This is a genomic window from Streptomyces sp. NPDC045846 (assembly GCF_056431605.1).
On the sequence record NZ_JBWKKJ010000020.1, the window covers coordinates 1 to 55,862 of the forward strand.

52 protein-coding genes and 7 pseudogenes (1 of these 59 running past the window's edge) are annotated in these 55,862 nt (G+C 68.6%); 36 read left to right on the forward strand and 23 right to left on the reverse strand.

The window, feature by feature from the left end; translation table 11 throughout:
- The first annotated feature begins 697 nt into the window (after window positions 1–697).
- From AC07F3_RS37030 to AC07F3_RS37040, 3 genes are all read left to right on the forward strand, one after another.
- Window positions 698–1,210, forward strand: coding sequence for a hypothetical protein (locus tag AC07F3_RS37030; protein WP_479119179.1), 513 nt, complete (start codon window positions 698–700; stop codon window positions 1,208–1,210).
- A 1,006-nt stretch (window positions 1,211–2,216) separates the two neighbouring features.
- Window positions 2,217–2,978 (forward strand): GNAT family N-acetyltransferase, encoded by a 762-nt coding sequence (locus AC07F3_RS37035; protein ID WP_479119180.1) that lies wholly within the window; start codon window positions 2,217–2,219, stop codon window positions 2,976–2,978.
- Between the two features lie 343 nt (window positions 2,979–3,321).
- The gene (locus AC07F3_RS37040; RefSeq protein WP_479119286.1) at window positions 3,322–4,083 is read left to right on the forward strand and encodes a metallophosphoesterase family protein; all 762 of its coding nucleotides are present in this window, start codon (window positions 3,322–3,324) and stop codon (window positions 4,081–4,083) included.
- 176 nt (window positions 4,084–4,259) lie between these two features.
- On the opposite strand, the gene AC07F3_RS37045 is transcribed toward AC07F3_RS37040, so the two are convergent.
- Window positions 4,260–4,919 carry a TetR/AcrR family transcriptional regulator gene (locus AC07F3_RS37045; protein WP_479119181.1) on the reverse strand — a complete coding sequence of 220 codons (660 nt, stop codon included), beginning with the start codon at window positions 4,917–4,919 and terminating at the stop codon, window positions 4,260–4,262.
- Window positions 4,920–5,198: 279 nt separating this feature from the next.
- Here AC07F3_RS37045 and AC07F3_RS37050 point away from each other — a divergent pair, with 279 nt between their 5' ends.
- Window positions 5,199–6,125 carry an alpha/beta fold hydrolase gene (locus AC07F3_RS37050; RefSeq protein ID WP_479119182.1) on the forward strand — a complete coding sequence of 309 codons (927 nt, stop codon included), beginning with the start codon at window positions 5,199–5,201 and terminating at the stop codon, window positions 6,123–6,125.
- 165 nt (window positions 6,126–6,290) lie between these two features.
- On the opposite strand, the pseudogene AC07F3_RS37055 reads toward AC07F3_RS37050, so the two are convergent.
- Both AC07F3_RS37055 and AC07F3_RS37060 read right to left on the reverse strand, forming a co-directional pair.
- Window positions 6,291–7,029, reverse strand: a pseudogene (locus AC07F3_RS37055) (sulfite exporter TauE/SafE family protein).
- Window positions 7,030–7,545: 516 nt separating this feature from the next.
- Window positions 7,546–8,358, reverse strand: a complete 813-nt coding sequence (locus AC07F3_RS37060) for a sulfite exporter TauE/SafE family protein (protein ID WP_479119184.1) — start codon at window positions 8,356–8,358, stop codon at window positions 7,546–7,548.
- An 84-nt stretch (window positions 8,359–8,442) separates the two neighbouring features.
- On the opposite strand from AC07F3_RS37060, the gene AC07F3_RS37065 reads away from it, so the two are divergent.
- The gene (locus tag AC07F3_RS37065; protein ID WP_479119186.1) at window positions 8,443–9,216 is read left to right on the forward strand and encodes an AraC family transcriptional regulator; all 774 of its coding nucleotides are present in this window, start codon (window positions 8,443–8,445) and stop codon (window positions 9,214–9,216) included.
- Window positions 9,217–9,873: 657 nt separating this feature from the next.
- On the opposite strand, the gene AC07F3_RS37070 is transcribed toward AC07F3_RS37065, so the two are convergent.
- The gene (locus AC07F3_RS37070; protein WP_479119187.1) at window positions 9,874–10,755 is read right to left on the reverse strand and encodes an SDR family oxidoreductase; all 882 of its coding nucleotides are present in this window, start codon (window positions 10,753–10,755) and stop codon (window positions 9,874–9,876) included.
- An 87-nt stretch (window positions 10,756–10,842) separates the two neighbouring features.
- On the opposite strand from AC07F3_RS37070, the gene AC07F3_RS37075 reads away from it, so the two are divergent.
- Window positions 10,843–11,421: a TetR/AcrR family transcriptional regulator gene (locus tag AC07F3_RS37075; RefSeq protein ID WP_479119188.1), complete on the forward strand. Its 579-nt coding sequence runs from the start codon at window positions 10,843–10,845 to the stop codon at window positions 11,419–11,421.
- Window positions 11,422–11,654: 233 nt separating this feature from the next.
- On the opposite strand, the gene AC07F3_RS37080 is transcribed toward AC07F3_RS37075, so the two are convergent.
- Together AC07F3_RS37080 and AC07F3_RS37085 are read right to left on the reverse strand one after the other, a co-directional pair.
- Window positions 11,655–12,251 carry a hypothetical protein gene (locus AC07F3_RS37080; RefSeq protein ID WP_479119189.1) on the reverse strand — a complete coding sequence of 199 codons (597 nt, stop codon included), beginning with the start codon at window positions 12,249–12,251 and terminating at the stop codon, window positions 11,655–11,657.
- A gap of 411 nt (window positions 12,252–12,662) precedes the next feature.
- Window positions 12,663–13,316, reverse strand: coding sequence for a TetR/AcrR family transcriptional regulator (locus tag AC07F3_RS37085; RefSeq protein WP_479119190.1), 654 nt, complete (start codon window positions 13,314–13,316; stop codon window positions 12,663–12,665).
- A 129-nt stretch (window positions 13,317–13,445) separates the two neighbouring features.
- On the opposite strand from AC07F3_RS37085, the gene AC07F3_RS37090 reads away from it, so the two are divergent.
- From AC07F3_RS37090 to AC07F3_RS37100, 3 genes are all read left to right on the forward strand, one after another.
- Window positions 13,446–14,408 carry an alpha/beta hydrolase gene (locus tag AC07F3_RS37090; protein ID WP_479119191.1) on the forward strand — a complete coding sequence of 321 codons (963 nt, stop codon included), beginning with the start codon at window positions 13,446–13,448 and terminating at the stop codon, window positions 14,406–14,408.
- Between the two features lie 10 nt (window positions 14,409–14,418).
- Window positions 14,419–15,399 (forward strand): aldo/keto reductase, encoded by a 981-nt coding sequence (locus AC07F3_RS37095; RefSeq protein WP_479119288.1) that lies wholly within the window; start codon window positions 14,419–14,421, stop codon window positions 15,397–15,399.
- A 219-nt stretch (window positions 15,400–15,618) separates the two neighbouring features.
- Window positions 15,619–16,152, forward strand: a complete 534-nt coding sequence (locus AC07F3_RS37100; RefSeq protein ID WP_479119192.1) for an IS5 family transposase — start codon at window positions 15,619–15,621, stop codon at window positions 16,150–16,152.
- Between the two features lie 32 nt (window positions 16,153–16,184).
- Here AC07F3_RS37100 and AC07F3_RS37105 read toward each other — a convergent pair whose 3' ends face one another.
- The gene (locus tag AC07F3_RS37105) at window positions 16,185–17,318 is read right to left on the reverse strand and encodes an IS630 family transposase (protein WP_479119193.1); all 1,134 of its coding nucleotides are present in this window, start codon (window positions 17,316–17,318) and stop codon (window positions 16,185–16,187) included.
- A gap of 84 nt (window positions 17,319–17,402) precedes the next feature.
- Window positions 17,403–18,143, reverse strand: coding sequence for a nitroreductase (locus AC07F3_RS37110; protein ID WP_479119194.1), 741 nt, complete (start codon window positions 18,141–18,143; stop codon window positions 17,403–17,405).
- Window positions 18,144–18,245: 102 nt separating this feature from the next.
- Between AC07F3_RS37110 and AC07F3_RS37115 the strand changes: the two genes are divergently transcribed.
- The 3 genes and pseudogenes from AC07F3_RS37115 to AC07F3_RS37125 form a co-directional block, all read left to right on the forward strand.
- Window positions 18,246–18,839, forward strand: a complete 594-nt coding sequence (locus AC07F3_RS37115) for a TetR/AcrR family transcriptional regulator (protein WP_479119196.1) — start codon at window positions 18,246–18,248, stop codon at window positions 18,837–18,839.
- Window positions 18,840–18,978: 139 nt separating this feature from the next.
- Window positions 18,979–19,350 (forward strand): VOC family protein, encoded by a 372-nt coding sequence (locus AC07F3_RS37120; protein ID WP_479119197.1) that lies wholly within the window; start codon window positions 18,979–18,981, stop codon window positions 19,348–19,350.
- Window positions 19,351–19,709: 359 nt separating this feature from the next.
- Window positions 19,710–20,105 (forward strand): annotated as a pseudogene (locus AC07F3_RS37125) (transposase family protein); the annotation flags it as partial.
- Between the two features lie 102 nt (window positions 20,106–20,207).
- Here AC07F3_RS37125 and AC07F3_RS37130 read toward each other — a convergent pair.
- Window positions 20,208–20,492, reverse strand: a complete 285-nt coding sequence (locus tag AC07F3_RS37130; protein ID WP_479119199.1) for a hypothetical protein — start codon at window positions 20,490–20,492, stop codon at window positions 20,208–20,210.
- Window positions 20,493–20,766: 274 nt separating this feature from the next.
- On the opposite strand from AC07F3_RS37130, the gene AC07F3_RS37135 reads away from it, so the two are divergent.
- From AC07F3_RS37135 to AC07F3_RS37150, 4 genes are all read left to right on the forward strand, one after another.
- Window positions 20,767–20,976 (forward strand): hypothetical protein, encoded by a 210-nt coding sequence (locus AC07F3_RS37135; protein WP_479119200.1) that lies wholly within the window; start codon window positions 20,767–20,769, stop codon window positions 20,974–20,976.
- A gap of 76 nt (window positions 20,977–21,052) precedes the next feature.
- The gene (locus AC07F3_RS37140) at window positions 21,053–21,226 is read left to right on the forward strand and encodes a hypothetical protein (protein WP_479119201.1); all 174 of its coding nucleotides are present in this window, start codon (window positions 21,053–21,055) and stop codon (window positions 21,224–21,226) included.
- Window positions 21,223–21,561, forward strand: coding sequence for a transposase (locus AC07F3_RS37145; RefSeq protein ID WP_479119202.1), 339 nt, complete (start codon window positions 21,223–21,225; stop codon window positions 21,559–21,561). The genes AC07F3_RS37140 and AC07F3_RS37145 overlap by 4 nt, the downstream gene beginning before the upstream one ends.
- Before the next feature lie 606 nt (window positions 21,562–22,167).
- A complete protein-coding gene (locus tag AC07F3_RS37150; protein WP_479119204.1) occupies window positions 22,168–23,202 on the forward strand; it encodes a trypsin-like serine peptidase in 1,035 nt (344 codons plus the stop codon).
- A gap of 797 nt (window positions 23,203–23,999) precedes the next feature.
- On the opposite strand, the gene AC07F3_RS37155 is transcribed toward AC07F3_RS37150, so the two are convergent.
- Entirely contained in the window at window positions 24,000–24,446 is a 447-nt protein-coding gene (locus AC07F3_RS37155; protein ID WP_479119205.1) for a phage tail protein, read from the reverse strand.
- A gap of 235 nt (window positions 24,447–24,681) precedes the next feature.
- Here AC07F3_RS37155 and AC07F3_RS37160 point away from each other — a divergent pair, with 235 nt between their 5' ends.
- Window positions 24,682–24,978: a scabin-related ADP-ribosyltransferase gene (locus AC07F3_RS37160; protein WP_479119289.1), complete on the forward strand. Its 297-nt coding sequence runs from the start codon at window positions 24,682–24,684 to the stop codon at window positions 24,976–24,978.
- Between the two features lie 31 nt (window positions 24,979–25,009).
- Here the strand turns inward: AC07F3_RS37160 and AC07F3_RS37165 are convergent, their stop codons facing one another.
- From AC07F3_RS37165 to AC07F3_RS37180, 4 genes and pseudogenes are all read right to left on the reverse strand, one after another.
- Window positions 25,010–25,252, reverse strand: a complete 243-nt coding sequence (locus tag AC07F3_RS37165; RefSeq protein ID WP_479119206.1) for a hypothetical protein — start codon at window positions 25,250–25,252, stop codon at window positions 25,010–25,012.
- Window positions 25,253–25,366: 114 nt separating this feature from the next.
- On the reverse strand, window positions 25,367–25,723 hold the full coding sequence (locus AC07F3_RS37170; RefSeq protein WP_479119207.1) for a hypothetical protein: 357 nt from the start codon (window positions 25,721–25,723) through the stop codon (window positions 25,367–25,369).
- Between the two features lie 23 nt (window positions 25,724–25,746).
- On the reverse strand, window positions 25,747–27,441 hold the full coding sequence (gene ctaD, locus AC07F3_RS37175) for an aa3-type cytochrome oxidase subunit I (protein WP_479119209.1): 1,695 nt from the start codon (window positions 27,439–27,441) through the stop codon (window positions 25,747–25,749).
- A 202-nt stretch (window positions 27,442–27,643) separates the two neighbouring features.
- A pseudogene (locus AC07F3_RS37180) lies at window positions 27,644–28,530 on the reverse strand (glutamate synthase-related protein).
- 829 nt (window positions 28,531–29,359) lie between these two features.
- Here AC07F3_RS37180 and AC07F3_RS37185 point away from each other — a divergent pair.
- The 3 genes and pseudogenes from AC07F3_RS37185 to AC07F3_RS37195 form a co-directional block, all read left to right on the forward strand.
- Entirely contained in the window at window positions 29,360–29,713 is a 354-nt protein-coding gene (locus AC07F3_RS37185) for a helix-turn-helix domain-containing protein (RefSeq protein ID WP_479119210.1), read from the forward strand.
- 386 nt (window positions 29,714–30,099) lie between these two features.
- Window positions 30,100–30,543 carry an ATP-binding protein gene (locus tag AC07F3_RS37190; protein WP_479119211.1) on the forward strand — a complete coding sequence of 148 codons (444 nt, stop codon included), beginning with the start codon at window positions 30,100–30,102 and terminating at the stop codon, window positions 30,541–30,543.
- A 193-nt stretch (window positions 30,544–30,736) separates the two neighbouring features.
- Window positions 30,737–30,863, forward strand: a pseudogene (locus AC07F3_RS37195) (IS5/IS1182 family transposase); the annotation flags it as partial.
- Window positions 30,864–31,683: 820 nt separating this feature from the next.
- Here AC07F3_RS37195 and AC07F3_RS37200 read toward each other — a convergent pair.
- Window positions 31,684–32,952 (reverse strand): arylsulfotransferase family protein, encoded by a 1,269-nt coding sequence (locus tag AC07F3_RS37200; RefSeq protein WP_479119213.1) that lies wholly within the window; start codon window positions 32,950–32,952, stop codon window positions 31,684–31,686.
- A 758-nt stretch (window positions 32,953–33,710) separates the two neighbouring features.
- Window positions 33,711–34,304 (reverse strand): TetR/AcrR family transcriptional regulator, encoded by a 594-nt coding sequence (locus AC07F3_RS37205; protein ID WP_479119214.1) that lies wholly within the window; start codon window positions 34,302–34,304, stop codon window positions 33,711–33,713.
- 124 nt (window positions 34,305–34,428) lie between these two features.
- On the opposite strand from AC07F3_RS37205, the gene AC07F3_RS37210 reads away from it, so the two are divergent.
- Window positions 34,429–35,538, forward strand: coding sequence for an FAD-dependent oxidoreductase (locus AC07F3_RS37210; RefSeq protein WP_479119215.1), 1,110 nt, complete (start codon window positions 34,429–34,431; stop codon window positions 35,536–35,538).
- 132 nt (window positions 35,539–35,670) lie between these two features.
- Here the strand turns inward: AC07F3_RS37210 and AC07F3_RS37215 are convergent.
- The 4 genes and pseudogenes from AC07F3_RS37215 to AC07F3_RS37230 all read right to left on the reverse strand — a co-directional run.
- Window positions 35,671–35,832 (reverse strand): annotated as a pseudogene (locus AC07F3_RS37215) (LysR family transcriptional regulator); the annotation flags it as partial.
- A gap of 64 nt (window positions 35,833–35,896) precedes the next feature.
- Window positions 35,897–36,253, reverse strand: a pseudogene (locus tag AC07F3_RS37220) (transposase); the annotation flags it as partial.
- Window positions 36,235–36,405 (reverse strand): helix-turn-helix domain-containing protein, encoded by a 171-nt coding sequence (locus tag AC07F3_RS37225; protein WP_479119216.1) that lies wholly within the window; start codon window positions 36,403–36,405, stop codon window positions 36,235–36,237. The gene AC07F3_RS37225 and the pseudogene AC07F3_RS37220, both read right to left, overlap by 19 nt.
- On the reverse strand, window positions 36,390–36,710 hold the full coding sequence (locus AC07F3_RS37230) for a hypothetical protein (RefSeq protein WP_479119218.1): 321 nt from the start codon (window positions 36,708–36,710) through the stop codon (window positions 36,390–36,392). Before AC07F3_RS37230 ends, AC07F3_RS37225 begins: the two co-directional genes overlap by 16 nt.
- A gap of 196 nt (window positions 36,711–36,906) precedes the next feature.
- On the opposite strand from AC07F3_RS37230, the gene AC07F3_RS37235 reads away from it, so the two are divergent.
- Entirely contained in the window at window positions 36,907–37,629 is a 723-nt protein-coding gene (locus AC07F3_RS37235) for a toxin-antitoxin system YwqK family antitoxin (RefSeq protein WP_479119219.1), read from the forward strand.
- A 241-nt stretch (window positions 37,630–37,870) separates the two neighbouring features.
- Here the strand turns inward: AC07F3_RS37235 and AC07F3_RS37240 are convergent, their stop codons facing one another.
- The gene (locus tag AC07F3_RS37240; protein WP_479119220.1) at window positions 37,871–38,980 is read right to left on the reverse strand and encodes a DUF6183 family protein; all 1,110 of its coding nucleotides are present in this window, start codon (window positions 38,978–38,980) and stop codon (window positions 37,871–37,873) included.
- Between the two features lie 269 nt (window positions 38,981–39,249).
- On the opposite strand from AC07F3_RS37240, the pseudogene AC07F3_RS37245 reads away from it, so the two are divergent.
- A pseudogene (locus AC07F3_RS37245) lies at window positions 39,250–39,423 on the forward strand (aldo/keto reductase); the annotation flags it as partial.
- A 443-nt stretch (window positions 39,424–39,866) separates the two neighbouring features.
- On the opposite strand, the gene AC07F3_RS37250 reads toward AC07F3_RS37245, so the two are convergent.
- Window positions 39,867–40,445: a TetR/AcrR family transcriptional regulator gene (locus AC07F3_RS37250; protein ID WP_479119222.1), complete on the reverse strand. Its 579-nt coding sequence runs from the start codon at window positions 40,443–40,445 to the stop codon at window positions 39,867–39,869.
- A gap of 330 nt (window positions 40,446–40,775) precedes the next feature.
- Here AC07F3_RS37250 and AC07F3_RS37255 point away from each other — a divergent pair, with 330 nt between their 5' ends.
- The 4 genes from AC07F3_RS37255 to AC07F3_RS37270 are packed head-to-tail and all read left to right on the forward strand — an operon-like array spanning window position 40,776 to window position 45,637.
- Window positions 40,776–41,333, forward strand: a complete 558-nt coding sequence (locus AC07F3_RS37255) for a (2Fe-2S)-binding protein (RefSeq protein ID WP_479119223.1) — start codon at window positions 40,776–40,778, stop codon at window positions 41,331–41,333.
- Window positions 41,330–42,340, forward strand: a complete 1,011-nt coding sequence (locus tag AC07F3_RS37260) for an FAD binding domain-containing protein (protein WP_479119225.1) — start codon at window positions 41,330–41,332, stop codon at window positions 42,338–42,340. The genes AC07F3_RS37255 and AC07F3_RS37260 overlap by 4 nt, the downstream gene beginning before the upstream one ends.
- Window positions 42,337–44,511: a xanthine dehydrogenase family protein molybdopterin-binding subunit gene (locus AC07F3_RS37265; protein ID WP_479119226.1), complete on the forward strand. Its 2,175-nt coding sequence runs from the start codon at window positions 42,337–42,339 to the stop codon at window positions 44,509–44,511. The genes AC07F3_RS37260 and AC07F3_RS37265 overlap by 4 nt, the downstream gene beginning before the upstream one ends.
- Window positions 44,504–45,637: an XdhC family protein gene (locus tag AC07F3_RS37270; RefSeq protein WP_479119227.1), complete on the forward strand. Its 1,134-nt coding sequence runs from the start codon at window positions 44,504–44,506 to the stop codon at window positions 45,635–45,637. Before AC07F3_RS37265 ends, AC07F3_RS37270 begins: the two co-directional genes overlap by 8 nt.
- A 445-nt stretch (window positions 45,638–46,082) precedes the next feature.
- Here AC07F3_RS37270 and AC07F3_RS37275 read toward each other — a convergent pair whose 3' ends face one another.
- The gene (locus AC07F3_RS37275; protein WP_479119229.1) at window positions 46,083–46,646 is read right to left on the reverse strand and encodes a helix-turn-helix domain-containing protein; all 564 of its coding nucleotides are present in this window, start codon (window positions 46,644–46,646) and stop codon (window positions 46,083–46,085) included.
- Between the two features lie 130 nt (window positions 46,647–46,776).
- On the opposite strand from AC07F3_RS37275, the gene AC07F3_RS37280 reads away from it, so the two are divergent.
- The 9 genes from AC07F3_RS37280 to AC07F3_RS37320 form a co-directional block, all read left to right on the forward strand.
- Window positions 46,777–47,913 (forward strand): aryl-sulfate sulfotransferase, encoded by a 1,137-nt coding sequence (locus tag AC07F3_RS37280; RefSeq protein ID WP_479119230.1) that lies wholly within the window; start codon window positions 46,777–46,779, stop codon window positions 47,911–47,913.
- Window positions 47,910–49,301, forward strand: coding sequence for a uracil-xanthine permease family protein (locus AC07F3_RS37285; protein ID WP_479119232.1), 1,392 nt, complete (start codon window positions 47,910–47,912; stop codon window positions 49,299–49,301). The genes AC07F3_RS37280 and AC07F3_RS37285 overlap by 4 nt, the downstream gene beginning before the upstream one ends.
- A gap of 249 nt (window positions 49,302–49,550) precedes the next feature.
- Window positions 49,551–50,756: an ROK family protein gene (locus AC07F3_RS37290; protein ID WP_479119233.1), complete on the forward strand. Its 1,206-nt coding sequence runs from the start codon at window positions 49,551–49,553 to the stop codon at window positions 50,754–50,756.
- Between the two features lie 54 nt (window positions 50,757–50,810).
- Window positions 50,811–50,963, forward strand: coding sequence for a hypothetical protein (locus AC07F3_RS37295; RefSeq protein ID WP_479119234.1), 153 nt, complete (start codon window positions 50,811–50,813; stop codon window positions 50,961–50,963).
- A gap of 228 nt (window positions 50,964–51,191) precedes the next feature.
- Entirely contained in the window at window positions 51,192–52,265 is a 1,074-nt protein-coding gene (locus AC07F3_RS37300; RefSeq protein ID WP_479119236.1) for an ABC transporter substrate-binding protein, read from the forward strand.
- A 5-nt stretch (window positions 52,266–52,270) separates the two neighbouring features.
- Complete coding sequence (locus tag AC07F3_RS37305) at window positions 52,271–53,119, forward strand: ABC transporter permease (RefSeq protein WP_479119237.1); 849 nt, start codon at window positions 52,271–52,273, stop codon at window positions 53,117–53,119.
- Window positions 53,095–53,868 carry an ABC transporter ATP-binding protein gene (locus AC07F3_RS37310; protein WP_479119238.1) on the forward strand — a complete coding sequence of 258 codons (774 nt, stop codon included), beginning with the start codon at window positions 53,095–53,097 and terminating at the stop codon, window positions 53,866–53,868. Before AC07F3_RS37305 ends, AC07F3_RS37310 begins: the two co-directional genes overlap by 25 nt.
- A complete protein-coding gene (locus AC07F3_RS37315; protein ID WP_479119239.1) occupies window positions 53,865–55,211 on the forward strand; it encodes an LLM class flavin-dependent oxidoreductase in 1,347 nt (448 codons plus the stop codon). Before AC07F3_RS37310 ends, AC07F3_RS37315 begins: the two co-directional genes overlap by 4 nt.
- Window positions 55,212–55,223: 12 nt before the next feature.
- On the forward strand, window positions 55,224–55,862 hold the 5' portion of the coding sequence (locus tag AC07F3_RS37320; protein WP_479119241.1) for a TauD/TfdA dioxygenase family protein. 264 nt of this gene lie beyond the right edge of the window; only the first 639 of its 903 coding nucleotides appear in the window; its start codon is at window positions 55,224–55,226; its stop codon lies beyond the right edge, outside the window.

Genomic DNA, 55,862 nt, shown 5'->3' on the forward strand with positions numbered 1-55,862 from the left:
CCACGTTATGCAGACCTGCCGCCCGCGAACCGTCCGGCGTTGCGCCGGACCGGACGGTGGCCGGACCTCTGATCAGCGTCTCCGACGAACACCCCCGAGCCCGGTGAACACCACCCCCCAGGTCATCTCGGACAGGGGGACCAAGTCATGCCGGGCCCGGAGGCCAGCGGCTCCGTTGCGGAGCCATGGAGAACATAACGGGGCTTCCACGTGCTTCCTCAAGCGAGGCGAGGGGGTTCGGGGTTCGTAGATGGTTCCGTCGCGGGGTATCGCGAACAGGACGCTGACGCGGTGTTGGGCCAGGCGGAGGAGTGCGGCAGGAACGATGTAGCCCGCACGCCTGGGACCGTACGCCGGACAGTCCGTCCGCCCTGTCGGCGAGCAGACCCGCACGGATAGGGGCGGCGGACCGTCGCCGTCGATACCGCGGCGCGCACGGCTCAGGCGAGAGCATTTTCGGAAACAGAATGGCCTGAAATATCACGGCGCGGCATGGACGCCCCTGAGTCCATGCCGCAGAATCTTGCTCGTGGTCGGCCGGTGAAGATCGTGAACTTTTTCCTGGGGCGCTTGCCCTACAACTAACACCTTCATTTGCGCATGTTGTGCTCGGCCGTTCTACGCCAATCAAGCGCTGAGCTGCGGCGGTTGACCGTTGACCACGGTGCCCAGTCCCCCCTCTCTGGATCGAGGTTGCATGCGCACGAAAATATTGGGCTGCCTGTTCGGCGTGGCCTCGATGACCGCTGTCGCGTTCATCGGCGCCCCCGGCGCGCAGGCCGCTCCGTCTACCGCCTCCCACTCCGCCCACGCGGCCACCATCAGCGTGCCGGCCGGCAAGAACAGCGCGACCATGACGGTGGGCGGAAGCACAGTGACCGTCACCAGGTCAGCGCCCTCCGTGGCCGTACTCACCTGCACCGTCAGCCCCGGCAAGCCGTACCACGGCGCCGCCGGCGTGACATCCACGGTCTGGGCCTACTGCAACAGCAACGCGGCCACCCTGTCGTTCGGAACGGCCCTGTACTTCTACGGATCCAACGTCAGCCAGAACAACACGACCAAACGCAACTGCACATCGTGCTATGTCACCGTTACGGCGCCCTACCAGGCCGGCCAATGGAAATCTGGCGCGATTCTTGGATACTTCGACAGCACTGGGAACGGGCAGTTCACCAGCGAGGCATATAGCGCAACGGCGAGTCTGTAAAGAGCCGTTATCGTCTCGATCATGGAGCTTGTTGATCGAACGGGAGTCGCGTTCGGGTGATCGCGGTGAGGGCGGCGTGTGAAGCCAGCGCCTCCCGCACAGCTTGTGGATGTCGAAGCCCGCGCAGAGTCCGATGGGCGGTTCGGCTCATAGCGGTCAGGCTCCGTCAGAAGGATCGGCCTGAGCGGTCTGCTGTGTTGGCGGACTCAAGCGCGTGGCGAAGAGCTCACCGGAGGCAGCCCTCGCGGGTAGCACGCCGCCCGCTGACATCGAGCTCTGCCTCCGGCGTTGCTTGCCGGCCAACTGTGTCGTTGCTGGTCAACAGCTGCGGGCGGTGGGGAGCCGCAGGGACTGTCCTTGACAGCAGATCCTGTCCTTACAGGTGGCGGCGCACCCTCACGGACCAGGCTCCTATCCACCTGAGCCCGATAGTTGCGCCGGTCTCGCCCTGGAGGAACTGGGCAGCGTCTTCCGGGCTGCTCAGGTGGGAGCACTCACCGCTCCGTACGAAGCAGCCCTCGCTGGCGTCATCGTCTGCATATGAGAGGGTCGTCCGGTGCCAGGCGGCGGCCGTTCCGCCTGGAGCCAGGCGAGGCACAGGCGCCCATGAGCTCAAGACGGACGGGGCAGTACGCCGGTTCAACGCCAGGCTGTGGCGGCATCGATGGAGGGCGGCAAGGTGCACAGCTTCTCGCGCAGTTCAGCACCTGGGGCCGAGCTGTGGCTGGCGAGTTGCCTGTCGAGGGTGGGGCGATCTCGCGCGGTGCAGCGCAGGGGTGCGGCGAGGACGTGCTGGAGGAGGTCCAACGCGCGTTGGGCTGCGTCCGCGGGGTGAGCGACGGCGTCGGCCTGGGTCAGGATGAGAGTGGCCGCGGCCCAGCCCGGCGTGAACGGGTGTCGGCGGCTGCTTCGGATTGCCCACGTATGGACAGGTGGAAAGTCGCAGTCGGTTGTTGATGAGTGATGCGTCACTGCGGTGTCGAAGGTCGGCTGATAGATACACCGTGTGGAAGAACTTGTACGACTGAGCGACATCATTCAGGTCGCCGGCGATGACGGACAGGCGATCTGGGCTGCCCAAGGGCAGAGTGACGGCGCTCTGGGTCCAGGCGTGCGGGCGTGGCGCCTTGGACGTGCTCTGGCAGTGACGAGCCCAGATCTCTCGCAGCGCGACCGGCTCGCAATTACGGGTGATGACGCCGACGCGGTCCGCCTGGCGCGGCGAGTGCTGGATGAGGTTGGCCCGTCGTACCGCCCCTTCGGGGAAGCGAAGTCGATGGCCGCTCTGGTGCAGCATATGCCTGGCCTCGTTCCGGTTCATGAGTTCTTCTGGATGGACAGCGCAGATCGTCCCACCGGCATCGAACCAGGTGCGCAGTGGCTGGACGCCCGGCAGGAGAAGGGTGGGGCGATGCTGTTCGAGCGCTTCTTTCCGGACTCCTACGCCCAGCCGGGGCGCAGCGGGGTGCACCGTTGGGCCGGAATTCTCGGCAGCGTGGCCGGTTCAGCGGACCGTGTGCCGATGGCCATCGCAGCAGACGCGTGGTCGGCAACTGGCTGTGGGTTCATGGCCGGAGTGGTCACCCGCCCCGACGCTCGAGGCCGTGGGCTGGCACAGGCCGTCTGCGGTTTCGTCCTGGACGCCTTGGTCAACCGATTCGGACGTGCCGCGCTCATGGTGAACGCGGACAACGCGCCGGCCGTCGCCGCTTACGAACGCCTTGGCATGGTCAAGCGTCGCTTCGCCGCAGCTCGCATGGCTCCCTAGCGACATCAGCGCGTACCCGGCCAAGGCACCTCTGGGTGACGTTCACGCAGGGTGTTCGATGGCGGCCGGGCAACTCTCCACTATCCGTCCGCCACTGGGGAACTCCGACTGGTGGCTGTCAGATGTTGGCGGCGAGGGCGCGCGCACGTCCTTCTGGAGACCTTGCCGCTTGGCCGTGTGCAGGGCCTGGATCATTTCGTCAGTGATGTCACCGGGCCGGATTCCGCTCATCGCCGACAAGGGCACGACACGCATCGCCACCGAGGCCGGAGCCCCCAGGAAGAACTACGCGCCGGGCGAAAGAGCATGCCGCCCCGCTGCCTTCCCCCGCACTGTGGTGACCATGCTGAACCGAGTAGCCGTCCTGTCCGACATTCACGGAGTCCTGCCGGCCCTGGAGGCAGTGCTCGCCGAACCAGACGTCAGCACCGCCGATCACATCGTGCTCACCGGCGACATCACCGCCGGCCCGCAACCGGCCCAGGTTCTTGACCTGTTGACCAGCCTCGGCGATCGCGTCATCTGGATCGGTGGCAACGCCGACCGTGAACTTCTTGAATACCGCCGGGGCCAGCGCGACACGATCCCCGATCCGATCGGCCCCTGGGCAGCCGACCAGCTCCGCGAGGACCATCTCGACCTTCTCGCCTCGCTTCCACGATCCCGCTCCCTGCTTTTGAACGGCCTGGGAAAGGTGCTGTTCTGCCATGCCACCCCTCGCGACGACGAGGAGGTCGTCCTGGTCGACTCCCGTCTTGACCGCTGGAAGGAAGTCTTCAGCGGACTCGATACCGACATCCGCACCGTCGTTTGCGGCCACACCCATATGCCGTTCGTCCGCCTCGCCCACGGTCGGCTCGTGATCAACCCCGGCAGCATCGGCATGCCCTATGGGCGAACCGGAGCACACTGGGCTCTCCTGGGCCCGGGCGTCGAACTCCGCACCACGCACTTCGACCTCCAAGCCGCAGCCACCCAGCTCGGCCAGGACTCGTCCTACCCTGAAATCACGGAGTGGGCCGACTACTTCCTGCACGCTCGCGCGACCGACGCCGACGCCCTCGCAGCCTTCGCCCCACGGGACGGGCGTGACCACAGCCCGTGATGCTCGCTCCCCTCCACGACAGCGGGCAGCACCGAGGCACCGTCCGTCCTCGCAGGTCACCCCTTTCTCACGGCTATCGCGTAGGGGGACCCGTCCTCTATCCGCCGAATCCCTTGCCCGCGAGGGAGCTTGGGAAGAAATAAGGTGCGCCGCCGCGACGGAGGCGCTGACAGCAGTCAGCTGCGCGGGGACTTCACACCAGCCGGGAGCTCGTGCTGCTGATGGCCAACGGCTGAGTCCTGAACTGAGTCGCACGAGTGCAACGCCTGCGAGAGCGCGCGGACGGTCACGTCCGCTACGGTCCGGAGCTCGGCCGGGCTTGCCCCGGCTCTGCTCATGACAGCGAGAGACTGGTTGACGGCCGCGGTGTGGAGAGCGAAGGCATCGGCGGCCTGATCGGTCATGCGGGCGGCGCTCAGCGCGGTGCGCAGGCGCAGGCGCTGGAAGCCGAGCGCCTGCCTGGCGTGCGCCGCGACGGCTGGGCTGAGCATCGGAATCGCCATGGCGGACTGTGCGATGAGGCATCCATCGGGCAGCTCGGGATCGGCGATGCGCGCGAGGGTGACGTCGAAGAATGCGCGGACAGCCGCGAGGGGATCGGAGGCTGCGCACGACAGGGCGGCGTCGTACTTGTCGCCGTAGCGCACGGCGTAGCGATCCAGGCAGCGCAGGAACAGCGTGTCTTTGTCCCCGAGCGAGGAGTAGATCGAGCTGCGGTTCAGGCCGGTTGCCCGGGACAGGTCGTCGACCGAGGTGTCGGCGTAGCCGGCGCGCCAGAACTGGATCATCGCGGCGTCGAGCGCGGTGTCCATGTCGAACTGCTTCTTGCCTGCCACGTGGCACTTCCCTCGCCGCTGTGTTGGTGTCCTCGATCCTGCTGCCCCCCATTCTATCTTGAACTAATCAGTTCAAGATGTGTTAGCTTTCCGGTGTGATCATGACCGGGCGTCCCCCGCACCGTGAGACAGCGACGCCTGCCCCTCCCCAGCCGTGCGCTTCTCCGCGGCTCCCCGAACGATCTGGACCTCGATCACCTCGCAGGCTGCCCCGTCATCTGCCCCGCCCCGCGGGCTTGGCCGTCGGGTGATCCGGCGGCCCAGCACACCACAGAACCGATGGAGAATCCCGTGACCATCTCCGAAAGCAACCCCGTCCGCGACCTGCCCCTGCACGATCGGTCCGGATTCACCCATCGCTGGGTCGACACGGACGGCGTCCGCCTTCACACCGTCGAAGGTGGACGGCCAACCGGCCCGGCACTCGTCCTGCTCGCCGGATTCCCGCAAACCTGGCGGGCCTGGCAAAAGGTCATGCACGGCCTCGCCAACCGGTTCCGCGTCATCGCGATCGACCTCCCGGGCCAGGGCCACTCCGAGCGCCCGGAGGGCAGCTACGACACCCACACGGTTGCCGCCCGCGTCCACGCCACCGTGCAGGCGCTCGGAGTAACGCAGTACTGGCTGGCCGCTCATGACATCGGTGCCTGGGTCGCCTTCTCCCTCGCCCTCAACCACGAGTCCCAACTGCGCGGGGTCGCCTTGCTCGATGCCGGAATTCCCGGCATCACCCTCCCGCAGTCGATTCCCACCGACCCGGCCCAGGCATGGAAGACCTGGCATTTCGCGTTCCACCTCGTGCCCGATCTGCCCGAGACGTTGCTCGCCGGCCGCGAACGGGACTATGTCGCCTGGTTCCTGAAGACGAAGGCCCTCGCCCCCGGCACCTTCGACGATGCTGACTTCGACCACTACGCAGCGGCCCTCGCGGCCGACGGCGGCCTCCACGCCTGCCTCGCCTACTACCGGGACGCCGCCAAGTCCGCCCGCAAGAACCATCAGGCACTCAACCGGCAGCACCTGACCGTGCCCATCCTCGGCATATCCAGCAGCCACGGATCCATCCCGGACATGGCAGCCTCCATCAGCCCATGGGCCGACAACATCACCGGAGCCACCATCGCAGGAGCCGGACATTTCATCCCCGATGAGCAACCCGAAGCCGTCACTGACGCGATGACCGACTTCATCGACGGCATTGGCTGACGTCCCTCATGCCTGCCCGTCGCTCCGGCGGATGGAGCGGGACTCTTGCCGCGGGCATGGTTCTCAGCGCGCCAGCAGCAAACCGGAGGGGAGGGCGCGTTGGCGGCCGGGAATACCGGGCGGATACGGGGCCGCCTGGAACGGTTTCGTCGGTCTCGGCTGCTGTCACGTCACGGCGTCGGCGAGCATGAAGGCGGCCACGGCCAGCAGGACCACGGCGAAGATGCGCTGCAAGTGGGGCGCGGAGACCTTCGCGGCTATGCGCTTGCCGTCCCAGGCGCCCAGGGGCGCGGTTCCGATGAACGGGCCGATCAGCGCCCAGTCGACCGACGCAGCGGTGCCGGAGCGAGTGGCCAGGGAGGCCAGTGAGTTGGCCGTGATGATCAGCAGACTCGTGCCGATTGCGGCATCCATTTCGAAGGCCAGGACGGGGACGGCGAGAAAGCCGCCGCCCACACCGATCAGTCCGGTCAGCGTGCCGAGTGCGGCACCGGCTCCGGCTGCCTTGCCCGGCCGTACACCGCCGTCCTTGGGGCGGGCGGTGTCAACGGGCCGGAGCATTTTGATGGCGGAGAGGGTGGCTGTGGCGGCGAAGGCGAGGGTGAGGACGGCTTGCGGCAGGTGGCCGGAGGCGGCCCCAGCGACAGCCGCCGGAAGAATCCAGGTGGCTGCGAATGCCGCTCCCGCCTTCCACCGCACCCGCCCGGCCCGGGCGTGCGCGTACAGGGCGGTCAGAGACGTGGCAGTGACGATGATCAGGCTGGCGGTGGCGGCTGAGGCGGGGGTGAAGCCGAGCAGATGGATCAGGGCGGGCACCGCCAAGACACTGCCGCCGCCGAGCGCGCGCGCCGAGCATCAGGCCGACGACGGCTCCTGCAATCAGGGCCAGGATCAGGGCGGTCACGCCATTCGCCCCCTGCGTCTGCTGTCGCCGGCCGACAGTGCCGTATCGGTGACGCGGCCCGCTGACCACGGAACATCCGGTCGCGTCGCGTCCCCTGGCGCCGGGACGATCATCCCGCGTCATGTGACGGACGCGCCCAGCCCGAGCTGTTGAGCTCGGGCTTCCGGCAACCACACGCACTGACACGGGTGCTGTCGTGACTTGTGAACATCGAACGCTCCTCATCAAGATGCCGTCCGACATGCGGGTGGTAGCGAACGTGATCCAGGAAGAACGTCGCCGATCAAGAACCCCGACAAGGGCTGATTCTCCACTCGCCACGGGGTGCAGCTGCGGTCCGCGATGCATCCTCGGTGCGCGCCCGGTCACAGGATGAGAGCCCGTCCTTCATCATCTGGCCGACGGCAGTTCCGGCTGAGGCGGATGCAACTCTCCCGTCACTTACTGGCGGCGCCAGGGCAGAGCCGCGCCGGCAACTGTCTTGTGACTGGCCCGTGTCCCGTACCTCTCACGCCGTCACCGTGAGAGGTCCGATAGCAACATCGCCGCCATCACCACGGTGAGCAGCCCGATGTATGCCCAGGCGTAGATCTGGTCGGGGATGCGCGGCGGGCGCCGACGCAGCACTCCGATGACCGGCAGGGCGCCGGCAAGCAGGGCCGCGGCGGCACGGGGGTCGACGAGGCCCACCAGGGGGACGTGTGCACCGGCGGAGGACGGAAGCTGGGCGCCGATGAGCGAGACCGCGGTGGCGGGGAGCGCAATGGCCAAGGTGAGAGGGTTGGCCAGCGCGCTCGCCACATGCATCGTGTGCCCGGCGCGCCGCATCGCGGGGACGGTCATGACGCTGCCTCCCACGCCGAGGAAAGCTGCGACCGCGCCGATGGGTGCGCCGAGAACGGCCGGCAGCGGACGCGGTCCGCCTGCCGGCTCCGCTATGCGCGTGCGGGGGCGCAGGAAACCGGGCCGCAGCAGCAGGTCGACGATGGTGATGGCCACGTACGCGACGAACAGCCAGGCCACCAGCGCCGGTGGGGCGAGGCGGGTGGCGAGCGCACCGGCCGAGGCGCCGGCCGCCAGCGGGAGAAGCAGCCCGGTGCTGCCGCGGAGGGAGCCGAGCACCTGCCGGGGTGTGACGGCGGTCGCGAACGCCGCGTTCACCACCATCACCAGGGCCGAGGTGGCCGTCGCCACCCGCATCGCGTCCGCGCCGAGCGCGGCGTCCGCCCACACCACCGCCGGGACCGCGGCGAACCCGCCGCCGAACCCGAACAACACCGTCGTCACCCCGGTGAGGAGTCCGATCACGATCAACATCACAACGTCCATGGGGCCATCCGACCAGAGCCGCAGCCCTTCTCGCGTGCGAAGATCGGCACCGTTCCTTCGCGTCTCGGCCAGTACGGTGGTGAGGTGAGGAACGTTTCTTTGGACGCAGTCGACCACGTGGAACGGGCCGTCCTGCCGATCGGCACCGACTACCCGCCAGGCCACCTGCTGGACTGGCACGAGCACCGCCGCGCACAGTTCCTCTACGGCGCCACCGGGGTCATGGTCGTCGACACCGTTGCGGGCACCTGGACCGTCCCGCCCGAGCGTGCCGTCCTGATTCCGGCCGCCACCCGACACCGGGTCCGGATGCTGGGGGTGAGCACCCGGAGCCTTTACATCGAGCCGGACACCATTCCCTGGTGGCCCGCCACCTGCACGGTCGTGGACGTGCCACCACTGCTGCGTGAACTCCTGCTGAGTGCCACCGAGTTCGAGGCCGACTACAGCCTGTCGGGGCGGGAGGGATGCATCGCCGCGCTCCTGCTGCACGAGATCGCCGCGCGCACCCCCCTCCCCTTCCACGTCGCGCTGCCGCCCTCCACCGACCTGGCGGAACTGTGCCGGGAGTACCTGGCCGCACCGGATCTCGCCGCCACCAACGCGGTCTGGGCGGGCCGAACGGCCCAGAGCGAACGGGCCTTCACCCGGCGCTTCCGCGCGGAAACCGGCCTCAGTCCCGCCGTCTGGCGATCCCGCGCCCGCCTGCTCGCGGCAGTTCCACTGCTGCGCGCCGCGTCCGTCACCGAGGTCTCCGGCCGCCTCGGTTACGCCTCCCCAGCCGCCTTCACCGCCGCTTTCGCCCGCGCCTTCGGCTTGCCGCCATCCCGTTTCACCACGAGTGCCCGAGGGCGGTAGCCCACGCCGCGCCGATACATCCCCGCCCCACGGGAGTTGCCCGACGCCACCGCCCCCGCCGCTGCATGACTCCAAGGGCCACGACGGCATCCACGACGGCATCGCGGACGTCGGAGGACAAGGTGATTCGGCCGTGGGCAGGAACGGACCGACGAAAGGGGCCGCTTGGTTTAGGTATCCGCGGCCCGGCCCGGCCGCACCCACGGCATCACCGCTGCCCGCCACGACCACGTCCTGGCTCACTTGCGCGCCGCCGGTCTCGAGGCGCTAGCGGACCTCGGCTTCCGCGGCCTGGACAACGACGTACTCGAGCCCGTGATCATCAATGGCTTCACCGCCAGCCGCGCCCACAAGCTCACCCCAGGTCAAAGGGTGCCAACCGCATCCTCGCTGTCGGACACGCGCCGGTCGAGCACGGCTACACCCACCTCAAAAGCCGGCGTATCCTCACCAAACTCCGCACCGATCCGGCCCGCGCCACCCGCCTCCTGCCTGCTCTGCTCGTCCTGACGAACCTCGAAGTCAACCGCTGACGGATCTACTCAGCAGACAGCCGCCCACGACCAATGGGTGTGCCCCGTGAACCGGGTATACGGAGCCCTTTGCCAGCAACTCGTTGAGCCAGCCCCAGACGGTCCCGCTTCGAGTGAGGGTGCGTCAGGGCTGAATGTTTTCCAGGTCCTTGAGGAGGCTGGGGTGGGTCGGCTGCCACCCGAGGGCATCGCGGGTGCGGGCGCTGGACGCCGGCTGGTCCATGGCGAAAATCGGGCCGAAGGGGCCGAACCTCTCCTGCGGAACCTCCTCGACCGGCAGGCCCAGTCGCCGGCCGATGATTGCGGCGATGTCCCGCACGGTGTCGCCCTCGTCGGCAACAGCATGCCAGGCCGTCCCGGCCGGCGCCGACTCCAGGACCAGACGGAACAGGACCGCCGCGTCGAGCGCGTGCACGGCCGGCCAGCGCTGGGTGCCGTCGGCCGGGTAGCCCGCCACCCCGGTGCGGCGCGCTGCATCAGCCAACAGGCCGGCGAATCCGCCCTGACCCTCGTTGTGGACCGTGCGCGGCATGCGGACAGCCATGCTGCGCAGACCGCGCGAGGCGAGATCCAGCAGCGCTGTGACCGAACGGCCTCGACCGCCCACCGGTCCGTCGGTCGGCAGCGGATCGGCCTCGGTGGAGGCGCGTCCCGGCACCCAGGGCGTACCCGAGACCGTGACGATCGGGCGGTCGCTTCCGATGAGTTCCTGCCCCAGCGCGGTGAGAGCGGCGCTCTCCTCGGCGATGGCCTGCGCGAGTGCATCCGGACTGCCGTAGTCGCGTCCGAACGCCAGACTGATCACGCCGTCGGACTGCGCAGCGCCGGACCGCAGGACGTCGAGGTCTGCCAGGTCTCCTCGCAACACTGTGGCACCAGCGCTCTCGAGGACCTGCGCGGAGCTGTCCGAGCGAGCCAGCGCGAGAACGGTGTGACCGTTGCCGAGCAGTTCGGTGACGACAGCGGAGCCGATGGTTCCGGTACCGCCGGTGACAAAGACGTGCATGAGTTCTCCTCGAAAGTGATGGGACTGTTGTCCCATCACTGACCTTACACGTGATGGGACAACAGTCCCATCACCTATCCTGGTCTCATGGCTAGATGGCAACCAGGTGCGACCCAGCGACTCGTCGTCGCGGCCGTCGACCTGTTCACCGAGCAGGGTTACGACGCCACCACGGTGGCGCAGATCGCCGAGCGCGCCGGCGTCACCAAGAGCACCTTCTTCCGGCATTTTTCCGACAAGCGCGAGCTACTGGTCGCTGGCCAGGAGACGCTCAGCAGGCTGCTTGCCGACGGCATCACCGAGGCTCCGGCGGACGCCAGCCCGCTTCAGGCGGTGGCAGCCGGCCTCGAGCGCGCATCGAGCGCCATGGGACCGACGAACCGCGAACTCGGCCCCCGCCTCAAAGCTGCGGTGGCAGCCAGCACCGAACTTCAGGAGCGCGACGCCCTCAAGAGCATCGGTCTCGCTGCCGCCATGACAGCCGCGCTCATCGCCCGCGGTGTCCCTGAATCGACCGCGCATCTCGCGGGCGAGCTGGGAGTCCTCGCGTTCAAACGAGGCTATGCCCAGTGGTCCGAAAGTCATCGTGATGACGGAGAAGGACTCGCGCCACATGCACTGGCAGCCTTGGAAGAACTGCGTGCGGCAACTGCATCGCTGGGCTGATCGATGCCGCCGGCCGGGCCCTGTCGGCGCCATGGGTACTGCGCCACCCACGCGCCCTGCTCGTCCTGACAAACCTCGAAGTCAACCGTTGACGCACGATCTACTGCGCAGACAGTCACCCACGACCAGTGTGAGCATCCCCGAGAGCCGATCACGCCAGACCTTTGACCTGCGGCTCCAAGTTGGCGGAGGATCAGTGCGGTGGCGTCCCTGCCGGACGCGGTGGGCTCCGGTCAGCCCCAACTGCTGCCGCTGATCGGAGTCGGGCCGAAGTAGCGGGTGGCGATGGAGGCGAGTGGCGGCGTGACGCCGTCTTCCATCGCGTGTTTGAACGTGTGGACGATGCAGGTGCGCACCGGGCGGACAGCACCGCCGGCGGGTCCGAGGGTGTCGGCGGACAGGGGCCGGTTCTGCGCCCGGGCCAGGGCGAAACAGACGAGCATGGTGCGATGGTCCTCGAACGAGAAGTGGTCGCGGATGGCCCGGTTGCCGAAGTCGAGGTGGTCGAAGACGACCGCGACATCCTCATCTCCGTACGGAGCGCTGTGCAGAGCGCTCCGTACGTCGAGGATCTGCTCACCGCGGCCGATCAGTCGGGCCCGTTCGTGTGAGGGGCCCCACGGCGGTGGGTCGCTGTCAGGCCCCGGGAGTTCGTCCGAGAGCAGCACATTGCCGACCGGCGCGCCGTCCCAGCGCGCCTGCCCGCTGACACTGCCCCAGTTGAGGCTGGCGTTGACGCAGAGCTCGCCCGCGATCAGCGCCCAGGGCGTGCGGACCACCCGCTCGCGCGCCAGATCGACGACCAGGCGCCCGAAGTCCTCCCGGGACAACAAGCGCGGCTCGGCGGGAGCGACAAAAAGGTCGGTTCAGATCCCCATGGACCAGGTGTAACAACCAGCAGTGCGCAGGCGCCAGCCAATAACAGAAGCCGAGCCGCCGAAGACGGCCCAGGGGTGAGGGCTCGTTTCTTGTAGTTGGGGAGGGCGGCCCCTGGCCCTACCCCCTGCAGCCACTTCGAGCTCTCCATGAACTCCCAGCTCGAATGGGCCGCAGCCGTGGCCACTGTCCCCGGGTTCCGCCCCGAGCCCGGAGTACCCAACGCCCCGTCGGCGGGCGGCGGGGCGGACTCCGTCTGAACGAGCCCGGCTCTCCCCGCTCCAGTACGACCACTCCTGAACCCGGCCTCCCGCACTGTGCCGACGGCAGCAGCTCCGAGCGCATCGCACTCGTGATCCGGCACGTCAGGGGATCTGGGCCTCGATATGGGCGAGGTGGGCGGCGAGGATCTCCTCGAACGCGGCGGGGCGGTCTGTTCCGAGGGGGCGGATGTCGCGGGCGAAGTGGGCCAAGGCGGGGAAGCGCTCGGGGTCGGCGCCGAGCACCGCGACGCGGAACTGCTCCATGCCCTGTTCGTACTCCTTGGGGGTGAGCGTGCTGATCCCGGCCTCGGAGGAGATCAGCGCGGCGAGGAGGATCACGAGGCGGTGGTAGCGCGCCGGGACCTCCTCGTCGGGCAGGCCTGACGCGCGCAGGGCCTGCAGCAACTCCTCCATGACCAAACGGGAACCGGTGCCGCCGGACCCATAGCGCCCCCACACCGCGGCGAGTTGGAGATGCTCACCGAATGCCTCACGCAGGCGCCGGGCCAGGGAGTTGACGCGCTGCTTCCAGTCACCCTCGGGGCGGTAGCCGTCCATGGTGGCCAGCAGGATCCGGTCGGCGACCGCTCGCAGCAGCTCGGTCTTGTTGCGGAAGTGCCGGTAGAGGCTGGAGGAGTCGGTCCCGAGCGCCGCGGCGAGCTTGCGCACGCTGAACGACTCGGCGTCGTCCGTACGCAGCAGTTCCGCTGCCGTGTCCAGGATCTCCTCGGTCGACCATCGCCGTCGGCCAGTCATCTCGCCCCTCTCGTCAAGCTGGAGTCTAACCTATGCACTTGATGATGCACGCAGTGCGTGCATAATGAGGGCGATGCACTTCAACCACGAGGACTTACCCGGCACTTGGCCGGGAGGGGAGAAGGACACATGGGTGAGACCACGACGGCCACGCGGCCGCCGGAGCCGGACTTCTCGGCCATAACAACCGAGGAACTCCTCGCCTATCGCGACGCAGAGAACCGCTTCCGGGCCTCCGGCGCGGCGCGGGCCATCCTGGGAGAGCCCCACCCCGGCGCCGCGATCCACTGGCACAAGATCGCGCTGCCCGGCCGCGACCTGCCGGTCCGGGTGTACCGGCCGACCCCGACGGGAGACGGCGAGGCCACCGCCCGAACCGACCTGCCACTCGTCGTCCATGTCCACGGAGGTGGTTTCGTGGGCACGGCGGCGCAGTGCGACTGGACCAACAGCCACCTCGCCGCCCGGCTGCCCGCGCTCGTCGTCTCAGTCGAGCACCGCCTCCTCGCCTGCGGCAGCCCACTCGCGAACGCAGCCGAGGACGGCTGGGCCGTGCTCGAGCACGTGGTGCGGCACGCCGCTCGGTGGGGTGTCGCCCCGGCACGCACGGCCGTGTTCGGCGAGAGCTGCGGCGCGCTGATCAGCGCCCTGACGGCCATCCGGGCCCGAGAGGCCGGCCTGCGGCTCACGGCACAGGTGCTGGTCAACCCCGTGACCGACGTGACCAGGACGATGTCCGACTACACCTCGATGACCGAGTACGCCTACAGTCCGACCCGGGCCCTGCCGCTGCTGCGGTTCTTCCGGCAGCTCGCCGTCCCACCGGGATACGACGCCCGCACCGTCTCGCCGCTGTACGCCGACGATCTGAGCGGGCTCGCCCCGGCGCTCGTGGTGGTGCCCACCCAGGACGCGGTCGCCGACCACGGCCGCCGCTTCGCCGATCGGCTGCGTGCGGCCGGCACCCCGGTCCAGCTCTCCGAATACCCAGGCGCAAAGCACGCGTTCCTCACCCTGCCCGGCGTCGAACCTCAGGCCGAGGCAGCCCAGAGGGAGATCCTCCAGTTCCTCCGCACAGCCCTGGCGCGGTGACGGAGGAATGATGCACTCCACCACCATCGGACCCGATGGCCCAGACGTGTGCCGTCTCGGCCTCGGCTGTATGAGCATGACCGGCAGCTACGGCACCGCCGACCCGCACGAGGCAGCGGCAACCCTGCTGGAGGCGCTCGACTCGGGTGTCACGATGTTCGACACCGGCGACTTCTACGGCGACGGAGCAAACGAGGAACTCCTCGGCCAGACCCTCGCGCCGTACCGCGACCGGGTCGTGCTGGCCACCAAGACCGGAGTCCGCCGTACCGCCGAGGGCCTGGCTCCCGCCGGTTCACCCGCTGATCTGCGACGCTCCTGCGAAGCCTCGTTGCACCGGCTGCGCACCGATCACATCGACCTGTACTACCTCGCCCGCATCGACCCCGCCGTCCCCGTCGAGGAATCCGTCGGCGCCCTGGCGGACTTGGTCGTGCAGGGCAAGGTGGGCCGCATCGGCCTGTCCGAAGTCTCGGCCGACACGCTTCGCCGCGCCCACGCAGTCCATCCGATCAGCGCCGTCCAGACCGAGTACTCGCTGTGGGAACGCCACGTCGAAAGCGACGTCCTGCCCATGCTCCGCAGCCTCGGCGCCACCCTGGTCGCCTACAGCCCCCTCGGCCGCGGCCTGCTCACCGGTGCCGTACGCGCCACCACGTGCTACGAGCCCGGCGACTTCCGCGCTACCGCTCCCCGCTACAACGGCGACGACCTCAAGGCCAACCTGGCCATCGCCGACGCCATCGCCCGCCTCGCTGCGGCCAAGGGCGCCACCTCCGCCCAAGTCGCCCTCGCCTGGCTCCTGGCCCGTGGCAACGACGTCATCCCCATCCCCGGCAGCTCCCGCCGCCCGCACCTGCGCGACAACCTGGCCGCCCTCGATCTGCACCTGACCGCGATCGATCTCGGCGACATCGACTCCGCCGTGCCCGACACCGGGGCCCAGGGGGCCCGATACAGCGACCACGGCATCGCTCTGATCGACCAATGAAAAGAAGCAACCCCGATGACGAACCGGCCCCATGCACGCGGAGTGCGAGGAGCAATGCACGCGGGTCTTGCGCTGACTCCCTTCGCGGCGATGGCCCGGCACTGCCACTATCGCCGTCGTGGGCACTCCTTCGAAGGGCAGGCGGGCACAAGCCATCCGTCACGACGCCCTGCCCGTTACCCTCCTACCGCTCGACGTCTCCCCAGGCCAAGGCACGAGATGCTGCTGGGGCACTGGGGTCTGTTGCGAGAGTGGATCTTGAGTTGTAATGATCATGGTGGGGCGCGAGGGGACCTGACGGACCGACAGTGGGCTCGGCTGGAGCCGCTGCTACCAGTGAGGAAGAAGTCGGGGCGGCCACGGACGTCGACGCGTCGGCAGTTGATCGACGGGATACGGTGGCGGACCCGCGCTGGCACGCCCTGGCGGGACGTCCCCGCGCGGTATGGCCCATGGGGCCGGGTCTACGAACTACTGCGCCGCTGGCAGCGCGACAGCGCATGGAAACGGATCCTGGAACAGATGCAGGCGCAAGCCGATGCGCAGGGCCTGATCACCTGGGACGTGAGTGTGGACTCGGCTGTCTGCCGTGTCCATCAGCACGCCGCCGGCGCGTGCAAAAGGGGGATCTGCAGCGCGAGCCGCCCGGTGGGGTCGACCCGAGCCGGACGATCACGGGCTCGGACGTTCCCGTGGTGGCCTGACGACGAAGATCCACCTCGTGGCCGAGCAGCCCTCAACGAGTGGCTGTGACCAGCGCTTTCGGGACCTACTCTAGTGCCGCATCAGGCAACGTTTGCCCTGGTGACTACTTCGCGTAGGCGTTGATCGGTGGCGTGCTTGTTCCGCCAGATGATGTAGCGGCGGATCATGCTGCCCTGGGCCTTGTGGCTGGGGTGGTCGGTGCCGTCGAGTGCGAAGTAGCGCAGGGCGGTGAACTGGGCCTCGATCCGGTTGAGCCAGGAACTGTTGGTCGGGGTGTAGGCGATCTCGACGTTGTTCGTCGCGGCCCAGGTGCCGACCCTCTGGCACCGCTTGGTGGTCAGGTGGGGTGAGTAGTTGTCGCAGACGATCGCGATGCGTACGTCCGCCGGGTGGAGCGAGGGCAGGTAGCGGCAGAACTCCAGGAACTTCGATCTGTTCTTGGTCTTCTTGATGTGGCCGTAGAGCTGGTCCTTGGCCAGGTCGTAGGCGGCGAACAGGTGCCGGACCCCGTGCGGTCGGGTGTAGGTGGCCCGTCGGCGGGGCCGGGGATCGCGGTCGGGGTCCTTGTGCCGTCCGCCGCGCTCCGCCCACTGCCGGCCGGGGTGGGGCTGGAGGTTGAGCGGCCCGAACTCGTCGAGGCAGAATACCACTTCGGGCTCGCCGTCCTCGGGGGTGACTTCGCCGTCGGCGATGGCGTAGAGGTGCTCGACCCGGGCCTTCTTGACCGCGTAGTCCGGGTCGCGGGAGGTCTTCCAGGTCTTCACGCGTTGAAACGAGACGCCCTCCTCACGGAGCAGGACCCGAAGGCCCTCGTGGCTGATGTCGTCGACCACCCCCTCGGCGACCAGGAAGTCGGCCAGCTTGACCAGGCTCCAGGTCGAAAAGGGCAGGCCGTGCTCGGCCGGCCTGGACTTCGCGATCTTCTTGATCTCCCGGCGCTCGGGGAGCGTGAACGTCCTTGGCCGGCCACCCTTGTACTTCGGGTGGAGCGAGTCGAAGCCGTCGTCGTTGAAGTTGTGGATCACGTCCCGGACCCGGTCCGCGCTGGTGAACGTCACCTCGGCGATCTTCGTGACGGACATGCCCTGAGCGGATAACAACGCCATCTGGGCACGCCGCCATGTCACCACCGAACCGGTACCCCTGCGGACGATCCGCAGCAGCCGTCGGCCTTCATCGTCATCGATCTCGCGGACCCGCACACGTTCAGCCACGCGATCATTGTGGCCGCTCTGCGGCACCAACGAGCAGTAACCGCGCGACAATTCATGACAGGGCGAACCATGCCTGATACGGCACTAGGTGTGGAATGTGGTGGTTGCCTCCAGGGCCGCCCGGCCGGTCGCGACCCGGTTCACCGGCGCGCCCTCGTCGGCGTAGCCGAAGGAGACGCCCACGAGCAGCTTTCCCTCTGCCACTCCGAGTTGGTCGCGGACGGTGTCAGCGTAGAAGCTGAGCAGGCCCTGCGGGCAACTGGCCACGCCGTAGCCGGTCATGGCCAGCAGCAGCGTCTGCAGGTAGGCGCCGGCGTCGGCGGCCAGTCGCGGCCCGCCGTCGCCGGTGACGAACAGGAACGCGGCATGGGGCGCCCCGTAGAAGCCCAGGCTCTCTGCGTCGTAGGCCGCGCGAGCCGGGTGGTCGTCGGGGCCGATGCCCAGCGCTCCGTACAGATCGGCGCCGAAGGCGGCCCGCCGTTTCTGGTGAACGAGGGCGTACATGTCCTCGGAGTACGGGTAGTCGGCCGTGACGCGCTGCTCGGCATGGGCTGTTCGCAGGGCGTCGGCCAGACGGTCTCGCGGTGCGCCACCGACCACCTCGACCCGCCATGGCTGCGCGTTGGAATTGGACGGCGCCGCGCGGGCCAGAGAGAAGATCCCGCGCAGAGTGTCCTCGGGTACCGGGTCGGGACGGAATGCGCGGGTCGCGCGGCGCCCGCGGATCAGTTGCTCGGCGTACTGCGAGGTTCGCGTCCCGCTCGTCTGTGCCCCGCCGGTGGGCGCCTCGCTCGTGCGTGTCCGGGTGAAGACCGGTCCGCTCATAGAACTCTCCTCAGGATCGCTGAAGTAAACAGAATCGTTTACCTGAAGTCGCACTATAGCCAGCCACCCTCTCCCAAGTAAACGAGAACGTATACTTACGTCATGACCACGATGACGACGGCGTCTCGACGGCAGGGGCGCGGAGGGCGGGAGCGCATCTTGGCCGCCGCGGCCGAACTGTTCACGGCCCAGGGGATCAACGCGACCGGCATGGAGCAGATCGCGGAGCGGGCGCCGGTGTCCAAACGCACCCTCTACGCACACTTCAGGACCAAAGACGAACTGGTCCTCGCCCACCTCAAGGACCTCTCCTCGACGGGGCGCACCCTGGGGGGCGTACTGGCACGCGAGGACATCCCCGCCAAGGAGCGGATCCTCGCCCTGTTCGACCCGCCCCCGGCCGGCACGGATCCCGTGCGCGGATGCCCGTTCATCGACGCCGCCGTGGAGTTCCCCGACCCGCAGAACGCGGTCCACTCCTACGCCCGCGAACAGAAACTGCTGATGGTGCGGCTGGTGACCGACCTGGTAGCGGAACTGGGCTGCCGCGAGCCCGCCGTCCTCGCCGAGCAACTCGTGACCCTCGCGGACGGCGCCGCCAGCCGCGCCATGGTGCTGGGCGAGGCGAACTACGGTCGGCACGCGCGGACGGCGGCGGAGATCCTCCTGGAAAACGCGCTGCCGCCCACAATCTGAAAGGTCCCGCCGGGTTGCTCGGTATGCCTAGCGCCTTCGGTATGCCTAGCGCCTGATGCGAAGATCCCGTCGCCCGGCCGAGAGGAAGTCGGGACTTTCACACTAGGACTCCTGACCATCACCGGGCACACTGGCAGGCGTGCCTGTCTCACTGCATCACATCGTCATCGATGCCCACGATCTGCCCGCCCTGGCCCGGTTCTGGGCCGAGGTGCTGGGTTGGCGGATTCTGTCCGAGCGGGAGCGGGAGGTTGTGATCGGGCCGGACGAAACCGCACCAGTAGGCATCTGTTTCATGCCGGTGACGGATCGCAAGGTCGTCAAGAACCGCCTGCACCTCGACCTGACGGCCGCCGCGGAGGACCGGGAGGCTGAGATCGAACGCATCCTCGCACTCGGCGCGCGCAGGGCGGGCATCGGGCAGAGCGGCAACGAGTCGTGGACCGTGCTGGCCGACCCGGAGGGAAACGAGTTCTGCGTAGTCCGCCCGAAGAGGACGCTCATTGGCTAGGCCCGCCGTGAGGGCCGCAGCGGTCGATTCCTGGCCTTGACGGCAGTGACGGCGTACCAGTGCACCTGGCTCGTGTCGGTCATGAACATCCCCCCTGTCGGCCCGGCGAGCCCGTGAACCACTCGCCGGGCCAGGACGTTATGGCATGCAGCGGACCCTGCGGGGGGCCGGAGCCCGCCGCCGCTCGGTACCTGCTCAGAGGCACTTGTGGGCGGTCACGGTTTTGGGATCGGACGTCAACCGGCTGTCCCCGGCGGCGAACTGGTCCCGCCCATCCAGTGCTGCTGGCCCAGCGCCCGCAAGTCCCCGACGCGCCGGACCGGCCAGGATGAGCGCGTCAGCCTTCATTTACTCCCCAGCACCGCGGGCATGGGGAGACCGTGCAGGTGGTGACCGACGCGGTTGGGCGGCTGCTGTGGATGTCGCCCGCACTGCCCGGCCGTGCGCATGACCGCACTGCTGCCCGTACCCACCGGATCATCCGTATCTGTGAGCGCCAGGGCGTCCCGGTTCTCGCGGATCGGGCCCCTATGCGAGCCGGCCCATAGGCGACGACGAGCCTCAGTGGCCCTCCGGGCCGTGACTTCACCCACGCAACAGGCCGTCAACCGCGCACTGTCCGCAGCACAGGCGCACCGGTCGAGCGTGGCATCGCACGACTGAGGTCATGGCGGATCCTCCGCAAGGCCCGGTGCAGGCAGAATCGAATGACGTCAGTCGCCAGCGCCGTCCGCACCCTGGAGCGGCAACGCTGAAAGACCTCCAAGACAGTCTGCGTGGGGACGCGCAGGCGAAGCGCTCGCTCCGTGATCATCGAGGCACGACAGGCGATCTTGTCTACGTCGGCCGACAGAAGGTCAGTGCGGGTACGTTACCCACCGCCTGGCAGACGTGTCGTACCACGCGAGTGTCCCGGCCAGTATCGCGCTGAGCGGTATCCACTCATCGTCCGGATTCCACTTCTCGCCGCCCGTGGCTTGCATGAAGATCGGGCTGGGTGCCCAAGCTACCGATACCCGATCGTCCTCGACCTCAGCGATCCAGCCGAGGAAGTCGCGACCATCGACAAGGCTGAAGCCGACCTTCGCCGCGTTGTCCATGCAGCCAGCAAAAAAGGTCTTCATCCTCAAGAAATTGGCCATCGCTTGAGCATAGATGCAGAGTTCGTCAAGAGGATGCAGACGAGGACCGCAGCCATCACCCGCGCCGTCGTGCCGACCGGCACGCTACCTGGGCTTGCGACCTGCTCCCGGACTTCGGCCGGGCCGACATCACCGCGGTCGCCGCCGAGATCACAGGAACGTCGGATCTCCACCGGCGGCGTTCGCGGATCAGGCCGGCGTCCGCCAGGATCTGCAGGTCTTACACGCCGACGACGCCACCGTCACTGATCCCAAGATCCCCACCGGTCGCCGCATGGACCTGGCCGCCCACCGGACCCGCGCCGTCAACCGGCTGCGGGCCCAACTGACCAGTATCTTCCCTGGGCTGGAACGGGCCCTCGCCTTGACGTACGCGCGTCCCCTCGTCCTGCTGACCGATGACCAGACACCCACCGCCGTCCGTCGGATCGGCGCCAGGCGACTGGAAACCTGGCTGCGCAACCGGCATGTCCTCTGGACCTGACCGGCTTGCGCGGACAGCTCTGGAGGCGGCAGAGCCGCAGCACTCCAGCCTGGCAGGCGAGAAGTTGACCGCTCAGATGGTGCAGACACTGGCGCGGGAGGTGATGAACCTCAACCAGCAGGTCGCCCAACTCGACAAGGCGATCGAGGCACGGTTTCGCGAGCACCGGGACTTCGAATTGATCACCAGCATGCCGGGCCTTGGCATCATCTTGGCGCCGAGTTCCTGGCCGCGACCGGCGGCGACATGACCGCCTTCGGGACCGCAGACCGACTCGCCGGCTTCAGCGGCGTCGCACCCGCGCCCCGCGACTCCGGCAAGATCAGTGGCAACCTCCGCCGACCGCAGTGCTACAACCGACGCCTTCAACGCGTCTTCTGCATCTCCGCGTTGTTCAGCATCCGCCACAGCGATGAGTCCCGCCGGTTCTACGAACGCACACGCGCCGAGGGCATGCGCCACGTCCAGGCTGTCCTCGTACTGGTCCGCCGCCGCGTCAACGTCCTTTGGCCCTCCTCCGTGATGGACGGGGACCTACGAACTCGTGCCACCCGGCACGGCTGGCAGCCCGACAGACCGTATTAGGGAATCACTGAGCGTCGGCGGGGCGCCGGCCACTTTACCCACTGGGCGCGGGAGTGTGGATGGTCGGCGTCGTCTCGGTTGATCCGGTCCCGTTCGGTGTCGTGACGCTCGGCCTGAAGTACGCCGACCTTTCGAGCTTTCTGTCACCCGCGCCTGATCGGCGTCCACTTTCAGGAACACGGCGCCGACGCGCAGGGTAGCAGCCCCCCCGAGTGGGTGCCCACGACCTTCACGTCCTCCATGGCGACCAATAACCCGGATGACCGTCGACGTCGCCGGGTTTGTCGCGTGCGATTGCACGGCTGTCTGCATGCCGCTGCCCGGCGGCCTCGTACACGGCAGTGACTGCTGACCAGGCCAGGCCCAGCACCGCCGTGCAGCAGTCCCTTGGCCTGACGCCTGGCACCTTGGGAGCACTCCTGGAACGTCCGTTCCGCTACGGAGGTGCTGGACCCGGATGCAGAGCACGGCGCTCAAGGAGTCGTGAAGCTCGGGGCGGAAACTGCTCCGGACCGGTCGACAACCTGGCGCCTGGACGCACGTCCTACAGAACAAAGGGTGTTCACCTCAGCCCCGACAGCATCAGGAAAGGCAAGGATGCCAGCCATGTTCCGCGCGCTTCCGCAGAAGATCGCAGCGACGGCAGCGCTCATGCTCACTACGGCCACGGCGGGACTACTGCTGCCGACCACAGCCTTCGCCGTGGCGCCGGAGTCCACCACGACGCATTCCGGTGCCACGACGGAACAAGAGCGCCGCCAGGTCGATGCGTACTGGACCCCCATGCGTATGAAGCTGGCAGGTGCGTTGATCCCCGAGCGCACCCCCGTGCCCGCAGACGACGACACGCCCGATGATCCGTATCCGCTGCCCGCCGACACCCCTGACCCGGGAGCTACTTGGACGCACGCGGGCGCGGTGGACAAGAGCGTCGGACGGCTCTTCTTCACCTTCTCCGACGGCTACGACGGCAGTTGCACCGCGACCGTCGTCAACAGTGCGAACCGCAGCACCGTCATCACAGCTGCGCACTGTCTGAGGGGAGTCGGAGCTCCCGCAGCCGACCGTACCTGGAACCACAACCTCTACTTCGTGCCCGGCTACCGCAACGGTACGAAACCCCGCGGCGGCTTCAGCATCAAGAGCATGGCCACTTCCTCCCGATGGAACACCGACCCGGGCAAGACGACGTCGGAGGACATCGCCGTCGCCGGCTATGACACGGGCCTCCTCGTAGCCAACCCCTCAGGCGCTGGACAAAGGATCGCGGATGTCACGGGAAGCCAGAAGATTGCGTTCACCAAGGCGGTGAAGGACGAGTTCGTCCACGTCTTCGGATACCCGAAAGGTCAACTGAACGACCCCGACGCCAAATACGCCGGGTCACGCATGATCCACTGTGCTGGCCCGGCCCGGCCGGGCCCCAAGGCGCCACTCCTGTGGGGCGAGACCTGCGACATGACACACGGGGCAAGTGGCGGCCCCCATTTCGCACAGTTCGATACCCGGACCGGCACCGGCACCGTCGTCGGCATCACCACCACCGGCACCGAACTGGCCGGCGGCGAGGGCCCCATGCTCTACGCCACGCGGTTGGGCGATAGCGCACATCGCCTCTACAACTGGGCGCAGGCACGCTAGCTCTGACCGAACTTCAGGTCGTGTTCGGACAGGGTGCATTTCCCGGCCGGACATGACCCACTCGGGCTGCGTGACAAGTGTGTCCGGCGCGGGCGCCTGGACGGGCCCGGGCCGGAACGGGCCGGGGACCACGGTGGTGAAGCGGCCGCCCTGGGGCACCCAACTCCCCGCCGTGCTGCGCCGTTTCCGAGGGGACGGTGTAGCAGCCCGTGGCGAGCAGTACGATGCCGGCCGCGAGCAGCAGGAGGGACCGGAGGACAGGCATTGATCCGGCACGGCTCCTCACCCGCAGCCGCCACCGCACCCGCCGACCTCCTGCACCCAACTTGGCAGCTTCGCGCACCGGCACCCTTGTGGAAGATCGCACATGTGGAGAGACCTTCGTAGTGAGGCGGTGGGGGTGAAGTCGAACCGAGGAGTGGGTTGTGTATCCCTGGGCGTGGGAACTGACATCATCACACCAAGCCACAGGCGACAGGACGGCGACGGCGCTGGTCGGGATCGGTCGCCCCGCGAGGCGCGAACGGTGTGTCAGCCGTCGTTTGCAGCCTTCGTGGGCTCCGTTGTTCCGTCAGGTCGCGAGTGTGTAGGCGAGTCGCTCCCGGCTGCTGGTCCGTGGCCTGGTGGCGATGGGGTCGGGCCACCAGGAATCCAGGCGGATGACGCTCAAGCCCGCGGAGGAAAGGCGTGCTGGAGACGGGATTTCGGCAGGCCGCGCCGCCCCAGCCGGCCACCCCCTGTACAGCGCGCCCGGGCCCCAAGCGACCGATGCGGTCCGGGGCCTGCGGCGCGGCTTCTCAGCAGGTCTCGATGGTGAGTTCCTCGTAGGCGATGGTGACCTGTTCGGTGTTGGTGGGGATGCCTGTGGCGTCCATGGCCAGCTGCAGGCCGGTGGCCCGGGCGTTGCTGAGGCGGTAGCGCCTGACGGGGTTCTCGTCCACGTCGTACTGGACGACGGTGACGTTCCGCCGGGCCCCATCAATGTCGTGGTCGGCCACGCTGGTGTTGATCCAGTCGGTGACAGCTCGGCTGAGGTCCACGCCACGCGTGACGGTGATCTCACCGGGCCGGGCAGGACCGGGCTGCTCTTGGACCAGCGGTTCCCCGGTCCCGGTAGAGACCGGTCGTATCTCCACCACTGCCTGCTGCGGTTGCAGGCCGGAAACGGGCTGGATCGTCTCGACCTGGCCGCCGCCCAGATCGAGGGTAAACGTGCCGACCGAGCAGGCATCGCCCCTCACCATGAAAAACCCCTTCCTCCACAGGCAGTCGAGCCCACGGTATGGCGAGCAGCCGTGAGCCGGAAGACTGCTTTGAACGGCGGCGAGACCCTGACTCCATTCTCCGGTGGGCGAGTTCGGGCACGTTCACCGCGGCCGCCAGCCACGCGGGAGCGGCCGCCGCGAGGGCTTCCAGCGCGGCGCGCACGCTCTCACCGGCCAGTTCCAGGCGGTTGAGGTCACGCACCGCACTGATCACATGGGTGGAGTCGGTTCGCTGTCCGCCGCCGGCCGCATACCGGACTGGGCAAAGCGGTCCAACGGCGACTCCTACCGGTACGTGCTCGCGGCGCCGGGCGGCATCGACCTCGTGGCGACGTTGGGAAGCACCGCGTTCCTCGACCAGCAGGAAGTGACCTTCTGGAAGGGGATTCGCCCGGAGTACATCGACCGTGTGGAAATCATCGACTCCAGCAAGAACGTCAAGAAATCCCTCAAGCGTACGGATTGGCTAAAGAAGGATCGCGTGGACCCGGGCCGCACGGACTTGGACTGATCCATCGCCGCCATCGTCAACCAGGCTGTGGTCAGCGGCGTGGGGACGGCAGGTGGCCCGTGACGGTCAGGCCGACGACGATGACGGGCAGAGTCGGTGAACGGGTGGCCCAGTGGGCTGTGAAGGCCAGGACTCCCGCGTCCCACACGCGGGGGTAGTGGACGTGGTGACCAAGCTGACGTCCCCGTAGCAGGCCGAGCAGGAGCCCGCGCACGCCCGGCTTCGGCTCCGGTGACGTGGACTTCACCCCGGGCGCGGAACACGAGCCGGGCATCGTCCGGACCGTGGCCGGGCTCGACGTGCGGGACACCGCGAGCCGCGTCCCGGCCCCCGGCAACCACAAGGCAGGCACTGAGGCGACGTGCGCAGGCTCATCGCCTCAGCCTCGTCACATCAGCAAGAGCACGCTGCCCGCTCCGATAGCTCCGACGCACAGCAGGCTCAGCACAATCGACCAGCGCAGAGCGTCGCGCCGCCGCAGCAGCCGATACCGCGCCTCGTACTCCGCCCTCGTCTCACGCTGCCGTTCGGCGACCTGGCGGGTCGTTTGTTCTGCCAGGTCCATCCGCAGTCGGAAGTAGTGCTGTGCCACTTCCTCCCGCTCCGTGGAGCTCAGCCAGCACAAGGCGTCACAAAAGGTTCTCGCTTCTCTGCGCGCGCTCTCCTTCTCGGCTTCCCAGTACAGGAACCCTTCCATCTGACGCAAGCCGCGCACCGTCTCGCGGGACAGAGAGAAATCCGCCATTTCCGCACCCTCACTTATCTCCGTCAGGCATCGTCCTTCTCCTTTTCCAGCTGTGCGATCTCTGGGTAGTGGAGGTCGAATGCCGGGGACTCTGACGTGATGCGGGGCATGGACTGGAAGTTGTGGCGTGGCGGCGGGCATGAGGTGGCCCACTCCAGCGAGCGGCCGTACCCCCACGGGTCGTCGGACTCGACGGGCTTTCCGTACTTGGCCGTCTTCCAGACGTTGTAGATGAAAGGCAGCATGGACAGGCCCAAGAGGAAGGAGCTGATGGTCGAGATCGTATTCAGTGTGGTGAAGCCGTCCGCTGCGAGGTAGTCGGCGTAGCGTCGAGGCATTCCCTCGATGCCCAGCCAGTGCTGCACCAGAAACGTACCGTTGAACCCGACGAACATCGTCCAGAATGAGATCTTGCCGAGTCTTTCGTCGAGCATCTTTCCGGTGAATTTGGGCCACCAGAAGTAGAATCCGGCGAACATCGCGAACACCATCGTGCCAAACAGGGTGTAGTGGAAATGTGCGACGACGAAGTACGAGTCCGTGACATGGAAGTTGAGGGTAGGGGACGCCAGAAGGACACCCGTCACGCCGCCGAAGACGAAGGTGACCAGGAAGCCCATCGACCAGAGCATGGGTGTTTCGAACGAAAGCGATCCCTTCCACATCGTGCCGATCCAGTTGAAGAACTTCACACCGGTCGGTACCGCGATGAGGTAGGACGTGAACGCGAAGAAGGGCAGAAGCACACTGGCCGTCGCGTACATGTGATGGGCCCACACCGTGATGGAGAGACCGGCGATCGCGATGGTCGCCCCGATCAAGCCGATGTATCCGAACATCGGTTTACGGCTGAAGACGGGGATGATTTCGGAGACGATGCCGAAGAAGGGGAGAGCGACGATGTACACCTCTGGGTGCCCGAAGAACCAGAAAAGATGCTGCCACAACAGGGCTCCCCCGTTCGCCGCGTCGAAGATGTGGCCGCCGAATTTGCGATCCGTTTCGAGGGCGAGGAGGGCGGCAGCCAGGACGGGGAAGGCAAGCAGTATGAGTACGCCGGTCAGCAGCACGTTCCACGTGAAGATCGGCATACGGAACATCGTCATACCGGGCGCGCGCATGCCGACGATGGTGGTGAGGAGGTTGACCGCTGCCAGGATCGTGCCGAATCCCGAGAGCGACAGACCCATGATCCACAGGTCCGCCCCGACTCCGGGCGAATGTACCGAATCCGAGAGGGGAACGTAGGCGAACCAGCCGAAGTCCGCTGCTCCTTGTGGGGTGAAAAATGCGCCCATGGCAGTCAATGACCCGAAGAAGAACAGCCAGAAGGCAAACATGTTCAGGCGGGGAAAAGCCATGTCGGGCGCGCCGATTTGCAGGGGCACGAGCCAGTTGGCGAATCCTGTGAGCAGTGGTGTCGAAACCAGCAGGAGCATGATGGTGCCGTGCATGGTAAACGCTTGGTTGAACTGTTCGTTCGACATGATCTGGGTGCCGGGGCGGGCGAGCTCGGCGCGCATGCAGAGGGCGAGAAGTCCTCCCAGGAGGAAGAAAAGGAATGATGTGGTGAGGTACAGCGTGCCGATGGTCTTGTGATCAGTCGATGTGAGCCACCGGACCACTGCACGCCCGGGCTGCTTGTCCTGTTCGGCACCGTTCCGTGGCGATTCCGTGTGGCCGTGTTCTGATTGGCTGGTCGATATATCGACTGCCATGGCGACATCCTTTCGTGAGTGGGAGCTTCGCATATCTACACAGAGCTGACCGCGTATCAGAGACTCTCAGTTCCAGAGAGCTTCGTCCGCGTAATGGAACTGGCGTATCGCGCCGGTTCCTGTTCTGCTGGGCTGGTCGGTCGGGCAGTACAAGGAATAGGATCTGCCGGAGCCGGTATGGGCGGGCAGAGTCGCGCCGACATCAATATGCCTTTGCGTCCAGCCTGTTATGTCCAGGAGAAGGCCGTCCAGAGGCGCCGTCGACCAGCGTGGCGTAGGTCCGCCAGGGCAAGGGGTAAGGATCCCCGCCCGGGTAATCAATGCTGTAGACCCGCCGGTTGCTCAGTTCCTGTTGACGCGTCACGCGCTCGGCGCCCTTGTCGCTGCCGACGAAGGAAGCAGGACACGCTCGATGCCGGTCCGTTTCCCATGAAGAGGGGGGAGACTTGATCAGTTGGCCTTCCTCCAGCCAGGTATCAAGTTCCTGGTAGGAGCGTGTAAGGCCGTTCTCGACCCTGCGATGAAGCATGGAGGGATGGAGCTCTCCAGGGTGCTGCGCCCCGAGGGACGCCATGATCTGCTGGGCGCTGGGGACGGTCGTCTGCTGGCAGCGGTACACACGTTGGGCTTTGTCCCGGACGTTCAGGGCGCGGGCGCGGTGGGGGTCCCGCGTCGAGATGCCGGTGGGGCAGGCGTTGGTGTGGCACTGCTGCGCTTGGATGCATCCGAGTGCGAAGAGCATCGCCCGGGCGGAGTTGGTGAAGTCGGCACCTTGGATGAGGCGGGTGACGATGTCGCTGCCCGTGGTGGCCTTGCCGCTGGCACCGATTTTGATCTGCGCGCGCAGGCCCGTGCCGACCAGGGCGTTGTGCATGGTGATCAGACCGTCGGTGAGGGGCATTCCAGAGGGTCGGTGAACTCGAGCGGTGCAGATCCAGTCCCTCCTTCGGCGCCGTCGACCACGATGAAATCCGGGGCACAGTCTTCGTCCAGCGCGGCCTTGCACAGCGCGAGCACCTGATGCCGCGAGCCGACGCACAGCTTGATGCCGATAGGCTTGCAGTCGGAGAGGACGCGCAGTTCAGCGATGAACCCGAAGAGCTGTCGTGGAGTGGCGCGGCTGCGTCAAGGTCCTGCTCCGTCCCGAATGATTTCTGCGCCGGTTGCCCCTTGGCGCGCTGATAGACGCGGGCGCGTACATCGCGCGGAAAAGCCGCGCCGTCCACATTGGATTCCATGAAGTACTGCCGGACGGCGGGCCTTGCTTTGTCCAGCATGAAACGCATGTGGCCGATGAGTGGAGAGTTTCGCAAGAGCGAGTGGCGGCGCTGACAAAGGTCGTACGCGCAGGCTGCCGCAAGTGCGAGGCTGGCCCAGCCGGGGGCCATCCACCAGGGGGAGAAACCCAGAGCTGCCGTACTGCAGAGCAGAGCGAGTGCACCGAACCCGCCGGCGACGGCAAGTCGCCGCACGGGGGATGGGATATTCATGGGCTGTTCCTGGGGTCCGAAGGCTGCGACCCTGACACAGTTCCGTGTCCGTTCCCGGAGCAGTAGAGCCTTCTGGTCTATGGCGCCATAGCTCGGATGCTGAACGAACAGCGGGCGTCCCCCCTCGAAGTTCCGCGAGAGATCGCGCGCGGCGCTGTTTTGCGCGAGCAGGCGTCCGATTCGAAGCACTCTCGGAGAGTTACCTGATCCTCCGTGGTTGGCCCCTCCCGAGAACGATTGCAACGTCGATTGAGTTTGACCTGTCCAGCCTTGACGTGTGTTGGTGGATTCGTACGGGCTGTGCGTTCGGCGACTCCTTGCGGTGCCACCGCCGTGGGAGGCTTCGCGCAGCGGGACCGTGGCAGCTCAAAGGACGCTCGCGAAATCAGCGGTCCCGAAGCGCGCGGCCCCCATCCACCTAGGTAGACATGCGTATTTCCGCCGACGTTCCCGACCTGGCTCCTCTGGACCTGCTGCTCAGCGTCATCGAACTCGGCAGCATTGGCCGGGCCGCCCAAGCTCACGGCATCAGCCAGCCCTCTGCCAGTTCTCGTCTGCGCCACCTGGAGCGGCTCTTCGGTACTCCCGTTCTGCAGCGCACAGCCCTAGAGCAACCTGCACGCCAGGGCACGGTTCCACCGTCTGCACTGATCGAGTCAGTCGCCAATGAAGGGACATGGGTCCGGCAGGAGTTGGCCAACGGCGACTTCGAAGCTTGGCACTTCTTCCGGCCCGTCCTCGACTGGAGCTGCCCCCACCCACATCTACGTACGACCGGATGACGGCGGCGTTCCCGCATCCATTGCTCGGGGAATCACCACAACCGTTCTACGTGAAGTGGGGCCCGCCGGCGCAGCGGAGCCGGCTCGGTGAGCACCGCCCTTGGAGGCCAGGCGCTATCCTGCGGCAGCCCGGACCGACGGCCTGCTGGCTTCGGTATCCCGTCCCACCGGGGTCGAGCCACGGACAGGCGCCCTGAGTACTGCGTGAAGCGGATCTGTGAGCAACCCGCTCCTACGACGCCCTCAGCAATAGATGGCCCCGATGAGTGCATAGGGAGAGTCTGGATGGTGTTGCGGCAGGGGGGGAAACATAATTCGGTAGACGCGGGCCCTTTCGGTGATCGACGCGAGCAAGGGTCCACAGGCCGCCATTCACGGAGAACAGGATGAACAGTGACAACCGGCCTCTTGGGCGGATCGATGTACAGAATTCCTCGACAGGAATGTCGAAGGTGACACTCGAAGGAGATGGTGCATGCATAACCGCAACGTGCCACGTCGTATCAGGCTTGCTGGCTCTCGTGCATAGCAAGCACGACGGCGTGGACATATCGCCGCAGTCCCACGAGCGGATGCAACTGGTGATCAGCGAACTCGTGACCAACGCAGGCAAGTACGCGCCCGGCCCGATCAGCCTCGAAGTGACCGCAACGAGCGGGACATTGACCGTCTCGTTGTGGGACTCCAGCAATGTGATGCCAGTCGTGTGGCCGCGGGACCCCGCCCGGGTCGGGCGACACGGCCTGGAAATCGTCAGGGCACTGGCCGAGAGTTTCGAGGTACAGCGCGAGGCGGCGGGAAAACGAGTCACTGCGCGCCTCACCCTGTAGCGCCGTAATCACCGTTCCAGTTGCGAGTCGGGTGGTCCGCGTGCGCACCGAACGGCGGTGCTGTACACCGGAGAGGAGTGAACCCTTTTCAAGTCGGCGACCGGGAGGGTGAGTTGGGCTGCTGTACTTCATGAAGAAGCTCCTGGTAGACGGGTTCACGACCAAGATCGCCCGTACTTCCAGGAGCCTCATGGTGCTTGTCTATCCCTCGTCGATCGATCTCCAGCCGGACCTTGCGGTACCTGACGCAGCAACTCCGCGTCCGTAGGCAGGAGATCGGCACGCGGTGGCGGAGCCTCCTGGCGGGCCAGCAGGCCCTGGCCCATGGATCTCCCGGGTCCTGCCTGGTCGCACGCACGACCTCACCGGATCATCAACACGTGCCGGCGGCTGGGCATCCCGGTCCTGGCAGACCTGGACCATCTCGGCGTGCGGGGGACCTTCGCAGTCGCGCACCGCCGACGTCCACGTCAAGAACTCACCGTTCAGCAGCGGTCGTTGAGCAAGGCCCACGCGAGGCTCCGCGACACTCAACTCCCGGCCGTACCGAGCTCGCACGGCGGCGGAGGTGACGCGCACCCGACCCGAGGACACGTGGTGTTCGGTGGAGCGTGTTGACGTACGTGGGTGCTGGTGCGGGGCAGGCGGGGGCCGTGTATCTGGGACAGGCTGAGCTCCGTGGCGACCTGATTCTGGGGCATACCGCTGAAGAGCCGCATGCAGCGGATCGTGATCTCCCGCGCCGGCAGCGCACGCGGGGCCTCTCGACGGCTCGATGCCTGTGTTTCGATTTGCGAAGTGCCCCGGCTGCCTGCGGAGAAACCACACCAAACGCACTTCTGTTCGAGTGTGGTGGTGGTGCCCGCACCTGGGCCGTGACCTCGACCTCCTGGTCCGGACGAGCCGCCGCATCGGACCGGGCCCGTATCCCTGTCAAAGTGGGAAACGGGCCCGGTGCCGTCACGCCCTGCGGATCAGTTCACGGTGCACAACCGATGCACGATGCCATCGGTGAATCGGCCACTGAGGCCGGATGATGATCTCCGAACCTCACCGATCGGGCCGTGCCCGGCGACCTCGGGCCACGCTGCCGTGCGCAGACCGCCGATGGTCGCGGACGACTTGAGCAGACTGCTCGGCCTACTTCCAGGGGAAGCGGTACGCGCGATAGCTGTTCACTCCCGCCGGGAACTGGGCCTTGAACACGGGCTTCCCCGAGGCGTCGAACTCGGAGATGTACGGAAGCGAGCCCCATCCGACGAACGTCCCTCGCCGGGGGAGCGGCTGGGCGTTGCCCTGCGAGGACGCGCTGAGGTAGTCCGGCTGGTTCACAGACTTCACCAGCGTCGCCGTACGCGCCTTCTCGTCCACGCGGACCGTGACGACGCGACTGAACGGAAGCTCCTCCACCGCCCCCGACCCCGTGTTCGCGGCCCCTGCAGACTCGTTGTCGAACCAGCTGTACAGGCCGCCGCCGAGTGGTTCGGGATCGTGCTGCCACGAGAAGATCGTTCCGGCCGTGTTCAGGTACTGGCCGGGCGCGGCCTGCTCCTTGAACGTGCTGGCCTTGCCGCCGAGTTGCCACAGCACGCTGCCGCTGTGTGCGTCGACCTTGTAGGTGGTCCACGTGTTCCGGGCATCGATGAGTAGGCCGCCGTCGGTGTCGGGCTTCACCGCGTTGATGTGGAACCAGTCCCAGGGCTTGTCCGGCGACGAAGGCAGCGGCTGCTCGCTCTGTGCGTACGGCACGTGATCGGCGGCTTTCCACTGGAACAGGACTCGGCCCGTGCGGATGTCTATCTCCTGCACCACGCCGTCGATGACCGCCTGGTGGGCGGAGCCGCCGATGCCCGTCAGGTCGGCGGTCTCCTGCTTGTAGGCCAGGATGAGTGCCGTGCCACGAGCGGTGATCAGGAACTCGTGCCCGTCAGCGGTGTACCCGTTCCCGGCGTGGACCTCGGCGACCTTCTGGTACCGGTTGTCGTAGATGTAGTTCACCCCGCTCGCGAGGGAGCCGAGCCCGGTGCCCTGCCACCACGTCAGAACGGGCTTGCCTCGGTAGGTCTGGGCACGGAAGTCCGCTGCCTGCTGCCCGGTCGGCGTCTTGTGCGACCACACGACATGCTTGCCGTCGGCGCTCAGGATCTCCACGCCGCTGGAGTAGGCGCTGTTCGCCGAGCTCGGCGAGACGAAGATGTTTCCACGGCCCGCTGTGCCCTTGTCGGCAAGGACGGTTACCGGCGGCAGCGGCTTGTTGTCCGGGGCCGCGGATGCGGTTCCTGCCAGGGGCAGCAGGCTCGTGACGACAGTGGTGGATGCAGCGATCAGGACATGAACGGGTAGGGAGTTGTGACGCATCAGGGTGTCCATTTCTGGCAGCCCGCGGCCGGAACCGGTCGGCCCGGTCATGGGCATTACGGAGAAGGCGCACACCCGACCGGGCATGCGCGATGAGAGATGGCGACTACAGGACGGTGCTACCGCGCGCAGCTAGTGAGGATGTCAGGCACGGACGGATGCCACCGGAGGCCGAACGGCTCTCAACAGGGGCGACACGCAGCAGAACACACCCGCATGTGGTCGATGTGACCGCGAGTCGTGAGGATCTTGGGCCGCTGCATAGGGCAGAACGTAGCCGCGCACCGACCGGAACGTCAATGGACGTCCACGCAGCGAACAACATGACCAGCCAGGGCTGTTGCAGTCGCTGCCAGACCCTGGGGTGGAGGCGCCACCGTTGGTGGTTGGCCCTCGAACGGTGGCCACGTTCCACGCCTACCGCGACCAGGTCGCACGCTCACAGCTCCGCCGGATCCGGCGGTCGACCGTCGTTCGCCGGGGCCGGGAGACCGTGGACGGCCACGAAGGCGGCGTGACGCTGCGCAAGGTCACGTCTCGCTTGGTCTCCGCTGTACGACACGGTCCGGGAGGTCTGCGTCCCGCCCGCCCGGACGGGCGTGGACGCGTTCGTCGCGGGTTTGCCCGCCGGATTCCGCGTCGACCGGACCGAGGTGAAGCCTGCGCGTCCGCGTACCGGGCGCGCGAAGCGCTCGGTTCTTGGCGTTGACGGCTTTGGTGGGGCCGTTGCTGCACGGGAGTGTGAGTCCAGCGGCCCCCTCCAGGTCCGGGAGTGTCTGAATCAGCGCCTGATCTTGGTTGTTGAGGGGTCAGCTGCCCGGATGGGAGGCTGCCCAGCCGTGTTCGAGCAGCGCGAAGGCCTCGTCCGCTGCTCGGCTCGGGTCGGCGTGCCGCAGGATGAGCCTGCGGGCCTCAAGGGCGAAGCGGGCCAGGGCGGCGCAGCTGACGTCGTCCTCGGGAGCGCCTACAGCTTCGGCGATGGCCCTGGCCAGGGCCTCTTCGTGGCGCGTCCACATGCGGTGGGCGTAGTCGCGCAGCGCGGGGGTCTCCTGTACCAGGCGGGTGAAGTCGGCGAACCGCGGGTCCGCGGCATGGATGGCGAGCTGGGTCTGCTTCAGCAGGAGATGCTCGCGCAGGGCCTGAGGGATCGACTGGCCCGGGGCTCGCTCGCGCACGGCGGCCACGAGTGATGCCTCCAGATCGTCGTCCTGGTCGAAGACCAGGGCCTCCTTGCCGGCGAAGTGCTTGAACAGAGTGGTCACGGAGACGTCGGCAGCGTCGGCGACGTCCTTGACGCCGACGTGGTCGTAGCCGCGATCGAGGAAGAGCTCAAGTGCGGCATCGGCCAGGGACTGTCGGGTCTGGGCCTTCTTGCGCTCGCGGCGCCCGGTCGGTTCGGTCACACGCACACCGTACCCCGACGTGCAGTCACTGTGAAAGTTTAGTCGTTGCACTTATTTAGTGACTGTGCTTTCTTGGTAATGCCGGGGCTTCCGGCGGCTGACCCACCTCCCGAGGGACACTCCCATGAACTCTGCTCGTGATCCCCGCATCGCGATTGTCGGCGCCGGTCTCGGCGGCCTTACCTGCGCTCGCGTCCTGCAGCAACACGGCCGTTCCGCCACCGTCTTCGAACGCGAGGCATCCGCCGACGCCCGCCCGCAGGGCGGCACCCTCGACATGCATCCCGGCACCGGCCAGGCCGCCCTCGGAGCGGCGGGGCTCCTCGACCACTTCCACGCCCTGGCCCGCCCCGAGGGAGACGAGTGGCGCGTACTCGACTTCGCCACCGCCGCGCTCCTGGCGCAGCAGGGGCCGTCCGCCGACGGCGGCCGACCGGAGATCGACCGCGGACAACTGCGCCGTCTGCTCCTGGACTCACTCACCGAGGGCACAGTGCGATGGGACCGCGCGGTCACCGGGGTCGCCCCGCAGGCGGACGGTACCTGTCGACTGCTCTTCGGTGACGGCACCGCCGAGGACTTCGATTTGGTGGTCGGCGCCGACGGAGCCCGGTCCCGCGTGCGCCCGGCCCTCTCGCACGCCGCACCCCATTACACCGGTGTCACCTTCGTCGAGGCCGGATTCGACGACTGCGACACCCGCCATCAAGACCTCGCGCGACTGGTCGGCAAGGGATCGATGCTGGCGAAGGGCGCCGGCAGGACGTTGGTCGCCCAGCGCAACAGCAACGGCCACATCCGCGCCTACATCGCGCTCCGCGAGCGCGAGGACTGGCACGAGGCCGCCGGTATCGACCTCCGTGACCAACGGGCCGTGCGGACACACCTGTTGGGGATGTTCGACGAGTGGGACGAGAGCCTGCGCTACATCTTGCGCAACAGCGACCATGAGTTCATACACCGTGCCCTGTTCGTCCTGCCCGCCTCGCACGCGTGGGAGCACGTTCCCGGCGTCACGCTGCTCGGCGATGCCGCACACCTGATGCCTCCGGTCGGGCTGGGCGCCAACCTGGCCATGCTCGACGGCTGCGACCTCGCCCACGCCCTCGTCGCCGAATCCGGGCTCGGCGACGCCGTCCGCGCCTACGAGAGTGTCATGCTCCCGCGCTCGATCGAGGCCGCGACGGCCAGTGCGAAGGGACTGGATCATCTTGTTCCCGCGATGGTCTCCTGAACCGACTGTCGCTGACCGACTGGGTGAGCAGGGCACCAAGATTCGCGTAGTCGGCGCCGTCCGCCCACTGCACCCCTGCGTCCACGCGACCACGTTGATGCCGCACGGGGGGCCGCTGCGCGCAACCGCCTTCTACGGCGTTCCGCACGTGGCCAGTGCGGTTCGTGCCAGCCCGCGCAGCCAGGTGTGGGCGGGGTCGTTGTCGTAGCGCTGATGCCATGACAGGTATAGCGGTGCCGACGGCAGTTCGAGCGGGAGGGGGAGCTCGGCCAGGCCGTGGTTGGCGGCCGCTGAGGTCGGCGGGGTTCAGCTCGGGTGCGTAGGGCGGCCGGAAGTGCAGCTCGACGTCGGCGGGGTGGGCGGCGAGCCAGTCGCGGACCTTCTTGGACCGGTGGGCGCAGTGCCCGTCGACGACGAGGTGGACCTTGTGGTCGCAGTGGCCGGGGAGCCGGTCCAGGAATCGGCACATCACCTCGGCGGGGAAGCTCTCGGTGAAGGCCATGAAGTGCATCCGGCCCTTGGTGCTGATTGCCGACATCGCGGTCACCGAGAACCGGTTCCCGCTCCGCTGCACGACGGGTGCGTTGCCCTTCTCGCCCCAGGTGCGGCCGGTGACCTGGTCGGAGCGGATGCCGACCTGGTCGGCGAACAGAATCCCGCCGCCTTCCCCCTCTTCACCTTCGCCCGGATCGCCGGTCAGGTCTCCTTGTGCCAGCGGCGCACGGCCTCCGGGTGCTGCTCGACGGCCCGCTTGTCTGGACGCTGGAAGGCCAGCCCCCAACGCCTCAGGTGCTTGCCCACCCCCGGTTCGGTCAGCTGTACCCGGTACAGCCTCGCGATCAGGTCACCGATCAGCGCCGCGTCCACAACTGCCCGGAACGTCCCACATCACAGGGCCGGCGGTCGAGGATGGCCTGCCGCACCGCGGCCTGCTCGGCCTCCCCGAGCACCTGGTGCACCCCGACGGGCCTGCCCCGCGGCCGCATGGACAGCGCCTCCCTGCCGCTCGCCTGCCACTTCGCCCACCACGTGTCGACCGCCTTCAGCGACACCCCGAAGCGCTGCCACGTCCTCACGGTCCCGCCCCGCCACCAACGCAGCCGCCGCCGCAGGCGCAGGGCCTCCTGCGCCGACGGCGACAGATGCCGCGCGTCCCCCACCAGATCGCCCACACCCCACCAACGACCCAGAACCCAAACCGTTCAGATCAACATGTGACGACTACCGAGCTTCGGCTCGGCGGCGTTGTTGTCGCAGGGTGGATCGTTCGGCAGGATGCGAGCGGTGACGGCGGCGGGAACCTGCCCGGTCGCGCCGGGCGTCGTACAGGGGCGGGACAGTTCGTTCGCTTCAGGGAGGGGTGGGTCCATGCGCGGTGATCGGCCGACCGAGGATCAGTTGAAGAGGGTTTTCGCCGCTGTGCTGGAAGAGGCGCTGAGCGGCCAGGGTTTGCGGACCTGCACCGGGCTCGACATGGCAACGGATGAAGCGCTGTGGGAGATCGCCAAGTACGGGCCGGAAGCCCCTGCCGAACTCGTCGATGCCGCCCGTGCCGCCTTCGCCGGACAACTGGACGGCAGCAATGCCGCGCGCTGGCATGCAGAGCTCATGCGCAAGTTCGAAGCCCGCGAGGAGCGCGCCGCCGAGCGCGACTCAGGGGCCAGGGCCGCCGAGGCTCGTGGTGGTGCCGAGTCGCCGGCGAAACCGCTCGCGGCGACGCCGACTTCAGTACGGGCGATGCGCATCAGAGGCGATCAGACCTACTTGGACGAGTACGGACGCACCTGTCACGCAGGGGAACTGTTCACCGGTGAGGTCGAGGAAGTCGCGGACAACGGGCACACCGAGCTGCTCGGCACCTACTGGTCGGGGATCGAGCACGGGCGGCAGCAGGAGTGGTGGCCGGACGGGACCAAGCGGGCCGAGGGCGTGACGATCATGGGTGCCGCGGTAGGTGAGTGGCGGTACTGGCACGCCAACGGCCAGCCGTCGGAAGTGGTCGTTTTGGATGAGAACGGTCGGGAGATGTCGAGAAAGTGCTGGAATGCCGCAGGTGAGCTGATCATGGATCACGTGACGCGCCGGGCCTGATCCTTAGGCAGGATCACTGGAGCGCTCGTTCGGCGAGTCGGCGTGAGTGACGCCCGTCATGGCTCCGTGGACGTCGGCGTCGACGCCGCCTCGCGGCGCACTGGGTCGCATCGAAGAACGGCGACGACCAGTACGTCAGACAGTCCGCCGGTGGTCCCGTCGAGGCCCCCGTCGGCGGGACCGTCGTGGCGGGCGGCCAGGTGAGGGTGGGGTTGATCGTCTGCCTCGGATGCGCTGGCGCTCAGTAGGTGTCCGAGGCTGCCAGCACGGCCAGTCGGCGGCCGTTCGGTGAGAGGGCCGCGATGGCGAGGACCCATTGCTGGGGGCAGAACCACCCGCTGTCGGTGTCGAAGTCGTACCACCGGTAGGCCGCTGCCAACGCCTCGACCTCGGCCACCGGGGTGCCCTCTTCCACTCCCGTCAGTCCGGCCAGGGAACGCCAGGCCGCAAGGCGGCCATAGGCGCCGTACTCCGCCGATTCATACGCTCCTCCCTCGGCCGCGGCGTCGAACAGGGCCTCCCAGACCTCCACCGGAAAGCAGCGGCTGAGGCTCACCCGGGACGCCACGGCCGTGCACTTCAGACCGATCGTCCCCAGGGCGGCAGGCAGGCTGGCCGCCGTCAGTGGCTCGGCGAACTCGAACTCCCGGGCCTCAAGCCAGCCGTTCGAGTCCTCGGCCCAGTTCCGCGCGGCGGCAGCGATCAGCTCGCCGGTCGCTGCCGCGGTGGTCTCCCTCACGCCGGGCAGCGGCACCGGGGCGCTGCCGGAGTGCCACGTGAGCGCCTCTTGCCGGGTACGGCTCTCCCCGTCCGGGAAGCGGGCCGGCACGGGGTAGCCGAGCTCGAACTCGGCACGACTGAGCGGCAGCCAGGCGAACCGACCGTGTCTTTGACGCGAAGCGCCCGCCCAGTTGGCCACCTGCGGCAGCCCGGCGAGGTCGACTCCTCGGACCACCAACTCCTGTATCAGGCAGGCCCGCAACTCGTCCGGTCCATCCGCCTCGTCACTGAACAGGACTGCCAGGTCCGCCGGTTGCTGCGCCGAGACCAGCAGGGAGGCGGCCAGGCTCGGGAAGTGACTGCCGTCAAGAGCCTGGACCAGCCGCCCCGTGGCGAGGACCTGGCCGGGGCCGGGCGTGCGGGCGAGCAGATGCAGCAGCCCGTCCCGCATCGTCACGTACTGCCACAACTCCTGCTCTCGGCCGCGGTACTCCCCAACGATCCGGACACCCAGCTCGGCGACCCGCTCGCTGTCCCCGGCCGCCAACCACTGCTTGGCGAGCCGCCACACCCCCGTCACACTCTTCAGGCCCGGCAGATCCCGCACGAGTTCAGCTATGTCATCAGCCATGCGGGCGAGCCTATGCCGATTCACCTACCCTCGGCCCATGACGATCTGCCGGATCTTCGGCGCACCAACGTGGACTGGGGGACCGCCGTGGCCATGCGCAGCTGGTCCTGGCAAACCGCATGTCCGGCCGACACGGTCGAAATCTGACGGGCCGCACACGCTCCTCGCCCTCGAATTGCGAACCGAGAGGTCTTGCGTGGGAGCGCACTCCAACTCCTAAATTCGGACGCATGCGATACATCAACCCGAGAACGACCGGGCTGGAAGTCTCGGCCAATGGGTACAGCGCCGGAAGCAGTGAGGAGATCGTGGGCCGGGCGGTCAAGGACTTCGCCCGGGGCGAAGAGGTCGTTCTCTCCACCAAGGTCTGGATGCGGATGCGCCCCGGGTGGAACGGCGCCAAGCTGTCCGGCAAGGCGACCTTCGCGGGGCTCGACGCCTCCCGCACCAGCAGCCTGACCATCCGCGCGGCTCCCCCCTTGGGGTGACAGGCCTGACGCTCCGGGGACGTCATGGCGGGAGTGCACCGGGGGCAGGCCGCATATGGTCACGAGCGGAGCCTTCGCTGTCGCGGCTTAGAAGGTCCTTTCCCGGCTTCCGGTGTTCTTCCCGCCGCACGCGTCCCGTCCTGCCGATCGCACGGGCAAGCCGGTAGCGAGCGCCAACTACCGGTCTCGGCGCGCCTTGAGGCCGTCCCTATACCCAAGCCCCACATGGCCCATGAGGTGGCCGAGCCAAGGCAATGACCTCCAAGTCGTGAGGCTTGAGGGCGACCGGCTGGCCGGCCGACAGCCCGGCCGCGCTCGTCGCGGAACTCATCAACCCGTTGTCTGCCAGGCTTCGTTGGAGTTCGGAGCCCACCAGGTTGCCTGCACCGGCGCGACCTTCATGAACCGGGTGCGCCCGTTCGCAGCCCGTCCATGACGAGGTCGAGGAGACGGGTCGAGCGTGTCTGCCAGTCGCTGTGCGGGTCGATCTGGAGCAGCCCGGCGATGGCGAGCAGGAAGTCGTCGGGCGTCACTCCGGGACGGATCGTGCCCGCCTCCTCGTTCGCCCGCAGCAGCATCGATACCGCCGCGACCATCGGGCCGTGGCCCAGGGCGCCCAGGGTGCGGTAGGCCGTGCTGCCACCGCGCAGCGCCGCCGCCAGACCGACCTTCGCCATCACGTACTGCGCCAGGCGATCCATCCATTCCCGCAACGCCCGCTCGGGCGGCCGGGTTTGGACGAGGTGCGCCGCCGCGTCCGAGAGCTGCTGGACCTCGTAGCGGTAGACCTCCAGGACGAGCGCCTCGCGGTTGGGGAAGTTGCGGTAGAACGTGCCCTGCCCGACACCGGCCTTCTTGGCGATCGCACTCAGTGGCGTGTCGGCCGAGCAGGTCAGCTCCTCCAGGGCCACTTCCAGGATGCGCTCGCGGTTGCGCAGGGCGTCCGAACGCAGGGGAGCGTCCTTCTCGTGCCGCATACGTGCTCCTCCTGACGCCCGGCGCTCCGGCGCCGCCGGGACCCGTGCCCGAAGCACTCTTGCTAAGCGGACAGCTGTCCGTTAAGTTCGAGGCTAACGGACAATTGTCCGCTTGACTGCACCATAGCGGCACGCGGAGTTGGTGCAACTGGCCGGATGGCCCGCACGATCCGGCCCGCGTTCCGCCGCACACGCCACCCGTCTCAGGCACGCCCTTCGTCTCCTCCGTACCCCTTCGCTTCGCGCACACGCCTCAGGCGCACGTGACAGGGGCCTTCCGGCCCCCGGCCTGCCCGCCGTCCCTAGCCCGCACGTGAAAGAAGGCTGTTCATGGCCCCGTTGACGTCCAGCGTCATCACCCTCAACATCAACGGCGAGAAGCACACGCTGTCCGTCGACCACCGCACCACGCTGCTCGACGCCCTGCGCGAGCGGCTCGATCTGACCGGCACCAAGAAGGGTTGCGACCAGGGCCAGTGCGGGGCGTGCACGGTCCTGGTCGACGGGCGCCGCGCGGTCTCCTGCCTCCAACTCGCGGTCGCCGCCGAGGGCCGCGTCATCACCACCATCGAGGGGGTCGCGGACGGCGACCAACTGCACCCGGTGCAGCAGGCATTCCTCGACCTCGACGGCTTCCAATGCGGCTACTGCACGCCGGGGCAGATCTGTTCGGCCCTCGCGGTGATCGAGGAGCACGCGGCCGGCTGGCCCAGCGCCGTCAGCGCCGACGTCAGCCCAGAGGCGCAAGCACCACCGCTCAGCGCCGAGGAGATCCGGGAACGGATGAGCGGCAACCTCTGCCGCTGCGGGGCCTACGTGGGGATCGTGGCGGCGGTCGCCCGGGCCGCGGAGGTCACGACGGGCACCGCCAAGGAGGCAGCGGTATGAGGGAATTCGGCTACCAGCGGGTACACGACGTCCCCGGCGCGGTCGCTCTGCTCGGGGCGGAGCCCGAGGCGCGCTACCTGGGCGGCGGCACCAACCTCGTCGACCTGATGAAGGCCGGCGTGGAGCGGCCCGCGCTGCTGATCGACGTACGGGAACTGCCGCTCGGCCGGATCGAGGCGACGGCGGACGGCGGCCTTCGCATCGGCGCGACTGTCACCAACAGTGACCTCGCCGCCCACCCGCAGGTGCGACGCGGCTACCCGGCGCTGGCGCAGGCCGTGCTCGCCGGCGCCTCCGGCCAGCTGCGCAACATGGCGACCGTGGGCGGGAACCTGCTCCAGCGCACCCGCTGCGGATACTTCACCGACACCGCTCTGCCGTGCAACAAGCGTTCTCCGGGCAGCGGTTGCCCCGCCGTGACGGGCGAGCACCACAATCACGCCATCCTCGGCGCCAGCGAGCACTGCGTCGCGGTGCATCCCTCCGACATGGGAGTCGCACTCGCCGCCCTTGATGCGGTCGTGTCGTACGAGACGGCCGCAGGACCGGGCGAGCTGGCGATCACGGACTTCTACCTTCCGGTGGGGGACACTCCGCACCTGGAGACCGCGCTGCCGAGCGGAGCGCTGATCACCGGGATCACCCTGCCGCCCGCCGCGGTCGCGGCCAACTCCCGCTACCGCAAGGTCCGCGAGCGTGCATCGTTCGCGTTCGCGATCGGCTCGGTCGCCGCTGCCCTGGACGTACGGGACGGCGTGGTGTGCGACGCGCGCCTGGCTCTGGGGGCCGTCGCGTCCCGGCCGTGGCGGGCGCGTGCCGCCGAGCGGGCGCTGATCGGCGGACCGGCGAGCGCCGAGGCGTTCGCGGCCGCCGCCACCACCGAACTGGCCGCCGCCGAGCCCTTGCCGCACAACCGCTACAAGGTGGCCCTGATACGCAACCTCGTCGTGGCGGTGCTGACCGAACTCGCCGAGCAGGCGGACCCCGCCGAGGAGAGCGTGCGATGACCACCACGACCGGAACCCCCGTCACCACAGGCGCGGTCGGGGCCGCGCACAGCCGGGTCGAGGGCCGGGACAAGGTCACCGGAGCGGCTCGCTACGCCGGGGAAATCCCCTTCGCCGGCCTCGCTCACGGCTGGATGGTCGCCTCCACCGTCGCCCGGGGCCGGATCCTGGAGGTGGAGGATGCCCCCGTCCTGGCCATGCCGGGTGTCCTGGCCGTCCTGCACCACGGCAACGCCCCGCGCGTGAATGGGGAGTTCATCGGTCTCCTCGGGCGCCCCGACCCGGTCATGGCAGTGTTTCAGCACGACCGCGTGCCCTTTGTCGGCTGGCCGGTCGCCCTGGTCGTCGCCGAGACCTCGGAACAGGCCAGGGAGGCGGCCGAAGCGCTGGTGGTGCGCTACGACACCGAGCCGCACGACGTCTCCTTCTACGGGGGCCGCCCCGGCACGTACACGCCGGAGAACTCTCCGATGCTGCAGGCCGAGACCACGAAAGGCGATGTGGAAGCCGAACTCGCCGCGTCCGCAGTCGTCGTGGACGCCCACTACACCACGCCGGAGGAGCACCACAGCTCGATGGAGCCGCACGCGGCCACCGCCCGGTGGGAGGGCGGCCGCCTGGAGGTTCACGACTCCAATCAGGGCAGCAAGTGGGTGGCGGATGAACTCGCCGCGCTATTCTCGCTCGACCCGGCCTCGGTCCGCGTGCGCTCCGAGCACGTCGGCGGCGCCTTCGGCTCCAAGGGGGTCCGCCCCCACCAGGTGCTCGCCGTGATGGCAGCGACCGTCCTGGCCCGCCCGGTCCGCGTCGTCCTGACCCGTCACCAGATGTTCTCCGTCGTCGGCTACCGCAGCCCCACCGCGCAGCGCGTGCGGCTCGGCGCCGACGCGGACGGCCGGCTGCGCGGCCTCGACCACCAGGCGCAGAGCCTCACCTCGACCGTCTTCGAGTTCGTCGAGCAGAGCGCCTCCATCGCGCGGATCATGTACGACGCCGACGCGCACCACACCGTCAACCGCGTCGTGCCGGTCGACGTCCCCACGCCCACCTGGATGCGGGCGCCCGGCGAGGCGCCCGGATCCTTCGCGCTGGAGTCGGCCCTGGACGAGCTCGCCGAGAAGTGCGGTATCGACCCGATCGTGCTGCGGGCGCGCAACGAGCCGGGCGCGGGGCCGGTCTCCGGACTGCCCTTCAGCAGCCGCAACCTGACCGCGTGCTTCCAGGAGGGCGCGCGCCGCTTCGGCTGGGCCGACCGCGACCCGCGTCCCGGCCTGCGCAGCGAAGGGCGCTGGCTGCTCGGCACCGGCACGGCGGCGGCCACCTACCCCTCGGGCGTCGCGCCCTCCACGGCAGCCGTGACGGCTGAGGCCGACGGCACCTTCACCGTGCGCATCACCGCGGCGGACGTCGGTACCGGGGCCAGGACCGCACTGACCCAGATCGCCGCCGACGCGCTCTCGGTGGCCCCGGAGCGCGTTCGCGTCCGCATCGCGGACAGCGACTTCGGGCCGGCGATGGTCGCCGGCGGTTCGACCGGCACGCGCTCCTGGGCCTGGGCCGTCATGGCCGCCGCCGGCGAGCTGCGGGAGCAACTGGCCCTGGGTGGAGACATTCCACCGCAGGGAATCACCGCCCGCTCCAACACGGCCGAGCTCGTCGGCTCGCTCCCGCCGAAGGAACGGCACTCCTTCGGGGCACAGTTCGCCGAGGTCGCCGTGGACGTCACCAGTGGCGAGGTCCGCGTCCGCCGACTCCTCGGGATCTTCGCGGCGGGCCGGATCGTCAACCCCCTGACCGCACGCAGCCAGCTGGTGGGCGGCATGACCTGGGGCCTGTCCATGGCCCTGCACGAAGAGGCGATCAGGGACCAGGCGTCCGGAGGACACGTCGGTGCCGACCTCGCGGGCTACCACTTCGCGGCCAACGCCGACGTACCCCTCATCGAGGCGGACTGGGTGGACGACCCGGTGCCCGACGACCCGGTCGGCGGGATCAAAGGCATCGGCGAGATCGGGATCGTGGGTGTCGCGGCGGCCATCGCCAACGCGGTCTGGCACGCCACCGGCGTACGCCACCGCGATCTGCCGATCCGCCCCGACCGTGTCCTGCGGGCCGCGAGCGCCACACACCCTGCCGGACAAGCAGCGCCCGAGGGCGGCTCCCTTGCTTGACCTGGCGGGGGAGTTGCGGCGCTGGGTCGAGGAGCGGCGGGACTTCGCCGTGGCCACCGTGGTGGCCGTCGGCGGCAGCGCGCCCCGTCGGCCCGGCGCGGCCCTCGCCGTCGACAGCGCGGGCACGGCCATCGGATCGGTGTCCGGCGGGTGCGTCGAGGGTGCGGTGTACGAGCTGTGCGGGCAGGCCTTGCAGAACGGCCGCTCCGTGCGCGAGCGGTTCGGCTACAGCGACGAGGACGCCTTCGCAGTCGGGCTGACCTGTGGCGGAGTGATCGAGGTCCTGGTGACACCGGTAACCGCCGCCGCGCCGGACCGGGAGGTGCTGCGCGCGGCGCTGTCCGCCGCGGCCGAGAGCGGGACGGGCGCGCTCGCCCGGGTCGTGGACGGCCCGGCCGACCTGCTGGGCAGGGCGCTCTTCGTCCGCTCCGACGCCTCCTACGAGGGCACGCTCGGCGGGCGCCCGCAGTCGGCCCGCACAGCGGCGGACCTGGCCCACGCCCTCCTGGAGGCGGGCCGCACCGGCACCTTCACCCTGGAGTGTGCGGACAAGGACGCCGGCGAAGGCCCGCTGACCTTCTTCGTCGAATCACTCGTGCCCCCGCCCCGCATGATCGTTTTCGGTGCGGTCGACTTCGCCTCGGCGCTGGTGCGCACCGGCAAGTTCCTCGGCTACCACGTGACCTTGTGCGACGCGCGGCCCGTCTTCGCCACCCGTGCCCGCTTTCCCGAGGCCGACGAGGTGGTGGTGGACTGGCCGCACCGCTACCTGCGGTGCACCAGGACGGACGAGCGCACCGTGCTGTGCGTGCTCACCCACGACGCCAAGTTCGACGTGCCCCTCCTGAAGGAGGCTCTGCGGCTGCCGGTCGCGTACGTCGGAGCGATGGGGTCTCGGCGCACCCACGACGACCGTGAGCGCAGGCTGCGTGAAGTCGGCGTCACAGAGGGGGAGTTGGCGCGGCTGCGCTCGCCGATCGGCCTCGACCTCGGCGCCCGTACGCCCGAGGAGACCGCCCTGTCCATCGCGGCCGAGATCATCGCGACGCGGGAGGGAGGCACGGGCGCCCCGTTGACCGGTGCGCGCACGCCGATCCACCGCGGCAGGAGGCCGGCGGCCGCGTGAAGACGGTCAGCCCGGAGCGGCGCCGCTCGCCGGACATGGTCGGGGGCGCCGCCCTCTGACACCTTCCGCAGCCCTCGGGCCAGTAAAGCTGCCGACGTGGCCGAGCGCGAGGAGAGCTGGCCGCACTCCGTCGCGGCCGCTCAGGCGGCCGGGCAGACCGGCGCGTAGGCCAGGTCGCTGCGCGTACATGACCAGCCCATCGGGGCGGTGAATGTGCTGCTGTCCAGCGGGCGCCTCAACGAGCGAGCGCGTCCCGGGCGTCCAGTCGTCTCTCGTTTTTCAACCTGCCCCGATCAAGGGCCGTTCGGTGCCCGTCGGGCCGAACGGCTCGGGGTTTGCTTTCTCTTCGCCGTTGCGCAGGCCGACGGGGTTCGGGTGAGCCCGCACCAGGTCTTGAGAATGCGCAGCTGGTATCGGTGATCGGCAGCGGAGGTTGGGCCGGTTGTCAGGCGCCGCCGACGTGGTCCGAGACGGCCACGACCAGGACGCGGGTGCCGGGCGCGGTGGCGCGCCAGCGGTGGCGCACTCCGCCGGCGAGGTAGAGGGTGTCGCCCGGGCCGAGGTGGTAGGTGTGGCCGTCGGCCTCGACTTCGGCCGTGCCGTCGGCCACGTACATCAATTCGTCGTTGGGGTGCAGGAATTCGCGTTCGGAGTCGCGTTGGCCGGTGAACTCCAGGGCGTGCATCTGATGGTGGCCCCGCACCAGCGGACGCACCCCGGCCCCGGACGAGAGGCCCGCGTCGTCCCCGGCGCGTACGACGTCGACCACTCGGTCGGTGGCGTCGGCGGCCGCGAGCAGTGCCACGGCGGTGGTGCCCAGGGCGTCGGCCAGGCGTTGGAGGGAGCGCATGCTGGGGCGGGCCCGCTCATTCTCGATCTGGCTGAGGAAAGGCACGGACAGGTCGCTGCGTTCCGCGACGGCCGCGAGTGTCAGGTCGAGCGCCCGGCGTCGGCGGCGTACCGCGCCGCCGAGGCGGGGCCCCTGGCCCGTGCCGTCTGTGTCGTTCATCGTGTAGCCCTCCCCAGGGATCACTTTACGCATCGCGGATGACTTCGTATTCCTGTCACATCGCTGACACAGTCCACCTCTACTGTCAAACACGTTTGGAGACATCAAAAAAACTTTGAAGGAGGGTGTTGTGACCACAAACGTGCCCGTCGTGGACCAGAACCAGCGCCGCCGGCGTGGGACCGGCCTCATCGCGCTGGATCCCCAGGCGGTCTGCCCGGGCTTCACGCTGTACGCGCCGCTGACCGGCGGCGGCGAGGTGTACCTGGTGGATCTGCACGGGGAAGCCGTGCACACCTGGCGGATGCCGTACCGGCCTGGGCGCCACGCCCGCATCCTCGCCAACGGGAACCTCGCCTACAACGGGGTGCTGCCGGGAGAGAAGGCGCTGTTCGCGATGTGGCACAAGTACCGGGGAGGAGTGATGCTCGAAGCGGCCCCCGACGGCACGGTGCTGCGCGAGCACCGCGACCCCTACCAGCATCACGACGCCCATCACGTCGGCGACGGGCGGATCCTGTACACGGCTCTCGAACCGCTGCGCGGCGCCGAGGCGGCCGGGGTCCTGGGCGGGGTGGCCGGTTCGGAGGCGGACGGAACCACGGTGTGGGCGGACACCATCAAGGAGGTCGCGCCCGACGGCACCGAGCTGTGGTCGTGGAGCGCCGCCGAGCACCTGGACCGCGCCGACTACCCGCTCCACCCGGACTACGGGCGCGAGCACTGGCCACTGATCAACAGCGTGACGCCGCTCGCCGACGGCAATGTCCTGGCAAGTCTGCGCAGCGTGTCCGCGGTGGTGGTGATCGGCCGGGACACCGGCGAGATCCTGTGGCGCACCGATCCCGGCGCGGTCTCCCAGCAGCACCATCCGAGCGAACTGCCCAACGGCAACATTCTGGTCTTCGACAACGGGGTCTACCGCCCGGGGCACGACGTGCCGTACTCGCGCGTGGTCGAACTCGACCGCGCGAGTGGTGCAGTGGTGTGGGAGTACCACGATCCGGCCCGCGAGTCGTTCTTCGCACCGTTCATGGGCGCCGCCCAACGGCTGCCCAACGGAAACACCCTGGTCACCGACTCACCGGCCGGCCGGCTCTTCGAGGTGACCCGGGAGGGCTATCTGTGCTGGGAGTTCGTCGTGCCGCAGTTCGGCGGCTACGAGGAGTCGGAGGTACGGCGGCTCTTCCCGGCCGAGCCGAACGCCGTCTTCCGCGCCTACCGCTACACGCCCGCCGAGCTGCCCTGGCTGGCGGCACGGCCGTGACGTCCGTCGGCAACGAACGCGTGCCGGCCACCCGGCTCCTACCCCTGGCCGCGCAGCACGTCCTCGCCATGGTCGCGGCCCCCGTCTCCACTGTCTTCCTGACCTCGGCCGCCCTGCGCCTGTCGCCCTCGGCCACGGCATCCCTCATGAGCACCGTGCTGGTCCTGTGCGGCGGCGGGTCGCTGCTCCAGTCGCTCGGGGTGTGGACATTCGGGGCCCGGCTGCCGTTCGTGATGCTCCCCGGCGGGGCGGCGGCCGCGCTGTTCCTTCAGATAGCCCATGACCACGGGCCCGCCGTGGCAAGCGGTTCGGTGCTGCTGGCAGCCGGCCTGCTCCTGGCCGTCGTGCCGCTGTACGCGCGGGTGGTGCGCCTGTTCCCGCCGTTGGTGATGGGGGTGACGGTGCTGCTGATCGGCATCTCCATGATCCGTGTCGCCGCCCAGCTCGTCGCCGGCCCCGGCGCCACGACAGGGGCGCGGGCACTCACCCTCGCCGCGCTCACCGTGCTGGCCACGGTTGTCGCCCACCTCGTGCTGCCCGGGGTGTGGCGGCAGGCGGCAGTGCTCGTCGGCATGATGACGGGCGCCTTGATCGCGCTGGCCACCGGACTCGGCGCATTCACGCCGGCGCCGGGCTCCGGCTTCGCGCTGCCCGCATTCCTGCCCTACGGAGCGCCGCACTTCGACGTCCTGGCCGCGCTGCCGATGCTGGTGTTCAGCCTCACCACACTGGCCGAGATCACCGGCCAGACCGTGCTGAACAGCGAGATCACGGGCCGAGCTCCCCGCCCAGGCCGCGACGTTCCGCGCGTGGCGCGCGCCGACGCGCTGGTCTCCCTTGTCGGTGGCCTGTTCGGGACGTCATTGATGGTGACCAGCGCGGAGAACATCGGCATCGGCCGGCTCACGGGGGTGCGCAGCCGGTATGTGACGGCGGCTGCGGGAGCCCTGCTGGTCCTCGCGGGGCTCTGCTCTCCGCTCTCGCGTCTGGTGGCAGGGCTGCCCGCTCCGGTGGTCGGCGGTTCGGCGCTCGTCGTGTACGCGGTGATCGCGGTGATGGGCGTGGAGATGCTCGGCCGAGCCGAGCTGAGCGAAGGCTCCGGGGCGATGGTCGCCGCCCTCGCCCTGACGGCGGGCCTCTTGCCGGTTCTCTCTCCTGGCCTCTACGCCGGCCTTCCCGCCTGGCTGCGCACAGTTATGGGCAGCGGGGTGGTCGCGGGCACGCTCACTGCCGTGCTGCTGCACGCACTGGCCTCAACAGCCGTACTGCGCGGTCCGGTTCGGCCGGGGAGTGGCGCCGCAGCAGGGCCGCATGAGGTTGCTGTTCAGGCTCGGCCCCCGAGGACCAGAGCGGTGGGCGACGTGCCGGCGACACGCCCGCAGGAGTGACTGGCTTTCCTCACGAGGATGCGCGCCTGGAAGGGGACCGTCCATACGGTGGTCGGCATCTGGGCAGCCGCCTGCCGGTTTGCTAGCGTCGGGCCATGGTCGCCCAGGCTGAGAACTTCGCGTCGCGTCGCTATGTCGACCTGCGTCGCCAAGGTACGGCCACCTGTCGCCCGAGCTGAGGCGGCGGGAGCGAGTCCCGATCGCCGACGACGAGACGGCGCAGTGTCGGACCAGCTCCCGAGGAAACCCATGGCAACGGCACCCCCAGCGGCACGGCGGGCCGCGGACAGCGCGCGGCGCAGGACGAGCGCCAGCGTCGTCCTGCGGTCCGTCCTTGAGCACGGGCCGGTCGCCCGGAGCACCATCGCCCGGCTGACCGGCCTCTCCCCGGCCTCGGTGACGGAGCACTGTGCCCAGTTGGGTGGCCTCGGCCTGATCGGGGAGGCCGCTGTGCCCCGGCAGCCGAAGGGCGCCGGGCGCCCGCACATCCCCGTCGATCTGGACGCCTCCCGGTTCGTGGTCGGCGGGGTGCACGTGGCCGTTCACTACACCACCGTCGCGCTGCTCGACCTGCGCGGGCGGGTGGTCGCCGAGCGGCGCCTGGTCCATGGCGAAGGCACCGATCCGGGCCGGGTCCTCGCGAACGCCGCCGACGGGCTCGGCGTGCTCCTCGCGGAGGCCGCCGACCGGACACCGCTGGGCATTGGTGTGGCTGCCGGGGGCTGGGTGGACCGCGATGCCGGGACCATCGTCGAGCACGGGCTCCTCGGCTGGCGTGACGTGGCCGTACGCGAGGTGATCGGCGCGTACACCGGCCTGCCGGTCCACGTGGACGGCCACGCAAGGGCGTTGGTCGAGGGCGAGCGGCTGTTCGGTCGGGCGCGGGGGAGCCGGAGCGTCCTGCACCTCTTCGTCGGCAATGTGGTCGACGCCGCGTTCGCCACCCACGACCAGGTGCACCACGGCCCCCGCTCGCAGGCGGGGGCGATCGCCCATCTGCCGCTGGAAGGCGGCACGGAGCCGTGCGCCTGCGGCCGGACGGGATGCCTCCAAGTCGAGTTGAGTGAACGGACGCTGTGCCGCCGGGCGCGTGAGCGGGGGGTCATCAGCACGGCGAACCCGATGCACGTCGTGCGGGCCGCGGCCGAGGGGAGTGCGGTCGCGGTAGGGCTCCTCGTGGAGCGGGCCAGGATGGTCGGGCGGGCGGCCGGGCTGCTGCTCGACGTGCTCAACCCGGAGACGGTCGTCATCACCGAGGCCGGGGTGCTGTACCGGGACGACTGCCTCGGCGCGGTGCGCGAGGCTGTGGGGGAGGGACGTGCCGCGGTGGTCGTGCCGAGCAGTTTCCCGGATTCCGTCCTCGCTGTGGCGGGCGGTTCCGTTGCGCTCGACGTGCTCTACCGCGATCCGCTGGGCGTGGCGGCGGTATCAGGCGTGCGTGCGGGATTGAATTAATTCAGAAACTCCGAATGTTGACAGGGGCTCTGCCTGGCCGAGAACATTCTGGTCATGAGCAGCGCGCAGGAATTCTCCCCGGTGATCCGGTCGCGGCAGGCCCGCGACCGGATCACCGGTGTCGCGCCGGCGCCCACATGGCAGGTTCCGCTGACCAAGTGCCGTTTCATCGACCTGATGCGGATCGGCCGCGCCCTTTGTCGCTGATGTGGCGCGTGTGCTCGACGGGTTGATGTGTCGATGAAGTGACGCATTGTTGCAGCCATGTTGACGTGCGGACGCACTCGCGCACTTTCATGCTTCTGGCGCGCCTTCAGTGTGCGCCCAATTTCTGCGCGCCCTTCCCTCTTTCTGGTACTTCTCCGTGCCCGGGTACCGGAAATGGCGCACGAATTCCCCCCTCATGAGTTTCCCTTGACCTGACGGAGTTCCTCCATGCCACCAGCGTCCCCAGCCGTGCCCGGTGTCGACCGGCGGCTGTTCCTGTCCTCCTTGCTCGGCGTCGCCGCCGCTGCCTCCCTCACCGGCTGCGCGGGTGCCAATGCCGCCGACTCCCGGGTCAAAGGGTCCCTGTCCGCCCCGCTGGCCACCACCGTCCCCTCCGGGACGAGCCTGAAGATCGCCTCGTACCAGGGCATCCAGCAGCTCCAGTTCAAGCTGGCGGGCCTGACCGACCTGCCCTTCACCGTGTCGGACTGGGTGAACACCGGCGCCGGCCCCGATGTCATCAACGCCTTCCGCGCCAAGTCCCTGGACCTCGCCAACAACGCGGGCATCCCGCCCATCCAGGCGCACTTCCAGGGGTACGACGCGAAGATCGTGGCGATCGACATCACCCGCAAGCCGAGCTACGTGTTCGCCACGAAGCCCGGCAGCGACATCCGGGACGTCCAGGGCTTCAAGGGGAAGAAGCTGGCCTTCTCGCAGGGGCAGGCGCAGGGCGTCGTCCTGCTGCGCGCCCTGAAGCAGGCCGGATTGCAGGATGGCGACGTACACCTCGTACCGCTGACGAGCAATCAGTTCCTCACCGCGCTCCAGGCCGGCCAGGTCGACATCGCCCCGCTCGCCAACAGCCAGGCCCCCGCCTACCTCAAGCAGTACGGGCCCAAGGGCGCACACACCATCCCGACCGATGTCGTGGACCTCCTCAACCTGCTGTGGGCGCCCACCTCCGTCCTCGCCGACCCCGCCAAGGCCGCCGCCGTCGCCGCGTACATCCCCCGCTGGGCGAAGGGGCAGGTGTGGGCGTACGAGCACCCGGACGCCTGGAACGAGGAGTTCTACGTCAAGACCCAGAACCTCACCCTCACACAGGCCCGGTCGATCACTTCCCTCGCCAACAAGCCTTTGTTTCCGCCCCGTTGGGACGAGGCGGTGACGTGGGAGCAGGAGACCGCGGACCTGCTCGCCGAGGGCGGCTTCGTGAAACGGTTCAAGGTCGACTCGCTCTTCGACCGGCGCTTCGAGAGCCTCGCCGCCGAGGCTGTCCCGGCCGAATACCAGAGGTGACAGCCATGACCACCACCGCGACCACACCGCTGGTGTCGCCATCCGCCGAGCACGCCCGTCCTGCGCTTCGCACCCGACGCCGCGCCCTCGCCCCCGGCAAGCGGCTGCCCGCCTCCCGGCTCATCGGCCCGGGGCTCGTGCTCGCCCTGTGGGCGGCCGCGTCCGGCGCCGGGCAGCTGGACCCCGCCGCGATCCCGGCGCCGTGGACGGTGCTGCGCACCGCCGGCCAACTGTGGAGCGAGGGCACCTTGTCCACCGACGTGCTCACCTCGCTCGAACGCGCCGGCTACGGGTTCGCCCTCGGACTGACCGCCGGTGTGGTCCTCGCACTCGTGGCCGGGCTCAGCCGGGTCGGCGAGGCACTGATCGACGGAACCGTCCAGCTCAACCGGGCCATTCCCACGCTCGGTCTGATCCCGCTGTTCATCCTCTGGCTCGGCATCGGCGAGACCTTCAAGATCGCGATCATCGCCATCGTCGTCTACATCCCGATCTACCTGAACCTGCACGCCGCGCTGTCCGGCATCGACCACCGCTACGTCGAACTCGCCGAAGTCCAGGGGCTGTCCAGGATCCGCTTCGTCCGGCAGATCGTCATTCCCGGCGCGCTGCCCGGCTTCTTCGTGGGCCTGCGTCTCGGAGTCACCGGCTCGTGGCTCTCCCTGGTCGTCCTCGAGCAGATCAACGCCACCAGCGGCCTCGGCTACCTGATGTTCCAGGCCCAGAACTACGGACGCACCGACATCATTCTCGTCGGCCTGCTGATTTACGGCGTCTTCGGCCTCGTCTCCGACAGCGCGGTCCGCCTCGTCGAACGGAGGGTGCTGTCGTGGCGACGCACGCTGAGCAACTGACCACGGTCGAGAATGCCCCGGCGGTCCGCCTGGCCGGACTGACCCGCTCCTTCGGCGGCCGTACGGTCCTCGACGGCATCGACCTCGACATACCCGCCGGACAGTTCACGGCCCTGCTCGGGCACAGCGGCTCCGGCAAGAGCACCCTGCTTCGCGCCATCGCCGGGCTCGACCACCGCGTCGCGGGAGAAGGCCAACTGACCGCCCCGGAACGGGTGTCCGTAGTCTTCCAGGACTCCCGGCTGCTGCCCTGGCGCCGCGTCCTCGACAACGTGCTGCTCGGGACGGACGGCAAGGAGGCCGCCGAACGCGGGCGCGCCGCCCTCGCCGAAGTGGGGCTCGCGGGGCGCGAAAGAGCCTGGCCCAACGAACTGTCCGGCGGCGAGGCTCAGCGCGCCGCACTGGCCCGCTCCCTCGTGCGGAAGCCCGAACTCCTCCTTGCCGACGAGCCGTTCGGCGCCTTGGACGCGCTGACCCGGATCCGCATGCACGTACTCCTGCGCGAGCTGTGGCAGCGCCACCGGCCCTCGATCCTGCTCGTCACCCACGACGTGGACGAGGCGATCGTCCTCGCCGACCGGGTCCTGGTGCTCGACCAGGGTCGCATCGGCCTCGACCTGGCCATCGAGCGCCCGCACCCGCGCTCGTACCGCGACCCACTCCTCGGCCACCACCGAGAACGCCTGCTCACCGCCCTCGGCGTCACTGCACACGAAGGACACGCCCACCAGCAGGAGGACCACCAGTGACCGGGCGCCAACTGCACCTCAACGCCTTCCTCATGAGCACCGGACATCACGAGGCCTCCTGGCGGCTGCCCGAGAGCGACCCGTACGCGAGTGTCGACCTCGACCACTACCGCGAGCTCGCCTGCATCGCCGAACGCGGCACCTTCGACTCGCTGTTCCTCGCCGACGGCCCGGTCCTGTTCAGCAACGTCGGCCAGCGCCCCGCCGGCGTGCTCGAACCCCTCACCCTGCTCACCGCGCTGGCGGTGGCCACCGAGCACATCGGGCTCATCGCCACCGCCTCCACCTCGTACAACTCTCCCTACAACCTGGCCCGCCGCTTCGCCTCCCTCGACCACATCAGCGGCGGCCGGGCGGGCTGGAACATTGTCACCACCGCCGGCGCCGAAGCCGCCCGCAACTTCGGACTCGACGACGAACCCACCCACGCCACCCGGTACGAGCGTGCCGCCGAGTTCCTGGACGTGGCGCTCAAGCTCTGGGACAGCTGGGAGGACGACCTGATCGTCGCGGACAAGGCACAAGGGGTCTGGGGCGACGACCGCAAGGTCCACCCGCCGCGCCACAAGGGCACGTACTTCAGCGTCGAAGGCGCTCTCAACGTCCCCCGCAGCCCCCAGGGCTACCCCCTCCTCGTACAGGCGGGCTCCTCGCAGGACGGAAAGCACCTCGCGGCCCGATACGCGGAGGCCGTCTTCACCGCGCAGCAGACACTGGGGGACGCGCAGGCTTTCTACGCCGACCTCAAGGCCCGGGCGCGCGCGGCCGGACGGAACCCCGACCACCTCAAGGTCCTGCCCGGCATCGTGCCGGTCATCGGCTCCACCGAGGCCGAGGCACGAGCGCACGAGCAGGTCCTCGAGGACCACATCGTCCACGAGCACGGCCTCCACCGGCTCGAACGCTTGCTGAACCTGGAGCGGGGCACCCTCGAACTCGATGCCCGGCTGCCCGCCGAGCTGCCGCCGGAGAATGACATCGAGGGGGCCAAGAGCCGTTACACCCTCGTCGTGGAACTCGCCCGGCGCGAGCGCCTCACCGTCCGCGAACTCATCGGCCGCCTCGGCGGCGGACGCGGCCACCTGACCTTCACCGGCACGCCCGAGCAGGTGGCCGACGCGATCGAGAACTGGTTCGGCCAGGGCGCCGCCGACGGCTTCAACATCATGCCCGCCGTCCTGCCCTCCGGCCTCGGCCTCTTCGTCGACCACGTCGTGCCGATCCTGCGCGCCCGCGGCCTGTTCCGCACGGAGTACGGCCCGCGAGGCACCCTGCGCGACCGCTACGGCCTACCGCGCCCCGTCAACCAGCACACCCCCTCCCCGGCACTCGCCCACGTCTGAAAGGTCCCTCCCATGTCCGGCATACAGATCCACAAGGTCACCGCACACATCGGCGCCCAGGTGTCCGGCGTCGACATCTCCAGCCCCCTCGACACGGAGACCGTCGCCGCCCTGCGCGCCGCCCTCAACGAGCACAAGGCGCTGGTCTTCGACGACGTCGACCTCGACGACGAGGGACAGCAGGCCTTCGCCCGCCACTTCGGCGACCTCACCACCGCCCACCCCACCGTGCCCGCCGTGGACGACGCGCCCAACGTGCTGCCCGTGGACAGCGAACGCGGACGCGCCAACCACTGGCACACCGACGTCACCTTCGTCCTCAACCCGCCGCAGGCCAGCACCCTGCGCAGCATCACCGTCCCGCCGTACGGAGGCGAGACGCTGATCGCCAACTCGGCCTCCGCCTACCGGAGCCTGCCAGAGCCGCTGCGGCAACTCGCCGACACGCTCTGGGCGGAGCACACCAACGACTACGACTACGCGGTGCCGGACGAGGAGGTCGACGAGGACAGGGCGGAGCAGCGCGCCCAGTTCACATCCATCACTTTCCGGACCGCCCACCCGGTCGTTCGCGTGCATCCCCTGACCGGCGAACGCGGGCTGTTCATCGGCGGGTTCGCCCAGCGGATCGTCGGCCTGTCGGTGGCAGAG

Coding starts and splice junctions, on each gene's coding strand:
- AC07F3_RS37100 (WP_479119192.1), top strand. CDS start 15,619: ATGCTGCTGGGGCACTGGGGTCTGTTGCGAGAGTGGATCTTGAGTTGT.
- AC07F3_RS37255 (WP_479119223.1), top strand. CDS start 40,776: ATGGCCCCGTTGACGTCCAGCGTCATCACCCTCAACATCAACGGCGAG.
- AC07F3_RS37185 (WP_479119210.1), top strand. CDS start 29,360: ATGCGTATTTCCGCCGACGTTCCCGACCTGGCTCCTCTGGACCTGCTG.
- AC07F3_RS37155 (WP_479119205.1), bottom strand. CDS start 24,446: ATGGTGAGGGGCGATGCCTGCTCGGTCGGCACGTTTACCCTCGATCTG.
- AC07F3_RS37135 (WP_479119200.1), top strand. CDS start 20,767: ATGGACCTGGCCGCCCACCGGACCCGCGCCGTCAACCGGCTGCGGGCC.
- AC07F3_RS37095 (WP_479119288.1), top strand. CDS start 14,419: ATGCACTCCACCACCATCGGACCCGATGGCCCAGACGTGTGCCGTCTC.
- AC07F3_RS37060 (WP_479119184.1), bottom strand. CDS start 8,358: ATGGACGTTGTGATGTTGATCGTGATCGGACTCCTCACCGGGGTGACG.
- AC07F3_RS37165 (WP_479119206.1), bottom strand. CDS start 25,252: ATGCCCGGCTCGTGTTCCGCGCCCGGGGTGAAGTCCACGTCACCGGAG.
- AC07F3_RS37290 (WP_479119233.1), top strand. CDS start 49,551: ATGGCAACGGCACCCCCAGCGGCACGGCGGGCCGCGGACAGCGCGCGG.
- AC07F3_RS37210 (WP_479119215.1), top strand. CDS start 34,429: ATGAACTCTGCTCGTGATCCCCGCATCGCGATTGTCGGCGCCGGTCTC.
- AC07F3_RS37240 (WP_479119220.1), bottom strand. CDS start 38,980: ATGGCTGATGACATAGCTGAACTCGTGCGGGATCTGCCGGGCCTGAAG.
- AC07F3_RS37030 (WP_479119179.1), top strand. CDS start 698: ATGCGCACGAAAATATTGGGCTGCCTGTTCGGCGTGGCCTCGATGACC.
- AC07F3_RS37295 (WP_479119234.1), top strand. CDS start 50,811: ATGAGCAGCGCGCAGGAATTCTCCCCGGTGATCCGGTCGCGGCAGGCC.
- AC07F3_RS37150 (WP_479119204.1), top strand. CDS start 22,168: ATGTTCCGCGCGCTTCCGCAGAAGATCGCAGCGACGGCAGCGCTCATG.
- AC07F3_RS37160 (WP_479119289.1), top strand. CDS start 24,682: ATGGGTGGAGTCGGTTCGCTGTCCGCCGCCGGCCGCATACCGGACTGG.
- AC07F3_RS37070 (WP_479119187.1), bottom strand. CDS start 10,755: ATGCACGTCTTTGTCACCGGCGGTACCGGAACCATCGGCTCCGCTGTC.
- AC07F3_RS37075 (WP_479119188.1), top strand. CDS start 10,843: ATGGCTAGATGGCAACCAGGTGCGACCCAGCGACTCGTCGTCGCGGCC.
- AC07F3_RS37110 (WP_479119194.1), bottom strand. CDS start 18,143: ATGAGCGGACCGGTCTTCACCCGGACACGCACGAGCGAGGCGCCCACC.
- AC07F3_RS37115 (WP_479119196.1), top strand. CDS start 18,246: ATGACCACGATGACGACGGCGTCTCGACGGCAGGGGCGCGGAGGGCGG.
- ctaD (WP_479119209.1), bottom strand. CDS start 27,441: ATGGCAGTCGATATATCGACCAGCCAATCAGAACACGGCCACACGGAA.
- AC07F3_RS37235 (WP_479119219.1), top strand. CDS start 36,907: ATGCGCGGTGATCGGCCGACCGAGGATCAGTTGAAGAGGGTTTTCGCC.
- AC07F3_RS37275 (WP_479119229.1), bottom strand. CDS start 46,646: ATGAACGACACAGACGGCACGGGCCAGGGGCCCCGCCTCGGCGGCGCG.
- AC07F3_RS37050 (WP_479119182.1), top strand. CDS start 5,199: ATGGAGAATCCCGTGACCATCTCCGAAAGCAACCCCGTCCGCGACCTG.
- AC07F3_RS37140 (WP_479119201.1), top strand. CDS start 21,053: ATGGTGCAGACACTGGCGCGGGAGGTGATGAACCTCAACCAGCAGGTC.
- AC07F3_RS37130 (WP_479119199.1), bottom strand. CDS start 20,492: ATGGCCAATTTCTTGAGGATGAAGACCTTTTTTGCTGGCTGCATGGAC.
- AC07F3_RS37145 (WP_479119202.1), top strand. CDS start 21,223: ATGACCGCCTTCGGGACCGCAGACCGACTCGCCGGCTTCAGCGGCGTC.
- AC07F3_RS37040 (WP_479119286.1), top strand. CDS start 3,322: ATGCTGAACCGAGTAGCCGTCCTGTCCGACATTCACGGAGTCCTGCCG.
- AC07F3_RS37090 (WP_479119191.1), top strand. CDS start 13,446: ATGGGTGAGACCACGACGGCCACGCGGCCGCCGGAGCCGGACTTCTCG.
- AC07F3_RS37250 (WP_479119222.1), bottom strand. CDS start 40,445: ATGCGGCACGAGAAGGACGCTCCCCTGCGTTCGGACGCCCTGCGCAAC.
- AC07F3_RS37300 (WP_479119236.1), top strand. CDS start 51,192: ATGCCACCAGCGTCCCCAGCCGTGCCCGGTGTCGACCGGCGGCTGTTC.
- AC07F3_RS37305 (WP_479119237.1), top strand. CDS start 52,271: ATGACCACCACCGCGACCACACCGCTGGTGTCGCCATCCGCCGAGCAC.
- AC07F3_RS37170 (WP_479119207.1), bottom strand. CDS start 25,723: ATGGCGGATTTCTCTCTGTCCCGCGAGACGGTGCGCGGCTTGCGTCAG.
- AC07F3_RS37200 (WP_479119213.1), bottom strand. CDS start 32,952: ATGACCGGGCCGACCGGTTCCGGCCGCGGGCTGCCAGAAATGGACACC.
- AC07F3_RS37190 (WP_479119211.1), top strand. CDS start 30,100: ATGAACAGTGACAACCGGCCTCTTGGGCGGATCGATGTACAGAATTCC.
- AC07F3_RS37265 (WP_479119226.1), top strand. CDS start 42,337: ATGACCACCACGACCGGAACCCCCGTCACCACAGGCGCGGTCGGGGCC.
- AC07F3_RS37260 (WP_479119225.1), top strand. CDS start 41,330: ATGAGGGAATTCGGCTACCAGCGGGTACACGACGTCCCCGGCGCGGTC.
- AC07F3_RS37085 (WP_479119190.1), bottom strand. CDS start 13,316: ATGACTGGCCGACGGCGATGGTCGACCGAGGAGATCCTGGACACGGCA.